The sequence below is a fragment of the Desulfobotulus sapovorans DSM 2055 genome (assembly GCF_059569355.1).
This window is the reverse complement of the sequence record NZ_JCANVJ010000018.1, coordinates 1-57,671: the sequence shown is the minus strand read 5'-3', so window position 1 is coordinate 57,671 and position 57,671 is coordinate 1. Positions and strand designations below refer to the sequence as shown.

The following is a 57,671-nucleotide window of genomic DNA, read 5'->3' as shown; positions in this document are numbered from 1 at the left end:
CCATTTTGCAGATCTGCACGAAAATATCCTGGCCCTCAAACTGGACGGGGCCACCAAGGAAAACTATGTCTGGGGCCTGCGCGTGGGCTTCATGACCTACAGTACCCGCGTTCAGGGGGATCCTGCGCCCTTTTATGAGGCCCTCGAAAGAAAAACCGCAGGCTGCATCCGGGGTACCATTTCCAACGCCTCCCACATCGGCCAGCGCATTGTCCTCAAATCCATGCAAGACCCTCGAAACACGGAAGAACATGCCCAGAAATACGCCATTTTGAAATCCCGGGCCGCCAGGGTCAAGGACGTGCTGAAAGATCCAAAATATGCCGATGCCTTCACCCCCTACCCCTTCAATGCAGGCTACTTCATGTGCGTGCGTTTAAAAAACGTGGAGGCGGAAAAACTGCGGCTGCACCTTCTTGAAAAATACGGGGTGGGTCTCATTGCCCTGGGCAAATACGATATCCGCGTGGCCTTCAGCTGTATTGAGGAAACGGAAGTTGCCCCCCTCTTTGACATTCTGCTTCAGGGGATTCAGGATCTTACGCCCTGAACCATTTTTTCGGCTCCATTTTTTCGGCTCCATTGCTGTCGAAAATCCCGGTATCCTCAGAAGATACCGGGATTTTCATCTTAAGCGTACCTGACGCCTTGCATTATGGGGGATACCCAGGCCCTCATAGAATCCAACGCATGACCATGCGCCCTTCCCGGACATCTACCGTCCTGCCCCCGAAAAAAAGGGGCATGATGCCTGCGGGCTTCCCGGAATCCCTTGCCATCTCCATCCTGAAAACAAAGAGACATCCATGCCCATCCAGCTCGAATTCATCGACTTTGTCAAAAACAACCTCCCGGATGACAGCGATGCCCAGGAAACCCTGGAGGCCTCAAAGCCTCCCTCGCCCTCGGGTTTCGGGTCGGATGTCAGCCGGGCTGTACATTCGTCCCTGATCCTGCGCCCCATCTTTGAGCTGGAAGCCCGGCGTTTCGGTCAGGGGGAAGAGCTCCGTGGCGAAATCTGGACACGGGTGGATCTGATGTGGACGGCATTCGGCATCCTGGATGTCATCTCAGAGCTGACCGAATACCAGACCGGTACCACCCGCAGCGAGGTGATACAGAAAATCCTCCCCCTTCTCCGCCAGCAGGTTGCCGCCGGAGGCAGCTCTTTTCCGGATGACGTCCTTGAAGAGGTCACGGGCAAAATTTTTGATCATCTGACCAATCGCAGCAACCGCTACCTCCCCTTTTCCTGTCCCTTTTTTGACGCCGAGGCCGGACGCTATCAGACCCGCCGTTTCTGGCTCATCAAAACTATCTATACCGGCGAGGGAAAGGAAGCCCTGTTCACCCTCACGGAAGAAGGCTACACCGCCTATTTCGGCCTGCATGAAACCAGTGCCCTGGATGCCGCCGCCATCGGCAACCTGCGGATCAAACTGCTCATAGACCGGGGCAATCTGGATGATGCCATTGCCGTGGCCGAAAGCAACCGGAAGCAGTGCGCCAGAAAAGCCGTGGAAGTGAGAACCGTACGTCGCCAGATCAGCCGGAATATCAAGGCTGTGGGGTTTAACCGGATCCAGGCTCTGGCGGAAGAGGGCGTCAACCAGGTCATGGAGATTCAGGAAGAGGGAAACCGGCTGCACAATCTTGTCATCGAAAACCTGCATGGTACCGAAAAAAGGGGGCACAGCAGCATGCTGTACAGACTGGCCGACAAGCTCGAAGCCCTCAACCACCAGCTGATGAAGCTTTCCGGCCAGCTCCAGGAGCTGCCCGAAGACTACCAGAAACACAGCCATAAGCTCTTCAGAAAAGAAGCCAGCGGCGTATTTCCCGGTATGGATGAAGTCATGGAAAGGATTTTCTCTCTGGATGAGGAAAATGCCGCCCGCATGGGGAGGGAGTTCATCGCCCGCATGGATCCTCCGGCAAGAAGGCCGCTTTTTGATCCCGCATCGGTGATTGAGGCCTGCGACCGCGCTCTGGAACGAAAAAACCCGTCGGGCGATCAGCCCCAGGTGCTCCTGGAGGTGAACGACACCCCCCTGTTGCGTTTTCAGCCGGAACTGAAGGAAAAACTGATGCTGGAGGCCTTTCATCTCATCCATGATCTGCTTCGCCGTAAAAAAGAGCTGAAACTGAGCCGGGTTCTGGAACAGAGTGTGAGGGAATCGGAAGACGGACTTTTTCCCGTGGCAACGGCCATGGCCGTTTTTCAGTGCCTTGTGGAAAAACGCATTGCGGACAGGTACGGCATCCATGTGGACATGCCCGATCCCGAGGCCCGCATCACCCTCGATCTCGGAAACGGAAGACGCTACCGGGGTCATGAACTGCGACTGAGGCACCGGACTCTTTCCGGTAGCCCGAACGGGTAAAGAACTCTCAAAAGGATGTACCTCTTTTATGGAAAACCATAGAGATCCCTTTCATGCGGCCAGCCGCCTGATCTATTTAAGCCTCATCCACAGCAGCGGCAGCCGCAGGGCCATGGCCCCCTTTGCTGCGGAAATGACCGAACTCATCCAGCGTTTTCAATCCCAGGAGAGCTTCCGCCAGATGGTGGAATCCGGGCTGAAGGCCATGGAACTGAGGCTCCTGGCCCTGGAAGACAAAGGGCTTCGCCTTTCCGCCCGACGCTCGGAAAGTTTTTTTGCGGCCACCCTCACGGATTACGGGAAACTCCTTGCCCGCAGCGACCTCAAGGCCGCGGAAATTCTTCCCGTTCACTGTGCCATTGCCACGGCCTTTTTTCCCACGGAAGCGGATCTGGATGCGCCGGTGGAGGATCTCGGTGCCATTGTCATTATGGACGTTATGGATATCCTCAGGCGTTTTGCCCTTGCAGAAGGCACCCTGCCCGATGAGGAAACGGAGCTGCTTCCTCAGGTCAAAACCATGGCCCAGCGTCTTCGTCTTCTGCCCGAAGACAATCCCGACCGGCAGCGGGCAGGCAGCGGCAACAGCTGGGTGGAGCTGATCACCATCGTGGTGGAGCACATGGTGGAAACGGGCTATCTGCTGGTCTTTGAAGAGACACCGGGAGAAGTGGAATACAGACCCACCCCCGCCTACCAGACCGCCCTGCGGGAAGGCATTGTGTACGCCTTCCACGCCTTCCGGGACATCGTAAAGGAAGCCCCGCTTCAGGAAAACGCCGTATCTGGAAATACCGCATGGGAAGGAGAGCAGGATGTTTAAGCTCAGGAGATTTTTTGTCAGTGATATCAAAGCAGGCGATAACATTCTGCGGAAATGCTTTGTCCCCGTGTTTCGGGAAAGCGGGGATGCGGATCACGGTGTGCTCTTTGCCGCCAACGGCACTTGCAAAACCACCCTGCTCTCCTTCATCCTGAGCGTATTCAGCCCTGCAAAACAGCGTTTTGTGCAGTACCTGCAATCGGGCGGAGACAAAAGTCTCGATCAGTACCTCATCCCCGGCCGCCCTGCCATTGTGATGCTGGATCTGACCATGACACTGCCCCCCACCCTCTTTGAAGCCAAACCCGTGGATCATCTGGTTCTGGGCCAGCTTTTCTATCGCCACGCCACCACCCAGGCCATCGACCGTCAGTACTTTCTTGCCCAGTCCGCTGATTTTTTTGACACCCTCCGGGGCAGCTGGGACGGACTTTTAGACCGGGAACAGCCCTATCGGGCGGTTCAGGATTTCATGGTGCCCGGCATTCAGCAGACCCGAAGCCAGAAGGAGTGGGAAGAAACGCTGGAACAGCTTGGCCTGGATCCCTGGCTGATTGACCGGCAGGTGGATTTTGCCCGTACGGAAGGGGGCATCAAAGATGCTTTCCGGTTCAAATCCGAAGGGGATTTTCTGGGATTTTTTCTTGGCTGCGTCACGGATATGGATGCTGCGCAAACCCTGCGCAAGCGCATGGATCAGGATCTCACCAAGATGAAAGACCGGCCAAGAAAACTGGGGCAGCTCCATAGCGTGCGCAGTCTGAGGGAACGTATCGCAGATTTTGACACCATTGCCGCCACCTGGCGCAGCGCAGAAAACGCCATTGAAAGCTGGAGACTCCGGCTTGGCGAAGCCAGTCACCTGCTCCATAAAGCGGAGGCTTCTGCCCGCGCAGAGGCGGAAGGTCTGGAGGAAGAACGCAGTCAGTCCGAAGGCCGTCTTCAGGCCCTTCAGTCAGACCTTGAAACCCTCCAGAGCACCCTCTTCTATGTGGAACACGCCAGAATCTCCTTTGAAATTAAACAAAAGGAACAGGATCTCCAGCAGAACAGAAGGGAAACCGAAACCCTGAAAGCGGAAGAAAGGGCGCTGCGTGCCGCAGATTTCATGGCGGACATCCGTAAAACCCAGGCCGAGGCAGACACAAAGGATCAGGCCCTTGTCCAGGCCGGCAGGGAACTCCTCCCCATCAAGGAAAAAATAGACGGACTTGCGACCCAGTACCACCTGCGCCTGAATGCAGACCGCCGTCATCTGGAGGCCGCCCTTGAAGCGCTTCGCAGGGAAGAGGCGGAAAGAAACCACCAGCAGCAGGCGATGGAAAAAACCATGGAAGCGACGGAGATCCGCCGGGAGACTCTGGAGCAGGAACGGGATATCCTGAAAAATCGCATTCATGGAGCCGAAGCCGCCCTGGCCCTGCTGCCCCTCCAGCCCGGAGAAGACCCTCCTGCCGCTCTGGATCGGCTTCTTGGGGAAAAAGCCGGGCTGGAAGACCGTATCACCATGGTTGAAAACGATATGACGGTCTCGGACGAGGCCCTGGAAACCCGGAACAGCAACTGGCGTCGGCTGCTGGAAAAGCGTACGGAAACCGGAGGAGAGCGGGCGGAGGCCGAAAAAGCCGTCACAGAGGAGGCCAACCTGCGTCAGTGCCTCCTGGCCGATCCCATACTGGTACGCATTGCCGGAACCCGTGAGCCGGAAGTCAGCTCGGCAGCACTTCTCTCCCGGCTGGATGACGCTCTGGCACGCAGCAGAGAAGGTCTCAGGGAAAGGGAGAAGGCAGCCCTTATCCTGGAACAGAAACTCGAAGCCCTGGAGCAGAGCGATACCCTTGCCGCAGACGAACTGACCCGTCGCCTCATTGCCCATTACCATGAAAAGGGCATTGCCCCCGGAGAACTCAGGGCCTACCCCGAATACCTTGCGGATCTCTACCCTTCGGCCGAAACCATGGCGAGATTCATCGAGAGCGATCCCGCACGGTTCACGGGCATCATGGCGGCCAGCGAGGAACTCATTGAAAAAATCCTTGCCATGCCCGTACCGGCCTGGCTGTACCGGCCTGTGGTGATTTCTCCCCCCTGTGCCCCGGAGGCCCTCCCCCCTGTGGAACAGACCCTGATCCGTCCTCTGACGCCCGAGGTCTATTCCAGGCAACATCTGGAAAAGGAAAAAAACCGCTACCGCACCGAACTGGCAGATACGGCGCAGGAAATGGAAAAAGCCCGGAATGCCCTGAAGGAAATGGAAAAATCCAGCCGGATCCTGCACGCCTATCAGGAACGGTTTCCCGATACTGCGGCCATAGCGGGGCTGGAGGAAAGGGTGAGGCTTCTGGAAAACAGGCTTTCTGCAACCCAGAAGGCCATCGCTGAAACGGAAGCAGGTATGGAAGCGCTTCGCCACTCCAGAACAGATCTGGAATCCCGATACCGCCTTCTGGGAAACAGGCTGGCCGACCTTTCCCAGAAACACAGCCAGGTGCAGACCTGGATCCGGTCCTTCGCGGATCTCGGCACCTGGCGCGCGGAAAAGGAAAAAAAAGATCTGGAAAACCTCGCGCTGCATCAGATCCGCAGGACGGATACGGCCGCCCTTGCCGCACTGAAAGAAAAGGCCTTCCGCATTTCCATGGATATCCACAGGCAGGAATCCGGTCTCAGGCGGCTGGACGAAAAAGCCGGGGAGGTGATGCGGCCTCCGGAGACAACACTGACGGAAGAGGCCGCTAAGGCAGCCCTCACCATGGATCCTGAAACCGTAAAGCATCTTTATGAGGCTGCAAAGGAAACCCTCCGGCAGATCAGCCATAAACTGGGCATCGACCTTCTCCGCAGGGAGCTGGAAGACCTTCAGACACGCATCAGCAGACGAAAATCCGAATTTGAAGGCTTTCAGCGGGACAACAGCTTTGATGCCAGAACCGCTGAAGACTGGGCCACCCGCAGCGTCACGGAACGAAGGGAGCATCTCGGGGTTCTTTCCGACACGCTGGAAAAACTGAAGGAAAATCGCATCCGGCTGGAAACGGATCTTGAGCACAGAAAAAAGGAAGAAAGAAAAAGTGAGGCCCTCCTTTCGGAGCGGAGCGCCAGAGGTCTGGTGCCGAGCCTGGGGGAGGACGATCTGAAGGATCAGGACACGGATGCCCTGCTGCACCGGCTGGAGAGCTCCAAAAGAAAGCATCAGGCCGACTGTGACATGCTGTTTTCCCACTGCGGTCACCTCAGGAAAAAACTCCGTTTCCTGGAAAAGTGGCACCATGAAATCCGCATTGTCATGGCGGAAAACCAGGCCTTCGAGCCGCTCTGGGACCAGGCCTCTCCCCGCCATACCTGGCCGGAACTGCCGGAATCCGGCAGCGATCAGGACAGAATGACCGCCCTCCGGAATTTTCTTGAAGAGGTAAGACAGATGGCCGCCGCGGAAAAGAAGGACAGGCAGGCCGAAGACAATGCCCGCAGGCGGATGCGAGGTGCCTTTGACCGCCTGCAGACCCACCTTCAGGAGGAAACCTGCCGCCAGACCCTGCCCGCTGTCGTGGATGCGCTGAGGCGCCACGATGCCGAATCCTTGGGCCATCAGGCCGGGGATCTGATCCGGCACTGTGAGGACATCGCCCTCAATATTGAAACGGATCTGGAGATCACCCGCCGTTTCATGGACAGCCTTGTGGATATGCTGCTTCAGCACAGCCGGGAATATCACCAGAAACTTCAGTCTGCCGCCAGCATCAGGCTGCCGGAGGATGTGTTTATTTTTGGAGGAAAACCCATTCTGCGTACGGGGATCCGTCTGGATTTTACACGGTATCAGGACGCCTTCCGCCAGTCTGTGGAAAACTGGCTCTATCAGCTCATGCAGCAGAACCGCCTGCCGGAAGTCAATGCAAAAGCAGGCAACTGCCTTGGGGCTGAGCTGCTCTATCAGCTTCTGGGAACCGCATCCGGCCGTGAAAACTTCGGCATCCGTCTGCTCAAGTGCGACGATTCCGGTACCACCTACGAGCCCGTTGGCAAGGATCTCGGTTCCGGCGGCGAGGCCCTCACCATCGCTGTCATGCTCTACACCCTGCTGATTTCCATGCGAAAAAAACGCAGCCGTGCTTCCGATGGCAGGATTCCCGCATTTCTTGTTCTGGACAATCCCCTTGGCGTCTGCAACCGCTCGGACTTTGTGGATGCCCAGCTCAAGGTGGCAGGCAACATGGGCCTTCAGTGCGTCTACTTCACCGGCATCCATGACCGGGAATCCTTAGAGCTTTTTGAACTGCGCACAGCCATCCGCAAGGGCGATAAAAAACTTGAGATTGACGGCATTTCTTACAACTGCCTTGAAATCACGGAGCTGAATGTGGAAAAAACGGGCAGACAGTCTTCCCCATGACAGGGCTGAAGAAAAACCTCACCCCTGTCAGAGGACAGAAAAAAAGGCCTCCCCATGTCTTTCTTCAAATGCCCGTTTTCCCATGCCATCCGGTAAAACAGGCCCTGAAGAAATCCCGCATATTCATATTTTCAACGCTGTCTGCAAAAGGCACATGGGCTAAGAGGGGGATCCCTGTGAAACGGGGCAGATCCTCAAGGTTCTCCGGATGGGAAGGCCCAACGGCCACGAGACCGAAAACGGAAATCCCCCGGCTTTTCAGGGCTTCCACGCTGAGGCCGGTATGGTTCAGGGTACCCAGCCCCGTGCGGCAGACCAGCAGCACGGGAAGATTCAGGTGCTGAATGAGATCCCGCATATCAAGACCCGGAGCCAGGGGCACCAGAACCCCGCCTGCCCCCTCCACCACCAGGAAGCGTCCGCCCGTATCCGGCAGCACAAACTCCTCAAGCCGGAGAATGCGCCCTTCCTTTTCCGCCGCTCTGTGGGGAGAAAGGGGGGCTTTGAAGCAGAAGGTTTCCGGAAAAAAATGTTCTCCGCCAAAGCCCGTGAGCCGGCGCACCGTATCCTGATCCCGATCCGGCGGAAAACCCGTCTGCACGGGCTTCCAGTACAGGGCCGAAAGCCCCGCCACGCAGAGGGCGGAAACGAAGGTTTTTCCCACGTCCGTATCCGTGCCGCTCACAAAAAAACGTCGGGGAAAGTCCGGCATGTCAGATATCCTTTCTCCTTTGGGGTTTCAGGTCTGAAGGCAAGAATGAAATGGGTGTGATAGGTCACGGAAACGGATCCACCCGCCGCCTTTTTTTTCCATGCGGCCATGAGCCGGGAAAGAAGCCGGGGATCCCTTTTTTCTTCGGAAAAGGATGTTCCTGCGCCAATGCCCGCCAAAGCCCTGAAAAAATATTTCGGTTCCGGATAGGACTCTACCATAAGCCCGCTGTAAAGCTGCACCCGGCATCCGAGCTTTTTCAGGGTTTCGGCCACAAAAATCCCTTTGGGCAGAGGGTTGGCGGAAAAGGGCAGATGTTCCTCTTCACACAGGGCCTTCCACTCGGCAAAAGAGCCTTCCCCCTGAAAGGAAAGGGCCAGAAGCCCACCGGGAAGCAGGGCCTTCACAAAACGCCCGAGGGTCTCCCCAAGCCCTGAAAACCATTGCAGGGTAAAGGCGGAAACCAGCAGGGCAAAACGGTCTTCTTCATCCAGGGCTTCTCCGTCCATCACCGAAAAATCCATGGACGCTTCCGGAAAAAGGGGGCTCAGGCTGGCCTCACAGGCCGCCACCATGGCAGGGGCAAGGTCGGTGAAAAAAAGCTTCCGCCCCCCTGAAAATCCCGCAAGGCCCCGGCTGACAAACCCCGTACCACAGCCGATTTCCAGAACAGGGCCTTCGGGAAGGCTCCGGACTTCAACGTCAAGATGCTCCAGCAGAGTCTCCGCCGCCCGCCGCTGCACCCGGGCATGGGCCTCGTAGCTCTCAGCCTTTGCGGAAAAGGACGCTGCCACCCGCTCTTTCACCGTACTCTCCCTTCCAGTATCCCCCGCACAAGCCTTGCCAGTTCCTGGCCATGGGTGAGGGGCAGACCATGATCCGCATCCGCCAGCAAATGGAGACGGGCATGGGGAAGTTTTTCTTTCAGATCTTCCGCCCGGCTGAGATCCACCACCCGATCCAGGGCCCCATGCACCAGATGAATCTCAGGAATCCTCCCCACCCTTTCCAGGAAAAGCGCTTCAGCAGCAAGCCTTGCAAGATCCCGTCGCAGCAGCTCCGCCTGGCACACCGGAGCCGACCAGGGCTCTTCCTGACCGCAGAGGCTCCGGAAAAGGGCCACCAGTTCCTGCGGGCTCTCCCGCAGTTTCTTGTCCATCAGATGGAGGATACGTTCCGAACGCCGCCTTTTTTTCGCATCCTCAGGCAAAAACGTATCAAAACCCGAAACAAAAACAGCAAAATCCGCCCTTTCCAGCCAGACCTCCGGAACCAGATGCAGGCCAAAAGAGTGGGTGACAATTCCCACCCTGCCTTTTTTTTTACAGGGAAAGGGGGGCGTTGCGGGAGATCCGAAATACCCCCGGTCGAGGTACAGCAGATTTGCGGCTGGGGCCAGGAGATGAAAAAGAGGACTCCAGAAAGCCGGACTCTGGGCCCAGCCGTGGATCATAAGAAGGGAGGATTCAGAAGGATGCAAAGGCATGGAGCAGCCCCTCCACATCTTCTTCTGTATGCAGGGAAGAAAGGGATAAACGAATGCGGCTTTCCCCTTCCGGCACCGTGGGTGGACGGATGGCCACACCGAGAAAGCCCTCCTCTTCAAGATATCTGGAAAGGGCCAGGGCTTTTTTGGCATCCCCCACCAGCACCGGCACAATCTGGGTGCAGGAAGCTCCGGTGTCAAAACCCAAAGCCCGCACTCCCTGACGGAGCTGATGACCAAGGGCCTGAAGGTGGGCCCTTTCCGTGTCCATCTCCGCCATGCGGTCAAGACTTGCATCCATCATGCCCAGAAGAAAGGGAGGCAGGGCCGTTGAAAAGACAAAACCGCCCATGTGGTTCAGAAGATAGTTTTTCAGAAGATCCGAGCCCGCCACATAGGCACCGAAGGCCCCTCCCCCCTTGCCAAAGGTGCCCACAACGGCGTGGGCCATGCCCTTCTTCACAAGTCCCATACCCTTTTCTCCGAAAACGCCCGTGGCATGGGCCTCGTCCACCACAAGAAGAGCACCATACTCTTCGGCAAGGCGGCTTAAGGCTTCAAGATCCGGAATGTCCCCGTCCATGGAAAAAACGGATTCCGTGAGAATGCACCTTCTCCCCTCCAGCGGCGCTTCCCTCAAAAGTCTTTCCAGATGGGAAAGATCGTTGTGGCGGAAACGCAGCACCTTTGCACCGGAAAGCTTCGCTCCCTGCACAAGGCTGTTGTGGTTGAGCCGGTCGGCAAAAATCAGGGTATGGCGGTCACAGAGGGCGGGTATCAGGCCAAGGTTCGCCTGATACCCGGAAGAGAGAATCAGGACCGCTTCAAAGCCCTTCATCCGGGCAATCTTTTCCTCCACCGCCTCCATGCAGGCAAGGTTGCCGCAGACAAGGCGGGAGGCCGTGGCCCCCGCTCCGAAACGGCGGGCAAAGTCAAGACCCCGCTCCACCAGGAGGGGATCTCTGGAAAGCCCCAGGTAATCGTTGCCGGAAAGGTTGACCAGCACCCTTCCCTCCACCGCCACCCGGCCCCCGTCCAGAAGGGTCATGGGCCGGAGATGACGGCGGGTTCCCGCTTCCTCCCGCCGGGACAAGGCCTTTTCCATGAAAGCCAGCCGCTCAGGCATGGGCGAAGCTCCCGTTGCCTTCCCTTTTCCGGTATCCGTTCTTCCCGTTTCTGCCCTTGTCTTCCAGACGGGCCGAGGCACAGGCGGTCTGCACGCCTTCCGGCCCCAGAATCTCGCAAAGCTCGGTCATGAGCGCGGCTTCCGGGTTCACCTTGAGAAGATCCGGCAATACGATATGGGTCTCGGTTTTCTCCGGAATCCGCACATGAAGAAGCACGGGACAGGGGCCGGGATGACGGCGCAGTACCTCCTGAAGCTTCAGGAGATCCTCACGCCTGTGGGTGTCCGTCCGAACCTTAAGATGCAGTTTTTCCGTCCAGACCTCGCCTGCCCGGTCGAGGTGCACCAGCTTTTCCGCCTTGATTTTGGCGCCCGACTCCTCCACCTGGGCTTCCCCCTCCACAATAACCGGCATGTCCGTCTCAAGGAGATCCGTCACCAGGGGGTAGAGGGAGGGAAAGATCACCACCTCCACAAGGCTTCCCGCCATGTCTTCCAGAGTGATGAAGGCCATCTTGTCCCCCTTTTTGGTGGTGATGACCTTCACGTCATGGACACTGCCCCCCAGGCGCACGGCAGCTCCGTTGTTCTGTTCCTTAAGCCCCACGGCATCCACAGTACCGTAACGGACAATGGCCGCCTCGTAGTTTTTCAGGGGATGACCGGAAAGGTAAAGCCCCAGGTATTCCTTTTCAAGGAGCAGAAGATCCCGCTCCTCCCATTCGGGAATATCGGGAAAGGAGGGCCGGGTGATCTGGGCTGCGACATCGTCCACCATGTCAAAAAGCCCCATCTGGGGATCCTTTTTGTCCCGCTGCACCCGTGCCCCATGCTCCACGGCCTCGTCCAGAACCGCCATCATGCGGCTGCGTTCAAGGCCTGTGCTGTCAAAGGCCCCGCACTTGATCAGGGCTTCCAGCACCCGCTTGTTCACCTTCCGGAGATCAATGCGCTCACAGAAATCAAAGAGATTCTCATAAGGCCCCCCCGCCTCCCGCTCCGCAAGAATGGCCTCCACCGGGCCTTCTCCCACGGTTTTCACGGCCACAAGACCAAAACGGATGGCCCCCTCCACCACGGTGAAGGCCAGCCCCGACGCATTGATGTCCGGCGGCAGCACGGCGATGTTGTGGCTGCGGCACTCCCCCATGAACTTCACCACCCCGTCCAGGGAATGCATTTCCGAGGTAAGCAGGGCCGCCATGAAAGCCAGGGGATAGTGGGTTTTCAGGTAGGCGGTCTGGTAGGCGATGAGGGCATAGGCGGCGGAATGGGACTTGTTGAAGCCATAGCCGCCAAACTTTTCCATGAGGTCAAAGATGAACCCCGCCTTTTCCAGATCCACCTGACTTTCCGCAGCCCCCTGCATGAAGCGCTCCCGCTGGGCCACCATCATCTCGGCGATCTTTTTCCCCATGGCCTTGCGCAGGCCGTCGGCCTCGGCCATGGAATAGTTCGCAAGCACGCCTGCGATCTTCATGACCTGTTCCTGATAGAGAATGACGCCGTAGGTGTCCTTCAGGATGGGTTCCAGCTGGGCCAAGGGGTAGGAAACCTCGGATCGGCCATGCTTGCGCTCCACAAAATCATCCACCATGCCGCTTTCCAGGGGACCGGGACGGTAGAGGGCCACAAGGGCCGTGATGTCACCAAAGGTGGAGGGCTGGAGCCGCACCAGAAGATCCTTCATGCCCGAGCTTTCCAGCTGGAAAACCCCCGTGGTATCCCCCCTGGACAGAAGCTCGTAGGTGGGCCTGTCCTCCAGACTGATGGCGTCGAGATCGGGAACGGGAAGTCCCTGACGCCGGATGAGGTTCAGGGCCTCCTGAATCACCGTGAGGTTGCGCAGCCCCAGAAAATCAAACTTTACAAGCCCGATTTTCTCCACATACTGCATGTCGAACTGGGTCACCACTTCGCCCTTTTTACCGGCATAAAGGGGAAGATAATCATCCAGTCTGCGATCCCCGATGACCACCCCCGCCGCATGGGTGGAGGCGTGGCGGGGAAGCCCCTCCAGCTTCTTGGCGACCTCCAGAAGTTCTGCAATGTCGGAGCGCTCCTCCGCCCGCTTCAGAATCTCCGGCTCCTGCTCCAGGGCCTTGGCAAGGCTGATGTTCAGTACCTCAGGCACAAGCTTTGCGATCTCATCCACATCCTTCAGGGGAATGCCCAATGCCCGGCCCACGTCCCGGATCACGGCCCGGGTCTTCATCTTTCCGTAGGTAATGATCTGGGCCACATAGTCGCCCCCCCCGTACTTTTTCACCACATAGTCATAGACCTTTTCCCTGCCGTTGATGCAGAAGTCCACGTCAATATCCGGCATGGAAATACGGCTGGGGTTGAGGAAACGCTCGAAGATGAGACCGTGCTCGATGGGATCGAGATCCGTGATGCCCATGGCATAGGCCACCATGGAACCTGCGGCCGATCCCCTGCCCGGGCCTACGGGAATGCCGTTTTCCTTGGAGTAACGGATGAAGTCCGCCACAATGAGAAAATAGCCGGGAAAACCCATGGTGTTGATGGTCTCGATCTCGTAATTGAGACGCTCCAGATAGGCCTTCTCATCCACATCGGGACTGCGTTTACGGATGAGTTCCATGCGTTTTGCAAAGCCCCTGCGGGCCGTCTGGTCAAAAAGCTCTTCCGCAGTCCCCGTCTCTTCCGTTGGAAACCGGGGAAAATGGTAGGTCTTGAAATCAAAGCTTACGTCACAGCGCCGGGCAATCTCCACCGTATTGGCCAGGGCTTCGGGATAGTGCCCCAGCTCTTTTGCCATGGTCTCCCGGCTTTTAAAGTACAGGGCGTCGGTGCCGAAGCGGAAGCGGTTGGGATCGTGGATGGTCTTTCCCGTCTGGATGCAGAGCAGGAGCTCATGGGCGCGGGTGTCTTCGGCATCGAGATAATGGCAGTCATTGGTAGCCACAAGGGGCAGGGAAAGGCGTTTTGCCATATCGACAAGGAGGGCGTTGGCCTCCCGCTGGGGCATAAGCCCGTTTTCCTGAATTTCCAGGAAAAAATTCCCTTCCCCGAAAATTTTCTCGTAATATCTGGCCTTTTCCTCTGCGGCGCCCATCTGCCCTTTTAAAAGAAGCTTGGGAATTTCCCCCTGAAGGCAGGCGGAAAGGGCAATGAGTCCCTCACTGTGTTCCGCCAGAACAGCATCATCCACCCTGGGCTTGTAGTAAAAACCCTTCATCTGGGCGATGGTGGCGAGCTTGCAGAGGTTGCGGTAGCCCGCGTTGTTACGGGCCAGCAGTACCAGATGAGAGAGGCCCTTGGCATCTTCTGCGGTTTTGTCGGTAAGGCTGCGGGGGGCCACATAGCACTCACATCCGATGATGGGCTTGATGCCCGCCTTGTTCGCCTTGTCAAAAAACTCCAGCACGCCGAACATGGTGCCGTGATCCGTGATAGCCACCGAATGCATGCCATACTCTTTGGCCCTGGTAAAAAGGGGCTCCAGCCGGATGGCACCATCCAGAAGGCTGTACTGGGTATGAAGATGCAGATGCACAAAATCCGGAACCGGTGTTTCCATGGTAACCCTTCCTTTTTAAAACCCATCCATCAGACAGGATACGGCGTACAAAGCCTTTCGAACAAAAACCCTGCCTGTCATAGCACAGGCAAGGGGAGGCTGTCACTTGCTCCGAATACGCAAAAAAACAGCCCCAGCCTTAAGGCCCTGTGAAGGCTTAAGGATGAGGCCGTCATCAGATTCCGAACCTTTACCTTCCCGGAATCCTCACTGTACCAATACAACCACCGTCATCAATCTACCCGGTAGTTCGGTGCTTCCTTGGTAATGATAACGTCATGCACATGGCTTTCCCGCAGACCAGCCGCTGAAATTCTTACAAAACGGGCCTTTTCCCTCAAATCTTCAATACTGTGGGCACCCACATAGCCCATACCCGCCTTAAGTCCCCCCGCCAGCTGATAAAGATTTTCCGCGACCGTCCCCCTGTAGGGCACCTTGCCCACGATTCCTTCGGGAACCAGCTTGTCGTCCTCTTCCTCATCTCCAAGGTAGTACCGGTCCTTGCTGCCCTTTTTCATCGCTTCCAGAGATCCCATCCCCCGGTACACCTTATAAGTTCGCCCCTGATAGAGGATGGTCTCACCGGGGCTTTCCTCCGTACCCGCAAGAAGGCCCCCCAGCATGACACAATGGGCTCCTGCACCAATGGCCTTGGTAATGTCACCGGAGTATTTGATACCGCCATCCGCAATAATGGGAACCCCATGCTTATTCGCCGCATCCCGGCAGTTCAGAATGGCGGAAAGCTGGGGCACCCCGACACCGGCCACAATGCGGGTGGTACAGATGGAGCCGGGACCAATGCCCACCTTCACGGCATCCACACCGGCTTCAATGAGGGCTTCCGCACCCGAACCGGTGGCCACGTTACCCGCAATCAGCTGGGATTTCGGAAATGCACTTTTGATAGCCCGCACGGAATCCAGCACGTTTTTGGAATGGCCATGGGAGGTATCAATGCAGAGTACATCCACACCAGCCTTGAGAAGGGCCTGCACCCGCTCCATCATATCCGGCCCCACACCCACGGCGGCACCGACACGGAGACGGCCCATGGCATCCTTACAGGCATAGGGATATTTTTTAATTTTTTCAATATCTTTAATGGTGATCATACCCGTGAGACGCCCATCCCTGTCCACCACCAGAAGTTTTTCAATACGATGCTGGTGCAGGCGCTGCTTGGATTCTTCAAGGGTGATCCCTTCCTGCACGGTCACGAGATTCTGGGTCGTCATGACGGTACTGACAGGACGGTTCATATCCGTTTCAAAGCGAAGATCCCGGTTGGTCACAATGCCCACCAGTTTTTCCCCTTCCACAACGGGGACTCCGGAAATACGGTACCGGCTCATGAGTTTCAGCACATCTTCAATCCGGGCTGTGGGAGCAATGGTTACGGGATCTACGATCATGCCGCTTTCCGATTTTTTCACCTGATCCACTTCCCGGATCTGCTCTTCGATGGTGATATTTCTGTGGATGATGCCAATCCCCCCGGCACGGGCCATGCTGATGGCCGTATGGGATTCCGTCACCGTGTCCATGGCTGCCGAAACCATGGGCACATTGAGGCGGATCTCACGGGTCAGTCGGGTAGAAATATCACAATCACTGGGTACCACGTCGGAATAATTGGGTAAAAGAAGAACATCATCAAAGGAAAAGGCTTCTTCGGGCGGCATGATCATCATGGGTACTCCTCCGGAATCGGTGGGTTGAAAACGCTTGTGGCGCAGGGGATACGTCCCCTGCGGGTGGCGGGGAACGCAAATCAGATATAGGGGCGGCCGGCAGGATATCCCCTGACCGGCCGTAAAGACAGAGAAACCGGCTCATTGAAACGAGCCGGTCTGAATTTTGGGCGTATACCTAACAGACAAAAGGAGGTTACGCAAGTTTTAAAAAGCCTGCTTGACAGGCATAAAAACACCTTGTAGGAGAGATTCATATGACTTTTTTCTTGCATCTGTCTCCTCCCTGTTCATGGTAGAGGAACCGAAGCAGCCCCCCCAACGACGGGAGAGCCTTCCTATGCTTGTCACCATCCACCCCCAGACCCCTCATTCCCGGCAGATCCGGCAGCTTGTTGAGTGTCTGAAAGACGGCGGGGTCATCATCTATCCCACAGACACACACTATGGTATTGGCTGCGACATCATGAGCAAAAAAGCCATTGAACGTATCTACCAGATCACGCAGAAGGATAAAAAAGATCCCTTCAGCTTCATCTGCCCGGATCTTACGGACATCAGCCGCTACGCCAAAGTACACAACGCAGCCTACCGTATCCTGAAACGCCTTCTGCCAGGTCCCTATACCTTTATCCTGGAAGGCACCCGTGAAGTACCCCGCATGATGCTCACCAAAAGGAAAACCGCAGGGATACGGGTTCCGGACAACGCCATTGCCCTCGCCATCGTACGGGAACTGGGCAATCCCGTCATTTCCACCACGGCTGCCAAATCCGGAGAAGAGGTGTGCAACGATGCCAGCCTCCTCCATGAAATTTTCGGTTCCCAGGTGGATATGGTCATCGATGGCGGCCCGGTTCCAGGAAAAGCCTCCAGCGTCATTGATCTTTCCGGTGAAGTCCCCGAAGTGCTGCGGGAAGGGCTTGGGGATGTACAGGAATTTTTATAATCGGCTGTCCGGTGTCCAGAGGTAGGCGGCCTGGGACGGTAAGTGCCGGTTCATGATCCTGACCAGCCCCTGAGCACTGCCTTCCACAAACTCCTGAAACCATGGGATTTCCCTTTCAGGATAAACCGCCTGCCATCCCTTTTCCGGTATCCCCGCCTTTTCCGCCGCCCAGATCAGGGCATCTTCAAAATTGCCCATGCGATCCACCATTCCCAGGGTCATGGCCTCTTCACCGGCATAGATTCTGCCATCGGCCAGGGCTGCCACCACATCTTCGGGCATCTTCCGCCCAGACGCCACATCCCGGACAAACTGCTGGTGCAGGCGATCCACAAATGCCTGAAGAATCCTGCGTTCCTCCGGGGAAAGATCCCGAACGGGAGAGGCCATATCCTTGTTCTCCCCGCTCTTGATCACCACAGGCTCCAGACCGATTTTTTCCACAAGGCTGCGGAAATTCGTATAGCCCATGATGACGCCGATACTGCCCGTCACCGTACCCGGATTGGCCATGATCCCATCAGCGGCAGCAGCGGCATAATACCCGCCGGAAGCTGCGACACTGCCGAGACTGGCAATCACAGGTTTTACTTCCCGTGCCCGGCCTATCGCCCTGAAAATTTCCTGGGAAGGCCCCACGCCCCCCCCTGGGGAGTCCACCCGCAGCACAATGGCCCGGATACTCTCATCTTCCCGGAACGTACGAATATCTTCAAGAATTTCCTCGCTGTCCGTAATGGGGCCGTACAGTGCGATCACACCAATTTTTTCTCCTTCAGGTTCAGACCTGCCCAAAGAGGAAAAAACACTGATGACCATACTGCTCAGGGTGATCATGGCGGTGAGGGAAAGAATAAAAAAAAGATAGGGATGTCTGCGGGAAAACATGGGGCGGGACTCCTTCAGGATAAAAAAGGAGCGTTTCTAAAGCGTACCGGAATTTTCCGTCAGCCCTCCACGCTCCTTCACCATCCGATAAAAAAACCCGGAACCCCTCTGAAGAAGGGTTCCGGGTCATGGGTTTCTACCTAGTTTTCCTTGTATTTCGCCTCAAAGGTTTCTTTGAGGGTCTCACCAAGGGAAGAGGTCGGCTTGGTATTTTCCATGGACTTCAGATAATCGCTCATGATGGCATCATCATCTTCCATGTCCAGCCTTTTGATGGAAAGCCCGATCCGGCGTTCTTCAGAGTTGATGTTCATCACCTTGGCGGTGATGGACTGAGCAACGGTGAAGGCTTCGGAAGGCGTTTTCACCTTTTCCGTACTGATTTCGGAAATGTGCACCAGACCTTCGATGCCCTCTTCCAGTTCCACAAAGATACCGAAGTCCGTAATATTGGTGATGCAGCCACTGATTTCCGTACCTACGGCATACCGTTCCTGGACACTTTTCCAGGGGTCTTCGTGGGTCTGTTTGATGCCCAGGGAAAAACGCTCATTCTCCTTGTCAATGTCCAGCACCACGGCCTGAACCGTATCTCCCTTTTTATACACTTCGGAAGGATGCTTAATACGTTTGGTCCAGGAAATATCGGAAATATGTACAAGACCGTCGATGTCGTCATCAATACCGATGAAGAGACCAAAGTCCGTAATATTCTTGATCTTACCTTCGATAATGGTACCCACGGGATACTTTTCGCTGATCACTTCCCAGGGGTTGGTCATGACCTGTTTCATGCCCAGAGAAATGCGACGGCTGTCCGGTTTGATATCCAGAACCATGGCATCCACAACTTCACCCACGGACAGAACCTTGGAAGGGTGGCGAATCTTACGGGTCCAGGACATTTCGGAAACGTGGATAAGACCTTCAATGCCTTCTTCCAGTTCCACAAAAGCACCGTAATCCGTCAGGCTGACCACTTTGCCCTGCACCCGCGCACCCACGGGATACTTGCCTGCGGCAATGGTCCAGGGATCGGGGGTCAGCTGCTTCATGCCCAGAGAAACGCGTTCCCGCTCCAGATCGAAGGACAGTACCTTGACCTTGATCTGATCGCCCACGGCAAACAGCTCCGAAGGATGCTTCACACGGCCCCAGGAAATGTCGGTAATATGGAGAAGTCCATCGACACCGCCAAGATCCACAAACACCCCGTATTCGGTGATGTTCTTGACCACACCGTCCATGACCTTGCCCTCTTCCAGAGCAGAAAGGGTCTTGGAACGGGCTTTCTCCCTGGCGTCTTCCAGAAGAACCCTGCGGGAAAGGACGATATTGCTCCGTTTCCGGTTGAACTTGAGTACCTTGAAATCAAAACTCTTGCCCACAAGTTCATCGAGGTTGCGCACGGGCCGGAGATCTGCCTGTGAACCAGGCAGGAAAGCCTGAAGACCGATATCGACGGAGAAGCCACCTTTAACGCGGTTGGTGATAACACCTTCCACAACACCGTCTTCGTCGTAGATCTTCTTGATCTCTTCCCAGACTTTAATTTTTTCGGCTTTTTCCTTGGAAAGCACAACCCGCTCTTCTTCTTCATCCCAGAGCTCGATCATGACTTCCACATCATCACCGACGGCAGCGGTCACCTCTCCTGCGTCGTTCTTAAATTCGTGGACGGGAATCATCCCTTCGGACTTATAGCCCACATCCACCAGAACATACTCGCGATCTACAGAGATGATTCTGCCCTTCACCACCTCGCCCTCGGCAAACTTGCCGAAACTTTCCTCGTATTCGTTGAGCAGATCTTCCATACTGGGAAGCTCTTCCCCATCGAATTCAAGATCGTCCATTGCTTCGTTGTCTTCGAAAGCGTCCATGTTGTTACGGTTTCCCATGAAAAGTTATCCCCCTAATCGTTAGTCATGCCTCTCCCCTTCCTTATTGTTTTGAGGATGGCATATCCCGAAACCTTTACCAGAGTTAAGAGGGGGATACAAGACAAAATATTATCCCGCACGCTGGATGGACGCCAGCATCCTTTCCAGAACCTCTTCCACGCCAAGATGGGAAGCGTCAATATGAATCGCATCCGCAGCCGCTGCCAAGGGGGCAAGATCCCTGCCCGCATCCTGGGCGTCCCGCTGCTGCATATCCTGGAACACAGCGTCCAGACTCTGTTCCGTATTTGCCGCCAGTTCCCCGTGACGACGCATGGCACGCACGGCAAGGTCTGCTGTCAAAAAAAACTTCACATCCGCCCCCGGAAACACCACCGTCCCCATATCCCGTCCTTCAAACACCACCCCCTTTTCCGCGCCCAGTCTGCGCTGCACCCCCAGAAGGAAGGCCCGAACCTCAGGAATTTTTGCCACGCTGGATGCGGCCATGGACATGGCCGGAGTGCGGATTTCCTCCGTAATATCCACGTCATTGGCGAGAAGTCGCAACAATCCGCCTGCTTCCCGCACAAGACACAGATGAAGATTTTCAAGATGGGCAACAAGGGCAACCGTATCCACAATGTCCACACCGGCTCTGTGGGCGCTGCATGCAACCCCCCGGTACAGAGCTCCCGTATCCACATAACGGTATCCCAGAAGCTCGGCAAGCCTTCGGCTGATGGTGGTTTTCCCGGCACCCGCAGGGCCATCAATGGTAATCACAAGGGGTTTCATACAGAACACTTTCGTCTTGATCATGGGAAGAATCTTCAGGTCTCAGGGATTTCCGCAAGCACGGCTTCCAGGGCGTCAAGAAAGACCCGGTTTTCCTCGGGCAGCCCTACGGTGATCCGGATACAGCGGGGAAAACCGTAACCGTGCATGGAGCGCACAATCACCCCCCTGCGCAGCAGGGCCTCAAAAACCGTCCTGCCCTCACGCCGCACATCCACCAGAAAAAAATTGGCTTCACTGGGATAGGATGTCAGCCCCATAACCGCCAGTTTTTCCCGCAGCCAGGCTTTCCCTTCGCTTACAAGTGTTCTTGTTTTTTCAAGAAAGCCCCTGTCATCCAGGGCCGCACAGGCTCCCGCCTGGGCAAGGATATTCACATTGAAAGGCTGACGTACCCGATGCAGCCACTGGGCGATCTCTTCTCCCATCACCCCGTACCCCACACGAATGCCCGCCAGACCATAGGCCTTGGAAAACGTACGCAGCACAATGAGGTTGGGATATTTTTCCAGAAGCGAAATACCGGAGTAAAAAAGAGACTCTTCCACAAACTCCACATAGGCCTCATCCAGAAGTACCAGCACGGAAGCCGGAATGGCATCCAGAAAGGCCAGCATTCTTTCCTTTGGGATAAAACGACCCGTAGGATTGTTCGGATTGGTGACAAAAACCATACGGGTATCCCCATCCACGGCAGCGGACATGGCCTCCAGGGCAATGTCCATCCCCTCCAGGGCAACGGGAACGGCAACGCCTCCCGCAGTTTTTACCAGAATATCGTACATGAGAAAGGCGGGATGGGGCATGACCGCTTTATCGCCCGTACGCATAAAGGCCCGCACGGCCATGGCGATGACATCATCGGAACCATTGCCCAGCACAAGACATCCGGGCTTTACCTGAAGACTGCGGGCCAGAGTTTCGGTAAGATAGTAGGCGGAACCATCGGGATAACGGTGCAGCTTCGCAAGGGCCGCCTCCATGGCCCTGAGAGCCAGGGGAGAAGGGCCGAGGGGATTTTCGTTGGAGGCCAGTTTCACGGCCTTTTTCAGACCATATTCCCGCTCCAGTTCTTCTATGGGTTTTCCGGGAACATAGGGATCTATGGCGCGAATAAAATCCGGTACGGGAATCTGCATGACACAATCCTTTACGATCGGGGCACAGCCCCATCCAATATGAACGTCCCACATCCTTAAATAGGTCAGGATGCAGGACGTTCCTTTCCTGCCGATGGGCTGTGATTAAAAGGAAGTCTTTTATTTGTCAATAAAAGCCTCGGCAAAAAGGAGAAAAGCCTTTCAGGATCGCCTCCCGCCTTTTTCGAAACGGGACACACACTGTCCATTGTTGTTGAAGGATTGCCACTCCACTTCAGCTATCGTTGCCATACTCCAGCGTGAGAACGACGGGCTTCTGTTATAAAGGTAAGCCCTGCGGGCTGTTCTCATCTGCCTGGGAAAGGGCATAGAAGAAAAGGCAACACCGGAGACGGCATGGGGCTGCGTCAGGAGAGTCCTCCGGATTATGTTTTCTGGGAAAAGACGGGTACACCACAATGGATGAGAATATCCTTCACCATACGGGGAAGGGGAACCTCACGCTGGGCAGCTCCCCGGCGCAGAGCCTCTCCCGGCATACCGTAGACCACAGCACTTTCCTTGTCCTGAGCCAGGGTGAGAGCCCCCGCCTCGCGCATCTCCAGAAGTCCTGCCACCCCGTCATCTCCCATGCCCGTCAGAATAACGCCAACGGCATTGGAACCCGCCTCAGCCGCCAGGGAACGGAACAGTACATCCGCAGAAGGTCTGTGGTGAGCTACAAAGGGGCCGTCCTTAAGGGCAATGATATAGGAACGATCCATCCTGCGCACCAGAGTGTGTCTGTTTCCAGGTGCAAGATAAATCTGTCCATCCCGGAGAACATCCCCCTCTTCGGCCTCCTTTACCCCGCAGGGCACACTCTTATCCAGATCAAAGGCAAAGTTCCGGGTAAACCGTGCGGGCATATGCTGCACAATCACCATGGGAGGGCCGTCCGCAGGCCAGCCTTCCAGAAGGGTTCTCAGGGTGGCAATCCCCCCCGTGGACGCGGCAACCCCCACCACAGGCTGGGTCTTGATGTTGACCCGCATTGAGGGCGGAGGCAGAATGGCATCCGCAGAAAGAAGGGCTCCCCGCCGCATCACAGGATCCTTTTCAGAAGCCGCCGCCCCATGCACGGCATCGAGTATTCTGGTTCCTACCGCTTCCAGAGACCCTTCATCCTGCATCCTGGGCTTGGGAATGATATCCACAGCCCCCAAGGCCATGGCCTCCTCTGCTATGGCGTCTCCCCGGCCCGCCGTAAGGGCTGAGCAGATAATCACCGGAAGGGGATGCTGGGCCATGATACGCTTTAAAAATTTCAGCCCGTCCATGCGGGGCATTTCCACATCGAGAAGAATAACATCCGGAACCTGACGCCGGATTTTCTCCACAGCTCCGTAAGGATCCATAGCTGTTTCCACGCTGGCCACAGCAGCATCCTTTTCCAATATGGAACAGAGCATGCGCCTGGAAAGGGCAGAATCATCCACCACCAGTATATGCAGCCCCTTGCCCTCCTTATTATGACGGATCATCGTCTTCTCCTTCGCCGGTATTCTGCTGTGCCCTGCGCACTTCTTTAAGTTCGGAACGGCTGAATACCCGTGCAATATTGAGAAACAAGAGTACCTGCTCCTCCCGGAGCACCATGGCTTCCAGAAAATCCAGGGGAACGCCCCCCCCCATTTCCGGTGGTGGACAAAGGGCCGAAGTGTCAAAGGAAAGAACACTTTCCACGGCATCCACACGGATGGCGGCCATAAGTTCCCGGCCTTCAAAGGGAATATTCACAACCACCACAGCAGACTCCGGATCCCGGTCAAGACGGGTCATGGAGAATTTTTTTTTCAAATCCATAACGGGGACAATCCTGCCCCGAAGGTTCATCACCCCTTCCAGAAAATCCGGTGTCCGGGGGATGGCCGTGACGAACACATCCTGCAAGACCTCCTGCACCACGCCAATGGGCAGAGCAAACACAACATCCTGAAGACGGAAAGTAAGACACTGTCTCTGCCCTTCATCCATGGGTGCCTCCCCCCTTTTTATCCCTTCCCTCCGATCCTCCCATCCCCCAGTCCTCATCCAGATCAATCACCACACCGGAAGACCGTTGAAAATCCTGAGATCGGATACTCTCCGCCTTTCTGTCAGAACGGGAACGGCTGCCCCGTTCACGTTTCCATGTCTCAGTGTCCCTGTCTTCCGGGTTTCCCGGAGGCAAGACCGCTTTCCGGGCTTCAGCATGCACAACAGAATCCTGATCCTTCTTCCCGCCGTCTCCGCTGCCGATGGAAAAAAAAGCCATGGCCTGCTGCAACTGCTCCGCCTGATCTTCCATCTGCCCTGCCGCAGCCGCCATTTCTTCCGCAACATGGGCATTCTGCTGGATGATTTCATCAAGCTGGATAATGGCCTGGTTCACCTGGGTAACGCCTTCGCTCTGTTCCTGACTGGCGGCGGTGATCTCCTGCACCAGAGATGCCGTTTTCTCAATGGCGGGAACCAGCATTTCCAGCATGGATCCCGCCTCATCGGCCTGGGTAACACTGGCTATCGCCAAAGCCCCGATTTCTCCCGCAGCTTTCTGACTGCGTTCGGCCAGCTTGCGCACCTCGGAAGCCACAACGGCAAAGCCCCTCCCGTGATCCCCGGCCCTTGCGGCCTCAATGGCCGCATTCAGGGCAAGGAGGTTGGTCTGACGCGCAATTTCCTCAATCACCCCGATCTTTTCAGCAATCTCCCGCATATCCTTCACCGTCCTGCCTACGGAAGCACCGGATTTTCTGGCCTCCTCAGCCGCCTTGTTGGCAATGGCCCGTGTCTCCTTGGCGTTTTGCGCATTCTGATGGATAATGGAACTCATTTCTTCCATGGATGCGGAACTCTGTTCCGCTGAAGCCGCCTGCTCCGAAGCCCCCTCCGCCACCAGCATGGCCGTTGTTTTCAGCTCCGCACTGGCCGTTCGTACCTGGGAAGCCGCCTCCCTCACCTTACCCACAACAGCTCCGAGGTTTTCCACCATCTCCTTCAAAGCCCTTGCAATGGTGTCCTGTTCAGATACGGCGTCAAAGGAAAGACGCAGATCCCCCCTCGATACCCGGGAAGCCAGCTCCGAAGTCCTGCGAAGCCCCACCAGCATCTGATCCATGGCCTGGGCCAGACGGCCCAGCTCGTCTTTCTGATTCAAGGAAATCAGGACATCATAATGCCCCGTCTCAATCTTTCTGGCCGCATCCGCCAGGTCTACCAGGGGCCTGCGGATAACCCGAATCATCAGGCCCGCCATGAAAATACCGGTCAGCAGGGCCAAGGCCCCAAGAAGACTGAAAAGCCAGCGGGCATGATCCGCCGCCTCGGCCAGAGCCTCCACCCGCTCCGTGTGTCTGCGTGCCTCTGTTCTGAGGGCAGCCAGCGTTCCCAGCATTTCCTCAAAGACAGGCAGCACAGACGCATCAAACATACTTCTGGCTTCCATGGCCGCCCGGTTGCGCTGGGCCACCTTCAAAATGACATCTCCCAGCAGAACATCCAATTCCGCAAGAGCGCCCATGGTCTCCAGTTCATAGAATCCCATGGCCTCATCCACCTGCCCCTTGTTGATAAGCCCCTCAATCCGTTCGGCAGAACCATAAAGACGCCGGAGGGGTTCTCGGCAGGCTTGCAGACCGTCTTCAATGCCAAGCCCTTTGGGCCAGAGAGATTCCCGTGTCAGAAACCGTCCCAGGGCAGAAGTTTCCGGATTTTTAACAACATTCAGGGAAAAGGGAATCCCGTCGGAAAACTCCCGTGCCCTGCGTAAAAGAGCCTGGTTCTGTTCAAAAAGATAGACCCCTGTCCCCAGATACCAGCCCCAGGGTTCAAAATACCGTACCTGTCCCAGCTTCGGCACTTCCTTTTTATTTTCATAATGGGGCCAGGCATACAGCATGAAGCCATCCCTTTCCGCAACCCGCCGGTTGGCTTCGCTAAGCAGATCCCGGAGCTTCTGATGCTCCGGCCCCAGCTCAAGCCCCTCCAGGGCTGGAAAATAGGGATGGGCCACCATACGGAGATCCCCGTCATGAATCCAGAGGTAATCCCTGTTTTCCTGACCATAACGAATTGCCTTGATCAGATTTTTTGCCTTCTCCTTACGCTGGGCCTCCGTAAGCCCCGGTTCTGCATAAACCGCTTTAAGGATGGACTCTCCATGGGAAAGCACATTGCGCAAAAGGTCCTGATACCGGAAAAGGGAACCCGCACCCAGGGCCAGCTGCTCGGCCACCCGCTGTCCCCACACCTGATTCTGCTGCTTGAAGGACTGAAGTTCCTGAAGAAAATCCGGATGATCAGATTCATAGCGCTCCAGAACCGTTAAAAGCCTTGCGTGCAAAAGGGCATACTGCCCATCCACTTTTTCAAAAAGCGGGCCCAGCTCTGGGATATGATCCACCATCCATATCCGCTCTTCTCCGGCAAGCCAGTTTCCAAAGGGCGTTTCCTCCTGTTTTTCCTGCAAGACCACCCTGTCCGCTCCCATGAGATGGGCGCTGATTCTTCGGGAAGCCCGCAGGAGTTCCACTTCCTTCATGGCCAGGATACCGTCCATGCGCGTCCCGTCAATCAGGGCATTCCCCCTCTGGGCCATCCGGTTCACACCGAGAAAGCCCGTGAGAATCATCGCGGCCAGAAACACAAGCAGCATGCCAAAGCCAAAGCCCAGCTTGACGCCAATCCCCAGATCCTTCCACCGCATGAAACACCCCTTCCTCCCCCCCTTTTCGGGACGGCCTACATCCGTGTGCTGTATTTTTTTGAAGACTCCCCTTCTGCGGCCTCTTCACAAGCTCTCCGCCACAGGCCCTGCACATCCAGAACAAAGGCAATACGACCGTCCCCCAGAACCGCCGCACCGGAAATGCCATCCTGTCTGTCATACCAGTCGCCCATGGATTTGATCACCATCTGCTGGGTACCGATCAGGGTATCCACCACAAGCCCCAGAAGCCCGGATTCTGAGCGTACCAGCACCACCTGGGCATCATGCTCCAGGGGATCCGCCATGCGGAAAAAAGTTCTCAGATGAATATAGGGCAAGGCCTTCTTGCGAAACAACAGCAGACGCCGCTCTGCCCCCCCGTCTCTGGGCAACGCGTAAAAATCCATACAGGCTTCCACCTGGGTGACAGGAAGACCATAAATACCTCCTCCCACCCGCACCAGAAGACACTCCACAATGGCCAGAGTGAGCGGCATGGACAGACGAATACGAATTCCCTTTCCCGCCTCACTGTAAAGGGTGATACGCCCCGCCAGCGCTTCAATCTGACGACGCACCACATCCATCCCCACGCCCCTCCCGGAAACGGATCCCACAACCGCAGCCGTGGAAAGACCCGGATGGAAAATCAGGGCATCCACTTCTCCGGGTAACGGCACCTCATCCTCCCGGATCAGTCCCCTTTCCCTGGCTTTTTTCAGCACAGCCTCACGGTTGATCCCCCTGCCATCATCTGAAATCAGAATTTCCACACGGCCCTCCACCGCAGCCGCTGAAAGTCTCAGGGTACCGGCAGAGGGTTTCCCTTTCTGCCTGCGCTCCTCGGGAGACTCGATCCCATGATCCAGAGCATTGCGGACAAGGTGCACCAAAGGTTCTCCAAGTCCGTCAATCAGGGATTTATCCAGCTCCGTCTCGCCCCCCTCAATCTCAAGATTCACCTCTTTTCCCAGTTCCTGGGCAAGATCCCGTACCAGACGGCGAAAACGGGTAAATATTCCGGAAATGGGTGTCATTCTCAGGTTCAGTACACAATCTTTCAAATTAAGGGCAATACGATCCAGCCCTTCCAGGCACTCATTCAGAAGTGGAGACTGCACCGTCCTGGCCACAGCATTCAGCCTTGCCTGCTGCATGACAAGGTCTCCAACAAGGTTCATGAGGGTGTCCAGACGAAAGGCGGCGATACGGACATCCTCATGTTCCGGATGCTGGGCCTCACCGCGCATCTTCCCCTTCTCCTTTACCGAAGAAGAGTGTTCTGCCCCATGCAGATTTTCCGTCGGCAAGGAAGAAGACACAGGGCCGGAGACCCTCTCCTCCTCCCCATCCAAGGGCAAAACGCTTATGCGGATTTCACTGTCTTCCTCCACAAAAAGAAAGACATCCTGAATTTCCTGATCCCCGACCTCTGTTTCCAATACCATGTCAAAGGCCAGAAAACACTTTTCCGCATCAAGGGTTTCAAGATCCGGTACATCCCCCGTCAAAACCCGGACACTCAGATTCCCCAGATCCCGCAATTCTCCCAATACCATGGCAGGATCCATACCCGTCATAAAAATACCCGGGAACGGCTTGAAAAAAATAGCTATTTTCCGTTTTCTCTCTCCCTCTTCCTCCCTGCCGTCCCCCTTCTCCAGCCCCTGGGTTGCTTCCGCCAGCATCTGAATGAGCCGGGCATCGGTCTCCGCCCCTCCTTCTTCGGGATGATCCACGAGAAAACGCAAACGATCCGTAACTTTCAGCACCAGAGAAATGAGAGAGGCCCCAGGAAAAATACGCTTCTCCCGGATACGCTCAATAAGAGATTCCAGCTCATGGGCCAAGGTTGCCAGTCCGGTCAGTCCAAACATACCCGAAGAGCCTTTGAGGGTATGGACTGCACGAAAAAGACGGTGTACCGCATCCGCATCAGGAGACTGGGTCTCCAGATCCAGTACAGCAGCTTCCATGGCCCGAAAAATATCGCTGGCCTCGCTGCGGAAAACCTCCCCCAGATCCTTATGCAGGCTTGATTCCATATCCGTCATATCAAACTCCCGATAATCCGATAAAGCGGCGGATCAGGCGCTGGAGGGCATCCGGCTTGAAGGGCTTTTCTATCCATGCGGAAGCTCCGGCTTCCCGGGCTTCCCGACGTTTTTCAGGCTCAAGGGGACTGGTAAAGATAATTACCGGCACAAAACGTACCGGACCTCCTGCCCGTATCTTCCGCAAGAGGGCAATGCCGTCCTGTTTTGGCATGTTCAGATCCGTCACCACAAGATCGGGATAGGGGGGGGAGGACAAATGATTAAGGGCATCTTCACCGTCAACGGCCTCATCAACGGCATAGCCCGCACGGCTCAGGGAAAGACGTACCAGCATCCGGACACTGGGGGCATCATCCACCACAAGAATCCGTTTACCCATGTCAGTCATCCTTCCTGACAGAAAAACACGCATCCTGAAGATCAAAACCCGCCAGCAGCGCCGCTTCCCGCAGTGCCGTACCCGCAACGAGGGAAAAGGGAAGTCTCCGTTTTGCACAGGTGGAAGACAGGGCAGAGAGCAGTTGCAGAAAAGCCGTATCGCAGGAGCTGACCTGGCTGCAATCCAGAACCAGCCCGCATGCGCCTTCAAGGAGTCCCAGAATCTCCCGCTGCAGGGCAACCACACCATAGATGGTCTGTGCCCCCGAAAGGGTATGGGTAAGGATGTCTGCCATGGGCTGCCTACACCCCGTGCCCGGATTCGTCACCACCGTCCATCAGATGGTGATGGTAACGCACCGCATTGCGCACCTCCATGCGCAATTCCGCCTCATCCCAGGGTTTCTTGAGAAAAACATTGACTGTCCAGGAGTTTAAACCGCCAACCACAACATCCACATCCGAATAGGCCGTCAGCATGATCCGGACAGTTTCAGGATAAAGATCCCTGATCTTTTCAAGAAACTCCATGCCGGTCATGTGGGGCATCCGCTGATCCGTCACCACCACAGCAGGCCGCAGCAGGGGAAAGGCCTCCAGAGCTTCCATGGCACTGCCAAAGGTGTGCAGAGTGTAGCCCTCATTACGGAAAAGACGACGGAGACTCTGAAGAATATGGGGTTCATCATCTACAAAAAAAACACATGAGTTCATGGGATACACCTTAGAGATAAGGTTGAAGACGACTATCCCGTTCAAAGGCAGGGGAACAGAAAGAACCAAAGCATGGGACAAAGCGGAATTGCAACTTAAGGAATTTTGTAGCACAATCCCGGCTGGAGGCAAAGGATATCCTCCATGGAAGCCTGCACATCCGCATGTCTGGATCCTTTCCCCTACCCCTTTCCCAAGGAGTCCCCGTGATCCGTACAGGGCTTGAAAACCTTCTCCAGAATCCGCCCGCCTTCCTTGAAGGAAAAAATCTGGGCCTTCTGGCCAACCCCGCATCCATCGGATCGGACTTTCGCCATGCAAAGGAACTTATCGCCCAACGCTTCCCCAACCGCCTGAAGGCCCTCTTTTCCCCCCAGCACGGTTTTTTTGCGGAAAAGCAGGACAACATGATCGAATCCGATCACATGCTGGATCCCGCTCTGGGAATTCCCATTTTCAGCCTTTACGGAGAAACCCGCATTCCCTCACCGGACATGCTGAACCAGATCGATATCCTGCTGGTGGACATCCAGGATGTGGGCACCCGGGTCTATACCTTCATCCACACCCTCACCCTCTGCATGGAAGCCGCACGGGATGCGGGCATCGCCCTTGTGGTACTGGATCGGCCCAACCCCATCTCCGGCATGTTTGTCGAAGGCAATGTACTGGAACCGGAATATTCCTCCTTTGTAGGCCGCCACCCCATTCCCATGCGCCATGGCCTGACCCTGGGGGAATACGCCCTCATGGCCAACAAGGTCTTTCACATCGGTGCCGATGTGGCGGTGATTCCCATGCAGGGATGGCGGCGGGACATGTTTTTTCAGGATACGGGGCTGCCCTGGGTACTGCCCTCCCCCAACATGCCTTCAGCAGAAACGGCTCTGGTCTATCCCGGTCAGGTGATCTGGGAAGGTACCACTCTTTCCGAAGGACGGGGTACCACAAAACCCTTTGAAATTTTCGGTGCCCCCTGGCTGGATACCGGCGCCCTCCTCAGGGTTCTTCCCCGGGATGCCCTTGCAGGCAGCATCCTGCGTCCTGTGGTGTTCGAACCCACATCCGGCAAACATGCGGGGATCCCCTGCCGGGGATTTCAAATCCATGTCACTCAGCGGGACATCTACAGGCCCTATTACCTGAGCCTCTGCCTGCTCCAGGCCATCATGACCCGCCATCCTGCCCATTTTGCCCTGAAACAGCCGCCCTATGAATATGAAATGGAAAAACTGCCCCTGGATCTGATTCTCGGCAGCAGAAGACTACGGGAAGCTTTAAGCCTCGGCCAGGATCCGGCAGAGCTGCGTCGTCAATGGGAGAAAGGCCGTATGGAATATTGCCACGGGGCCGCAGATTTTCTTCTTTATGGGCCAAAAGAAGGTTTCAAGGCCCCATGAGAACACCGTTCCAAAGGCATAAAACCAGAAAAAATTAAACCCGCTTCCCTTTCATGTCGATAAGAAGACAAAAGCCCCGAAAGACCCAGGGCTTTATCCCGACGGCGTTGTGAAAGGGGGATACCATGTTGCTTGAAGCCTTTAAAAAATACAAAGCCATTCATCAGATGGAAATAGGCGAAGAAGGATACGGGCAGATCGGCTCCATTTTCCGGGACGAACACAACCGCCTCTGGCTCTACCTGAAGGGCAAAGTCTCCGGACGCTACAATGGCAGCCTCAGCCCCCTGATCCGCAGAACCGGTGAAGAAGCCTCTGCCTTTGACGTGGATACCAGCACAGAGCTGTTCACACCGTTTGCAGCCAACTCCCGGAGCCTGGAACAGCACCGGGATTTTCTCTGCCTGGATCCTATACTGCTGCCCGCAGTAAAAACCGAGCAGCGTACCGGACTTGACCCCCATGTTCCCGCCCCCTATGGAGAGGTTCTGGCACCTCTCTTTGACATCTTCATGGCAGCGGAAGTACTCAACGAAGTCCTCATCCGTACCAGTGTTCCGGAAATCATCCGGGGTGAAGTCCCCCTGAGCAGTGGTGTGATTCTTTACGGCGAAGGCGGCACCGGAAAAACCGCCCTGCAGAAAGCCATCGGGGATGTCTATCAAAGGGCCGGATGCCATGCCACAGAACTCAATGTGGCAGCCCTCAGCGAAAAATACATTGGCTCCCTTGCCCACAACCTGGATGCCGCCATTGCCGAAATTCTGGAAAAAAGTCTGAAAAGCCACAAGCCTGCCTTTATTTTCCTGGATGAGGCCACCTCCCTCATCATGAATGGAGACAGCCACAACAGCTCCGGCGCAGACTATTACCAGGAGGCGGTGGATGTGCTGAAAAAATACATCGCCAATTATCCCAACCTTGTATTCAGTATCACCACCAATGCGGATCCCGATGTCTTTGATGATACCCTGATTCGGGACGGACGCCTGGCCCCCATCCGGATTCCGGCTCCAGGCCGCATGGAAAAGGCTGCCATGTGGCGCTTTTTCTTAAAAAAATACGATATTTTCCAAGCTCTTCCAGAAGAACACTATCTCATCCTGGCTGACGGTATTCCCCATGAAAAAGGGGCTTTTATCAGCCGTTTCTGCAAGGATTACCTTGCCAGAAAAAAACTTTCCATGGAAACGGCCCGGGCGGGTTCCGCTTCCCTTCTGGAATCCCTGGCAGCAGGCAGTTTCATTACCATGAATGCCGTCAAGAAGACCCTGTCCATGGAATCCCTGATCCGAGATATTGAAACAGCCCTTGCCCTCAGGCCTTCCAAACCGAAGAAACCGACCATGGGCTTTCTCAAAAAACGCAGTGCCTGACAGAAACCGGAGGGCCGTCCCCTTCTGACGGGGATGGCTCTCCGGTTTTCTGAAGGGAGACATGCTGCCCACCCTCCCAATCCCCTCAGTCTTCCGAAGACTCCCCGCCATAGCCCGGATCCGGATCCGGACATCCGCTTCTGGCAGCCGCCTGGGCCAGAACATCGCAGCGTTCATTTTCAGGATGCCCACTATGTCCCTTCACCCAGCAGAAACGCACCTCCATCCCCTCCAGAACATCAAGCAGCCGTCCCCAGAGATCAGGATTCAGGGCAGGTTGACCATCGGCTCTTTTCCATCCCCTGGCCCGCCATCCCCTGGCCCAGCCCTTTTCAATACCCTGAACCAGATAGCGTGAATCGGAAGTCAGCAGAACAGGAACAGTCACCCCGCGCACAGCCTCCAGGCCGATGATTGCTCCCAGAAGCTCCATGCGGTTGTTGGTGGTCAGGGCAAAGCCACCGCTGAACTCCTCCCGCGAACCATCCTCCCGAATGAGCAGGGTGCCATAACCTCCGGGGCCGGGATTACCGATGGCTCCTCCGTCGCTGTAAATACGGATGGAAAAGGAGGCCGGGTCACAGCCCTCTTCCCTGTCCCCTCCGCCATGACCTTTCGATTCCACACGTCCCTTTCCCGAAAAGGACGGTGTCCCCGTGCCTGCCATAAACGCTTCTGCATCCTTTTTATGTTCAAATCCTTTAAATCTGGCGCCGGTAAAGGCCCTCACCTGCTCCTCTGCCCCACCAGATCCGAACCATGTGGTATAAATTCCCGGCTTTCTGCCCCGCAGCACCGCATAATATTTTTTTTTCGCCGCCAAGATACCCTCTCCCCATCCATCCGTTTTTATAAAAGAAATCATTGCAAAATAAAATAAAGTATGGCAGTTTGTTCCATCCTTCCTGAAAAGTCCCACCCCATACGCATCCTGCCTTTCATTTTCCCACAGATGCTTCTTTTGCTTATGATGGCGGTCCACGGGACCGCCGCCCGCCTTGCTGCGGTGAAACACGAATCCCCCAGTCTCTGCTCCCAGCCTTCCCTTGACACCCCAAGGAATTTTACCCTATAGCATATGCACGTACGGGCACCTATGCACCTTCCTTATTTTTCCCTTTAAAGGCAAATCCAAATGAATGAGAATGCCCCCTCCTTCCCGACCCGTATCCTGAACAACATCGGCTCTCTGGTTCTGGATCGTATCCGTCTTGCAGGACATTTTGCCCTTTTTCTCTGTGCAGGTTTCCAGCATATTTTTTCATGGCCTCTGCAACTCTCCAAAATCCTGCAGCAAGTATATTTTATTGGTGCAAAATCCATCCTGGTCATCTGTCTGACCGGTCTTTTCACCGGCATGGTTCTGGGACTTCAGGGATATTACACCCTGATCAAATTCGGATCCGAGGGATATCTGGGATCCGCCGTAGCCCTTACGCTCATCCGCGAGCTGGGACCTGTACTCACGGCCATTATGGTAACGGCAAGGGCAGGTTCCGCCATGACAGCGGAGATCGGTATCCTCCGTATTTCAGAGCAGGTAGACGCTCTGAAAACCATGAACATCAATCCCATCCGTTTTCTCCTCAGTCCCAGGCTGGCAGCAGCCATCCTCAGCATTCCCCTTCTGGCCTCCATTTTTAATGTGGTGGGCATTTTAGGAGGCTATCTCACAGGTTCCAGACTCTTAGGGATCAACCCCGGCATCTATTTTTCCAGGGTGGAATCCAGCATCCTTCTCAGTGACGTCACCGGCGGTCTGATCAAGGCTCTGGTCTTTGCCATTGTTGTGGCTTCCGTATGCTGCTACCAGGGATACTATACCCACAGACGTAAAAACGTCTTTGGTTCCAAAAGTGTAGGACTTTCCACCACATCCGCCGTTGTCCAGAGTTCTGTCCTGATTCTGATCACCGACTATATTCTCACCTCCTTTCTTCTGTGAGGCCCCATGCAAACGCCTCTGATCCGCCTTGATGATGTCTGCAAAAACTTCGGTTCCCATACCGTCCTGCGGCACATTTCCCTGCAAATTGAAGCCGGCAAAACCACTGCCATTATCGGAAAAAGCGGGGAAGGTAAAAGCGTGCTTCTCAAGCACATCATCGGACTTATGCAGCCCAGCAGTGGAGAAATTCGCTACAGAGAAAAACCCATCCAGCAAATGAACAAGAGGGAAATCAGAGATTTTCGCAATCGCATGAGCTATATGTTCCAGGGATGCGCCCTCTTTGATTCCCTGAATATTTTTGACAATATTGCCCTCCCTCTGGTGGAGGGATCCCGCCTTTCCCGGAAAGAGATCCGAGACAAGGTCTATGCCCGCATGGCGCAACTGGATCTTGGCGATGTCGGGCTTCTTTATCCCTCCCAGATCTCCGGCGGCATGATGAAACGCGTGGCCATGGCACGGGCTCTGGTCACGGATCCTGAACTGGTTCTCTTTGACGAACCAACAACGGGTCTGGATCCCATACGTAAAAATGCTGTACATGCCATGATCTCTGAATACCAGAAGCAGCTTGGATTTACGGCCCTTGTGGTCAGCCATGAGATCCCGGATATTTTCCACGTCGCCCAGAACATTGTCATGCTGGATGAGGGCCGTATTGTTTTTTCAGGTACGGCTGCAGAAATTCAGGCCTGCGATCTCCCCGAGGTCTGCCGCTTCATCCGGGGGGACATCACAAGCCCCTTCCTTGACTGAAGTCCATCAACCCGCTTCTGCCCATGGAGTCTTTTATGAAAAAGATCACCCTTGAAACCACCGTTGGCATCTTTGTCATTGCCGGTATTCTCTGCACGGCCTATCTGACGATACAGCTTGGAAAAATGGAGCTGATCGGTAACAATTACTACACCATTGAAGCCCGCTTCGCCTCCGTCGCCGGTCTGACCAAGGCCGCCCGCGTGGAAATTGCCGGAGTGCAGGTGGGCAGTGTCAGCCGGATCAGCCTGGATCCGGAACGTCTTGTGGCTGTCCTTCACCTCAAAATCCAGAAAGACATCCCCATTTCCGAAGACACCATCGCCTCCATCAAAACCTCCGGACTGATCGGCGACAAGTATATCCGCCTTTCCCCCGGCGGCTCCGACATGCTTCTGGGTGAAGGTGATGTACTCCTGGAAACGGAAGCGCCTCTGGACATGGAGGATATGATTTCAAAATATGTATTCGGCGGCATCAAATAAAACAAACGAGGAAAGGAAGCCTGTCATGGCCGTAGCCCGAAGTCTGCTTCTCCTGGTTCTGCCTCTGCTGTTCCTTGTCCAGCTTTCCATGGCGGATATGGGGCCCCTTGCAACCATACAGAATCGCATTGATATCGCCATCGCTATTTTAAAGGATCCGGTTTACAAAAATCCAGATCCTGACCTTGCGGAAGAACAGCACCAGAAACTTTTTGAACACATACAAAGCATTTTTGACTTCAGAACCATCTCCATGCTGGCCACAGGCCGCAACTGGCGACGTTTCTCCGATACCCAGCAGCGGGATTTCGCCGACCTTTTTGCCAAACTCCTGGCCAACACCTATATCGAAAAGGTACAGGACAATTTTCAGAATGAAAGCGTGGTCTATGATGAGGAAACCCTGATCAGTCAGGACAGGTCTGAAGTCAGCACACGGGTTCTTCTGAGCCAGGGAGAAGTGCCGGTTCTCTACAAACTCCGTAATATCCGGAATGACTGGCGTATCTACGATATCCATATTGAAGGCATCAGCCTCATCCAGAACTATCGCAGCCAGTTTGAAGATTTTCTTTTCAAAAAAGACCCCGCAGACCTGATCCTGCATATGCGGGAAAAAATCAGCTCACTTGAAGCCCAGCGTATCCAGCGCAGAAAAGAAGGAAAAACTGCGGAAGAGCCCGACAAGGATAAAGCCCTGCGCATTCTCTGATGATTTTCCGTAGCGTTCGGCTCTTCCCTGAAAAAAAACTGTTTTCATTGGGAATGGCATCTCGTTTTACCAGAATCAAAAAAATCCAAATCCGTCTCCTTCTTTCAACGCTTCACGGTAAAACGGGCTTTGGGCTGTCCTGACTTAGCTCATGATCCATCACCGCAGAAGACGGAGGGAAGGGACAATTTCTTATTTTAAGGAACCGTTTCCATGCGTGCATCGCTGTGCTGCCTGTTCTTTCTTGTACTGCTTCTGAGCTTTCCTCCCACAGGTCTCCATGCCGAAGAGGAAAGGGAGGATGACCAGGATTTTTTCGCCGAAATTGAAGCCGAATACGCCACCGCACCGGGGCTTCAGATTGCCGACCCTCTGGAATCCCTGAACCGGGGAATGTTCATCGTAAACGACCGCCTTTATTTCTGGGTTCTCAAACCCGTGGCCACAGGCTGGCGCAACATCACTCCATCCCCCGTGCGTACCGGTATCCGCAATGTATTTTATAACCTTACCGCACCGGTTCGTGTGATCAACCAGCTTCTTCAGGGAAAGGGGAAGGCTGCCGCCGCAGAAACAGGAAAATTCTTTGTAAACTCCATCTGGGGAATTTTCGGGCTGATCGACGCTTCCCAACAGCTTCCTTCCCTTCAGGTACCCCCCGAAGATCTGGGCCAGACTCTGGGACACTGGGGCATCGGCAATGGCTTTTATCTGGTGCTGCCCCTCCTCGGCCCCTCCACCCTGCGGGACGGTATTGGTCAGGTGGGAGATTTCTTTTTGCAACCCACAAGCTATGCAGACTGGAATCTTGAAACCCGCATCGGAAAAAGTGCTTTAGAGACCGTAAACAGCACCTCCTTCCGTATCGGCGACTATGAGACCATCAAAGGCGCCTCCCTGGATCCCTACACCGCTGTGCGCAACGGCTATGTCCAGATGCGTATGCAGGCCGTTTCCCGTTAAAATGCTATCCTCCCAGCCTTTCCAGATGTAAACTAAGACGGTGGCGCTGCTGTCTGCCCATAAAAGGCAGACAGTTCCGCACTTCCCGCAACAGCACTGCAAGAGGCATCGCCCGCTGGACAGGATGGGAAAACCAGACGCCATCTCCCGGATTCTGCACTTCGATACCCGCCCAGAGAGCACTGGTAAGAGGAACAAAACTGACCCGCCACTGCCGGATATCCGCACCGCATTCTTCTGCAAAACGGGACAGTACACGCAGATGTTTAGGGGAAATACCGCTGATTCGCCGGTATTGCTCCCAGTTGAACATCCGAACCTCAGGTTTCAGCAGAATCCGGATCAGGCCCCCTTCCTGATACCGGATTTCCTCCCTTGTCCTGCGTAAAACACGGCCATCGGGAAGGGTCTGAATACAGGCCGCACTGGGTTCCCAGTCCTTCCGGACAGAACACCAGACCACAGACTTTTCCGTTGCCCTGGAAAAGGATGGAGAGGGCAGAATCTGCCCTGTCTGCAAAATGGCCCTCAGCGCCTTCCCCGTTGTGTAGTGATAGACCGTTTCCTGGCTTGTCATAAACCGTCCCTCTGCTGTCATTCCGGACTGTTCTGAAGAAACTTGCGGGCAAATTTCAAAAAAGCCTTGGGTTCCGGAAGATCCCGGATCTCGGCCATAAGTCCCATCTTCATCAGGTTATCCAGAGGCCTGTTAATGGCCGTACCCGAAGCCTTTCCCTCATCCACCAGGGTAAAAAGCAGCTTCTGACGCTGCCGCAGGGAGAGGGTTACAGCATGAAGAATATCCTCTTCTCCCTTCAGTGCCTCTGCGGCTTTACGCACCCGTCCCTCGTACTCGGAAAGAAAACGACGGCCTTCCTCACTGGCAGGTGGAAGGGAAAAAAGCCGGTTGGTCACAGCCGCAGCAAGCAGCCCTGCTTTTTCCTTCTCCATCTCATCGCTGTACCGGGTCACCAGTCTGCGGTACACACCATGCTTGACCTGATCAAAGGCCTTGTCCATCCCTTTGTAGAGCTGTTTTTTTGTAAAAATAAACACGTTCCCGTCCCATACTCAAAAAAAGTTTCCCATATCGGCATCAGGGCCATTTCCTGACCATGCGCCCCCATCCCGGCTTCGCAGCAACAAAAAATAAGGAGAAGCAGCTTCCCTTCTTTAACGGAAAAGTCTCCGGGTCTCAAGCAAAGGATGCGCATGGCAGGGTTTGCTTTTTATCTGCGGGAATGCTAGCAGATATTTTCGAGAAAGCCCATGGCTGCCCGGCTCTGTCCGGATCTCTTCCCCCAACACCATCCGCATTCAGGAGGCCTTCCATGAAAAGCATACGGGATACCGCAAGGGAAAGAATGACTGGCTACTGCCGTGTCTGCCCCATCTGCAACGGCAAGAACTGTGCATCCGGCGTGCCCGGTATGGGAGGTATCGGTACAGGAGAAGCCTTTCGTGCCAATGGGGAAGCCCTTGCGGATCTGAGGCTGAACATGCGCCTCATCCATGACATCACCGAACCGGATACCCGGACGGATCTCTTCGGGCTTTCCCTGGACATGCCCCTCCTCGCCGCTCCCATTGGGGGTATCTCCTACAATATGGGCGGTGCCGTTTCCGAGGCGGACTATATTCAGGCCATTGTGAAAGCCTGTCGCAAAGAAGGCATTCTCGGGTGTACGGGAGACGGTGTGCCACCGGAAATTTCCCAGTGCGGCTTTGAGGCGCTTCAGCGGGCAGAAGGGCAGGGTATCCCCTTCATCAAACCCTGGGAAGACACGGAACTTTTTGACAAACTGGACAGAGCCCTTGCCACCCGGCCCCTTGCCATCGGCATGGATATTGACGCCGCAGGACTCATTACCTTAAGGCTGATGGGCCGTCCCGTTTCCGCCAAATCCGTGGCCAAGCTGCGGCAGATCAAGGAATATATCCAGAAACCCCTTATTCTCAAAGGCATCATGACCCCGGATCAGGCCGAACTCGCCCTGGAAGCCGATGCCGATGCCATTGTGGTTTCCAACCATGGAGGCCGTGTTCTGGACATGACCCCCGGTACCGCCGATGTCCTTCCGGAAATCGTGGAGGCTGTGGGGGGCAGAATCAAGGTTCTGGTGGATGGCGGCATACGCAGTGGGGTGGATATTCTGAAAATGCTGGCTCTGGGAGCCGATGCCGTCCTCATCGGACGTCCCTTTGCCATTGCCGCCTGCGGTGCTCTTGAAGATGGGGTTTCTGCTTATATTCAACAGCTTCGCATGGAACTGAAGCAGGCCATGGTCATGACAGGCTGTGCCAGTCTTGCGGATGTGGATGAAGCCATCCTCTACTGAAACATCTTTAGGGTGCAGATGCATGCAAACCTGCACCCGCCTTTTTTCCCCTTTAGCAACCCTTCTGCAAGGAGAAACCGGATTTTGGGACGCCAACTCCGTATTGTTTCCTGGAATGTCAATGGTCTCCGAGCCATCTGGCAAAAAAATTTTGAGGCTTCGGTCAAAGCCCTTAACGCGGACATCCTCATGCTCCAGGAAACCAAACTCCAGGAAGCTCAGCGCAGCCCTGAAATGCTGGATCTGTCTGGCTATCCCCATCAGATCTGGAGCTACAGCCTCAAGAAAAAAGGCTACTCCGGAGTCATGGCCTACAGTCGCATCCAGCCCCTGTCCATGGGCAAAGACATCGGTCTCCCCGAATTTGACGATGAGGGCCGGGTCAACCAACTGGACTTTGACGACTTTACCCTGTTCAACGTCTACTTTCCAAATGGTCAGATGGGGGAAGAACGGCTGGACTATAAGCTGCGTTTCTATGAGGCCTTCTTTCGCCATGCGGATACCATCCGAAAAACGGGCAGGGCTGTTGTTGTCTGCGGCGACTACAACACAGCCCACAACGAAATTGACCTCAAACACCCCAAAGCCAATGCCAAGACCTCCGGTTTCCTGCGCATCGAACGCGACTGGCTGGATCGGCTCATGGCCGAAGGCTGGGTGGACACCTTCCGCCACCTGTACCCCGAAACGGTACGGTATTCCTGGTGGTCCTACAGGGCCAATGCCCGTCAAAACAATGCAGGCTGGCGCATTGACCTCTGCCTGGTTTCCCGGGATATTCTTGAAAAAGGCTGGCTGAAAAGCGCCTTTATAGAAAACGGACTGATGGGATCCGATCATTGTCCTGTGGGGATTGAACTGACCCTCCCTGACCTGAAAACCCCCCGTTCGGAGTCATGAATCCTCCCCTCCATATCTTCCATACCCTGCATTCATCAGCAGAAAACAGCCCTGCCCGGAGCCGCACCATGATTTTACGCCCGAATATTCTTTTTCTTCTCTGGGGTACCCTGCCTCTTCTTTCAGGATGCGCCCAGAATCTTCTGCTCGTCCGTGGGGCAGATCTGACAGGAATGGAACAACAGCTCTCGGAGCAGGCCGTTCTTACAGCCCGTATGCTTGAAACACAAAACCTGAATCATGAGGTTCTCTCCCGTCTTACCCTCAGCCTTGAAAACGATACCGCCTGTGAGTCCCTGAGACCCCTTATGGAAAAAATTCTCGAAAATGATGTTTTCAAGCATAGTATGCTGGAAAACATCACGGCTGAAATCGTCCGAAAAAAAGAAGCGTCCCTGGTGCCGGCTCCGTCTCCGCCACCGCCCCCCCAGGCTGTACTGTCCCCGCACGTACGGGAAAAAATTCCTGCACAAAAAATTGTGGTCGGCGCAGAAGAAAGCGTCCTCATCACCCCGCCAGGCTTTCTCTTCCCCGCCCGCATGGACACAGGTGCAGAAACCGCATCCCTGGATGCCCGAAATATCCAGCGTTTTGAACGGGACGGGGAACGCTGGGTACGTTTTGATCTGCTCCACCCGGAAACGGGTGAAGTGATTCCCATGGAACAAAAGCTTCTGCGTAAAGCCCGTATCCTCCAGTCCATCAGTGAGGAAAGTGAACGAAGACCCGTTATCCAGCTTTCCCTTTCCATCGGGGATACCACCCAGCTTGCGGAATTCACCCTTTCCGACCGCAGCCACCTGAGCTTTCCCGTACTTATCGGACGCAACATCCTCAAAGATGTAATGGTGGTGGATGTCAGCCTTTCCCACACCCTTCCCGTAAAACGGAAAAAAAACCCTGAACGCGTTGAAAAAGAAACGGAAGGCCTCTGATGTCCCGTATCAGTCTGTACTGGATTGTACTGGCCCTGACAGTGGCTGGATGCGGCCTTGCCTGGCTTCGCCACAGCACCATGCAGATTCCCCTGGAACCCGGAAAGAATACCGGTGTCTGGCTGGTGGAGGCCCGTGTGGATTTTACCGCCGAAAACCAGCCTGTACTCGCCAGCCTGAGCATCCCCCACAACCCGCCGGGATTCCGGATTTTCAACGAACAGGCGGCTTCTCCGGGATACGGTTTCTCCATCATTGAGAACAGGGAAGGACGCAGGGCGGAATGGTCCCGCCGAAACGCCCTGAATGAACAGACACTTTATTACAAAATCCAGATTTCGCCTCAGGCAGACAGAACTTCCGCTCCTGGAGATCCTCCGCCTCCCATGGAACCCGTCTACTGGGATGACTCCGAAGCTACAGCAGCAGAAGCGCTCATGGAAGCCGCCACCAGCAGATCCAGTACACCGGAAAGTCTCACGCGGGAACTCATCAAGGCACTGCACACCGGCGAACAGAACGCAACCCTGCTGCTGAGCCGCCACAAACCGGAAAGTCTTCTCACCCGTCTTCTCGCCCAGGCGGGTATTCCGGCACGGGTCATTCTGGGACTTTTTCTGGAAGACAACCGGAGAAACCAGAGCCTGGTACCCATGATAGAAGTCTTTACCGGCAAAAGCTGGGTTCTTTTTCACCCTGAAACCGGTCTTCAGGGTATACCTGAGAACTTTCTGTTATGGCACAGAAACGGGCCATCCCTTCTTGATCTCAGCGGCGGTACCATGGGAAGGATCAGTTTTTCCATGCTCTCTCAGAGCATCCCCGCCCTGGAAATGGCCAAACTCCAGTCAAGCAACCTGCGTTTTTCCTTTCTGAGCATGCATCACCTGCCCCTGGATCAGCAGGGGGTCTTCCGGCTGCTGCTTCTCATTCCGACAGGGGCTCTGGTGGTGACCCTGATGCGTATCCTTATCGGCGTCCGCACCTCCGGAACCTTCATGCCTGTACTCATCGGCATGGCCTTTCTCCAGACCTCCCTTATTCCCGGGCTGGTCTACTTTCTTGCCCTCATAGGAGCGGGGCTTCTGCTGCGCAGTTATCTGTCCTACCTCAATCTACTCCTGGTGGCCCGTATTGCCACCATTGTCATCATCGTCATCACCCTCATTACCCTGGCAAGTCTCACAGCTATCCGTCTGGGATTCCATACGGGCATACCCGTCACGGCCTTTCCCATTATCATCATTGCCTGGACCATAGAACGCATGTCCATTCTCTGGGAAGAAGAAGGGATGCGGGAAGTTCTGGTACAGGGTTCGGGAAGTCTTGGTGTCGCACTTCTCGCCTATCTTTTCATGCGTCACCCCCTTATCGCCCATCTGAGCTTCAACTTCCCTGAGCTGAACCTTGTTATCGCTGCCCTTATTCTTCTTATCGGTCAGTACACAGGATACCGGCTTTTTGAACTGCGACGCTTTGCTGCCATAAAGGGCATTTCAAAATGAGATGGATCTCCCCTTCTGCCCTGAAGTCCATGGGGATTCTGGGTATGAACCGCCGCAACATCCAGTTCATTGCCCGGCACAACCCACGCCATCTGTATCCTCTTGTGGACAACAAACTTAAAACCAAACGCCTTGCTGAAGAGCACGGAATCCCCACACCGACCCTGCGCTTTGTCCTTACCGCCCAACATGAAATCCGGCATGTCAGACAACAGCTTCAGGGTCTTGAAGGGTTTGCCATCAAACCCGCCAAGGGTTCCGGAGGCAAAGGTATTCTTGTGATCTCCCGCTGCATGGAAAACAGCTTCGTCAAAGCCTCGGGCAAACGCATGGGAGAAGCGGACGTCCAGCGTCACCTGTCCAACATCCTGGCCGGACTCTACTCTCTGGGCGGTACACCGGATACAGTACTGGTGGAAGATCTGATCCGAATGGATCCCCTGTTTGACGGGTATTCCTATCAGGGCATTCCCGATATACGGGTCATTGTGTTTCAGGGATACCCTGTCATGGCCATGCTGCGTCTGGCCACAGAGGCCTCAGACGGAAAAGCCAACCTGCATCAGGGAGCCGTGGGGGTGGGGCTGGATCTGGCCACAGGAACCGGGCTTCGGGCTTTGCAGTTCGGCCTGCCCGTCACCCTGCATCCGGACACCCGAAAGCCCCTGGACAACATTCAAATTCCGGACTGGAAAAACCTCCTCACCCTGGCCAGCCGCTGCCATGAGATGACAGGTTTGGGCTATATCGGTGCAGATATCGTTCTTGATAAAGACCGTGGCCCCCTGCTTCTCGAACTCAACGCACGCCCCGGGCTTGCCATACAGCTGACCAACGGGGAAGGCCTGCTGCTCCGTCTCCGGAAGATTGAATCCCTGGCTGGAGTCATGCGCAGTACCGAAGAACGGGTAAACTGCGCCATGGAACTCTTCGGTAACAGCCACAAACAAAACCGACATGAACAGGATCTCTAAAATCAGCAAGTCTATGAGCAGGCTTCCGGGACTTCACGGCTCCATCGTTCCCCACCGAAGCATGGAAACGATAGCTGAAGAAGGAGGGGATTCAAAAAAATAAAATCTCCATTCTGAAAAACCTATTACGGCCTGTTCAGAACAGAGATTTTTTTTGACCTCAACACAAAAAAAGACAACTCATGGATACGGCTTACCAACACCTTACATTTTACATAAAACGGTATTCAAGACTGAACGCCAGTACATTGGCCTTCTTGCTGTAGGTGGTTGCATAGCTCTTTCCATTCGGATCTTTGGTCTGATTTGCGTTTTCCTCATCCAGATAGATATTGCGCATATAGCCAACCCCCAGAGTAAAACGGTCATTGACCCTGGTTCTGACCCCTGTTCCCACATTGAAAAGATCGTTTTTCATCACCAGTTCGGAATGGTAGGTATCTCTGTAGTTGATACAGTTATAAACCACACCGGCACTCCATGTCGTATTCCCGGAAAGTTTCACGTCCATCCCAACACCGGCCTCAAAACCCGGATCCAGATCGTACTCCGTTTCATTGAGGGCGTAGGAGGTTCCCGTTTGCGGATTGTTGGGTGTTGAAGACGCAGGCTTCTGATATTCCCCCCACATGGGCATGTAAAGCATGAACATGGCATTCAGATTCAGGGTATCCGTCAACGCATAGTCTGCTCCGAGGAACAGCTTGGCAGGCTCATCAAAACGGAAGGTTCTGCCATCCAGATACCCCGACATGGAAGACAGGGCATGTTCGTTATTAAAGGCAGGAGTCCGGAGAGAAAGATCCTCCTTCACATTCACTTCCCACTTCATGGGAGCCCAGGATTCAACCATCAGGGCAAGATTCAGCCTTTCAACGGGTCTGTAATTCACACTGGCAAACAGAAGGCCTCCCAGAGTTGTCCATTCTGCATCGTAAAGCGTGGCCTTGTCACCATGCAGACCTGCGGATCGTGCCGCGATCTTAATCGTCTGAAGCCCATAAATAATCCTTGCCCCCGCAGCCACGGAAAACCGGCTGCTTACCGCATAGGCCGCCCCGAAGGAAAAAGCCGGCATCATGGAAAGCATTTCCGAGCTGACCCCGGCTCCCAGGGCCTGATTCGGATCCGGACTCAGATTGAAATATTTTTTCCCATTGCTCCAGGGCTGAACAGGGGTTCCCAGCAGTTTGCTGGAGCGGGCAGCCAGTGCTTCAATGCCCCACACCGCCATGTTCAGATTGGGGGTTCCATCTTCAAAATACAGGCTGCCGCCCCCCCCATAAATATTCAGACCTCCAAAAAAAGACCAGTTATCCCGTTTACGGTTCACATAAAGGGAAGGAACAAATTTGCTGGGCTTATTCTGCTCCGTAATCCCCTGGCCTGGATAGGAATCCCCAACCCTGATCTTATAATGATTGTCAATGGACTGGCTGGAAAAATGAATATGGAGGCCTTCCTCCATTCGGACAAGCCCTGCCGGATTCGTGGCTACACCATCGGCACTGTCCGTTGCGGCCAGTCGTCCCGCAGGATTGGAAATCCAGTTTGCACTGAGGTTTGTCAGGGAGTTGATGTAGCTGGCATGACCTGATGCGACAAGCAGAATCATTGGTGCCATGAGGGTAAAGATAAAAAATTTCCTGTTCATAAAACTTCTCCGTTTTTCAGCTGATATTTCATCCCATTACGCCCTGGTACACACACCAGGCCCCAAGGGGATCAGCAACCTTCATACCCCGATGTCCCCCCCAAAAAAATCAGCCTCCTTATCCCCCTGTTTTTTTCGGTATTAATGTCATAAATATTTGTTTTTAAATATTTTTTTAAAAAAATAAATTTTCTTTCCATTTGTTACGGACTTTCCAGAATCAAAAAACGCATGAGACAAAAATGTCCCATGCGCACAGAGTATTCCAATAAACCTTTTAAATAACTGCGCGTTGCGATAAAGGGACTTTTATGCCACATCAAGGCCCGATATTGCCCCACTCCATGCGGACATCACTCTTCCAGCCCCAGATCCCGCATTTTTCTAAAAAGGGTCTTTCTATGAATCCCAAGGATTTTTGCTGTTTCTTCCCGCTTCCAGCGGTTTCTTTTCAGCATTCTTTCTATATAGCTGCGTTCAAAATTCTCCACAGCCCGTTTCAGATCCAGCCCTTCATCCTGAACTTCCCGCCGGGATAGGGCCGCAGGCTCATAAAACGCCCCTTCCCCCTTTCCTGCCAGATCAATACTGTCCATGGTCAGGTAACGCTGAATCACATTCTGTAACTCCCTGACATTCCCCGGCCAGGAATAGGCCCGAAGCATGGCCAGAATGCTGGACGGGATGACGGGCGCAGGCTCTTTTTCGGAAAGAGCCTCCAGAAAATGGTAGATGAGAAGATTCAGATCCTCCCCACGTTCCCGCAAGGGGGGCAGATGTATGGGAATAATATTGATGCGATAAAAAAAATCCTCCCGCATCATACGTTTACGGACAAGATCCATAAGGTTGCGGTTTGTGGCACCAATAATGCGCAGATCCGGTTTATGCAAACGGTCTCCACCCACCGGCATGAATCCGCCCCCTTCAATGGCCCGGAGCAGCTTCACCTGCATATTGGTATCAATCTCTCCCAGCTCATCCATAAAGAGGGTTCCCTTGCAGGCCATATCCAGATAGCCCCTTCGATCTGACACCGCTCCGGAAAAGGCCCCTTTCTTATACCCAAAAAACTCACTTTCCATGAGTCCCGGAGGGATAGCGCCACAGTTCACGGGGATAAAGGGTTCCATTGCCCTGTCGCTGAGGTCATGAATCGCCCTGGCCACAAGCTCCTTTCCGGTTCCGGACTCCCCATAAAGAATGACATGGGCGTTGGACGCCGATGCCCTGAGAATATGATCGTACACGGCCTGCATGGCCGGACTTTTTCCAATCAGATTCCGAAAGCCATAACGTTCCCGCATACTGGAACGCAGACGGACATTCTCTTTACGCAGGTTTTCCTCCCGCTGTCTCAGGGTCTCTTCCATCCGTTTTCTGTCGGAAATATCCCGGACAATCAGAAGAATTTCATCACGCACCAGGGCAATAACACGAACTTCATAACAGGTTCGTGTTTCCTGACAATCACAGGGAAACTCAAAAATCTGCATTTCTCGTGTGGAAACAGCACGTTTCATGGCTTCCATGCAGATACCTGCGATGGGTTCCGGGCAAAATTCCTGAAGACGTTTTCCTTCAACGGGCGTCAGAATCGTAAAATGCCGGGCCTCCTCAAAGGGTTTATGATTCAGACAAAACCCATCCAGATTCAGCCGCAGCATCATGTCCGGGATGGCATTCAGAAGAGCGCGGGTTCTTTCCGCATTGCGGGACAGAGCCTCTTCCGCCAGTACACGACGCTGAATGTTGTGAAAAAAGGTCAGACTTGCCCTCTGCCCCTTCCAGGTCATCTCGATGGCATGGATTTCAAACCAGAGGGCCTCTCCCCTCCTGGTAATCAGACGGAAAGGATACACTTCAGGAACAGGTTCGTACTGCATACGCTGCTGGTAACGCAGTTCCACCATGGGCAGATCGTCAGGATGCACAAAATCCCGGAAATGACGATCCAGCAGTTCCTCATGGCAATACCCCATCAGACGGATACCGTTGGCATTCACATAGCGTAAAATCCCATCCTGCAGCACGATAATGGCATCCGTGGTATTTTCAAAGATCAGCCGCTCATCGGGGTGGTTGCGGGCAGACACACATACAGAATCTTTCGGAGACACCATTTTTTCACACCACTCCTGCAAACACGACTTTCAAAATAAAAGCCGCACACCATAAAAAAACAAGGGTACAAAAATAGCCGGTAACATATTCCCGATGCGTATCTGGGCAACACCCATAAGGTTGACGCCAATGGCCAGAATCAAAAGCCCCCCCGTACCCGACATCTGAGCAATCACCTCAGGCACCAGAAAGGGTTTGATCAGAACGGCCAGCAGGGTAATGCTTCCCTGATACAGCAAAACGGCCAAAGCAGAAAACAGGACACCCACCCCCATGGAAGCGGCAAAAATCACAGCAGCCACACCGTCCAGAGCGGATTTTGCAAACAGGGTTTCGTGGTTACCGGAAAGACCGCTCTCCAGAGACCCCACAATGGCCATGGAACCTACGCAGAAAATCAGGCTTGCCGTGACAAAACCCTTTGCAACGCGCCCATCTCCGCCACCCTTTGAAAAACGCTGCTCCAGCCATCCGCCCATACGGTTCAGCCCTGCCTCAATCCCCAGCCACTCCCCCGCAAGACTTCCCAGCACAAGACTGCCAATGATCACCAGTATGGCATCACAGGCCAAAGCACTTTTCAGACCGATAAGCATAACTGCCAGAGAAAGAGCCTGCATTACCGTCCGGTTATAACGATCCGGAACCCCCTCCCCTAAAAAAAGCCCCAACAGACCACCCGCAAAAATGGCCAGAACATTCACCCCTGTTCCCAGCATAGGCTCCCCAATTTTCATTCTGCAATTACAGAATATTACGAAAAGGGGGCGAAAGCCGTCTCTATCCGGCATCCGCCCCCTTTTCTTCTTTCTTGTCGGACAGACAACAGCATGCCTGCCGGTGGCCCTTACAGCCCGTTTACAACAATGGCTCCTGGCTCGCAAACCTCAATACAGGACTCACATCCCAGGCATTCTTCGGCATTCACGGGCTTGGATTTATCGTCCTGCATTTCAAATACATCTACAGGGCACACATCCACACATTCTCCACAACCAACACATCTGTCCTCATCCACTACCGGTTCGTAAGACATCTTCTTCTCCTTCAATACGATTACATGAATCCGGGGACTATCCCCACCCTTACACAAAAGGTCGTATCCACCCCATGGAAAACGATCTTTTATCCATGCCCGGACGCTTCATCCGATCACCTTACATCGGGTACAGCGAAAGTGTCGCTCTGTCAACACATCAGACCCTTAAAAAAAAATCCGGCAATAAAAGAATGGAAAAACCTGGGCCTGTCATGGCCATGGATGCAAATCTCCAGCCATGATGCGCAAAATCCCGTTGACATCGTGCCCGCTCAGCCAGGGACTGACCCAAAGCATTCCCAGACAGAACAGGGCAAAAAGAAGACAGACCCTGTCCCCGAAAGTCCAGGAAAGCTGCCAGGGACTTTCCCGGCCGGAAGCATGGCAACAATCCCTGCTTTCAGAAGCCGTAAAAAAAGAACTCTTCTGGGTGACGGAAGAAGGGAGAGCCCCAGGGCCTCGTTTTCGAAAAAAAGCCCGAAATACCTGGGCCAGATCATCCAGAGACAGTAAAATCGCCTTCAGGGCCTTTTCCCAGACCAGAAACCGTGCTCCACCCTTCATCCCCTGAACCCCGGTACGGGTGATAGAACCCAGCCCCGCGATGCCCATCATCACGTCCATATAAATACCGAGCAAAAGGGAGAAAAGGATGAGGGTAAGATCCAGCTTTATCGCCCAGATTACCCGCCCCAGGGTACGGGAAAAAGCCTCTCCTTCATACTGTTCCCGCTGACAGAGCCACTCCACAACCGCATGCAGCCCCACTACCACGAGCAGCCAAAAAAGACTGATAGAGACACTCAATGTAACGGCGAGTACCAGATACAGAAGGATAAAAGACCAGCGATCATCGTGCTGACGTACCCATTCCCTGAAAGCCTGTTTAGGGTTTTTCCAGTACATTACCCCCCCTTGCCTCCCATACCGATACCCGGCGGTAACCGGACCTCCATGGCAGGTTGCGTAAAGTCGTTCCGGAGATCATAGTGTACACTTTTCAAAAACAGCCCCTGAGGAGGGGCCGTCATTCCCGCAAGCTGACGGCTTTTACCCTGGAGAATCTCAGGAATTTCCGCCACAGCAATCTTTCCCATTCCCACCTGCACCAATGTTCCCACAATATTTCTGACCATATAGCGCAAAAAACCATTGGCCGTGACCTCAAAGGCAAAAACATCGGGAGACTCCGGTTCATCAAAGAACCCGGCACGGAACAGGGTGCGTACCGTATGGCTTCTGGGGCTGCCCGCACCTTCGAAACTTTTAAAATCATGGGTTCCCACCAAAAGGGAAGCCGCCGTATCCATGGCATTCCGATCCAGCTTCCGCCACACATGCCAGACGTGGTTTCTCCCCAGAGCCGGACGCAGGGGACGGTTCAGAATCCGGTACCGGTAGGTCTTGGCCCTGGCCGCAAAACGCGCATGGAATGCCGGACCCACCTCCATGCAGTGATGAATCACAAGACCTTCTGCCAGAAGACAATTCATAGCCTTTTTCAGGGCAGGCCCGGTCATGCGGGTGGGCATATCAAAATGGGCCACCTGGGCCAGAGCATGCACACCGGCATCCGTTCTGCCGGATCCGTGCACATCCACCCGCGCCACAGCAATGAGGGAAAGGGCCTGCTCCAGCTCTCCCTGAACCGTTTTCAATCCCGGCTGGCACTGCCACCCGTGAAACATGGAACCATCATATTCCATAACAATCTTGAATCTGCGCACCCGTATGTCCTTACAAAAATCAGAGCCTGTCCACAGGAATCCAGGCCAGTTTTTCTTCCAGTGCTTCATCCATCAGTTTCTGAATACACTCCTCCGGGCAGGCCTGGCCGCACACCGTGCAGCGGAAGGAAACCTTCCTTCAGGAACGTTTTACCCGGATACGTCCCTTTTTACATACAGGACAGACCAAAGCTGTTTCCACCATAAAATACACTCCCTTGCATGGGGTTTATCAAAACGGCGCGCATTATGCCTTGATCCCCACAAAAGATAAAGTACAATAGCATTTGTTTCAGGGGTTTTGCTCCCCTTTCTCCCAACCTACTCTTTAGGGATACCTCTCCATGACGTCCATGCAATGCAAAGGATTTGCCGCAGGGGCTGTTTCCGCCCGGATCAAGTACAAGGACAGGCAGGATCTGGCCATGCTGGTCTGCACCCATCCTGCCTCCGCTGCTGCGGTTTTCACACAAAACAAAGTCACCGCTGCTCCCGTGCGCATCAGCCGGGAACATATCCAGTGCGGACACTGTCAGGCACTGATCGTCAACTCCGGCAATGCCAACTGCGCCACAGGCGAACAGGGCATGGAGAATGCGAGAGCCATGACCCAAGCCGCAGCTGACGCCCTGGGGATTGCACCTGAACTCGTGCAGGTGGCTTCCACCGGTGTTATCGGCCAGCAGCTTCCCATGGATCGCATCCTCCCCTGCATCCCGGATCTTGTGCTCCGCCTGAAACCCGAAGGCCTGAACGATCTTGCCCAGGCCATCATGACCACGGATCTTGTGAAAAAAACAGCCCTGCGCACCCTTGAAGTGCAGGGAAAACCCATCACCCTCTGCGGCATGGCCAAAGGATCGGGGATGATCCGTCCGGACATGGCCACCATGCTGAGCTTTCTTGTTACGGATGCGGATATGGCTCCTGAAACCCTGTCCCGGCTTCTCAAGGCCGCTGTGAACAAAAGCTTCAACCGCATCTCCGTGGACGGGGATACCAGCACCAACGACATGGTGCTGCTCATGGCTTCCGGTGCTTCCGGACTGCGCCCGGAAGGCAGAGACGAAGCGCTCTTTGCCCAGGTTCTGGATGATCTCTGCATGGATCTTGCCGTTCAGGTGGTACGGGATGGTGAAGGTGCCACCAAGCTTGTAAAAATTGTGGTTCAGGGCGCAAAAAGCAATGAGGATGCCCTGAAGGCCGCCGACACCGTTGCCAACTCCCCCCTTGTAAAAACCGCCCTCTTTGGTGAAGATGCCAACTGGGGGCGTCTTGCCATGGCCGTTGGGCGATCCGGCGCGGATCTCGACCCGGATCGCATCACCCTGCGTTTTGACGATGCCCTCCTCGTCCAGGACGGGGTATGGCTGGGTTCCGAGGCAGAGGCAAAGGCTGCTGCCATCATGAAGCAGAAGGAATTCACTATCCTTATTGATCTTGGAATTGGAGAAGGAAGTGACTTCATGCTGACCTGTGATTTTTCCTACGATTATGTGCGCATCAATGCCGACTACCGATCCTGAAAACAGCCCCCGGAAGGATCCGGGCCTTCGTCTGCAAAAATTCCTGGCCGATGCAGGTATCTGCTCCAGAAGGGAAGCAGAACGTCGCATCGCCCAGGGCCGGGTCGGGGTAAACGGGCAGGTCATCCGGGAAATGGGGTTCAGGGTACAGCCAGAGGATAAGATTTTTATGGACGGCAAGCCTGTTCAGCTTAAAGAATCCCTGGTGTACGTGCTGCTGCACAAACCCGAGGGCGTGGTGACCTCCTGCCATCACAGGGGAGAGCGGGTGGTCACCGACCTTGTGCCTCTGCCCCAGCGTATTTTTCCCGTAGGCCGTCTGGACAAGGAGTCCACAGGCCTTGTTCTCCTCACCAATGACGGCCCCCTGCATCACCGGCTTTCCCATCCCTCCTTTGATCATGAAAAGGAGTATGTGGTGACAACCCGTCCATCCCTCAGCGATGCGGCACTGACCCAGATGGCGGAAGGCATGATCCTGGAAGGCCGGAAAACACGGCCTGCGCAGGTTTTCCGTATGGATTTCAAAACTTTTAGAATTATACTTCAGGAAGGCAGAAACCGACAGATCCGCAAAATGGTGGCCTCCCTCGGTGCCCGGGTACTCAGCCTCCACCGTATCCGCATGGCTTTTTTAGAATTACGGGATCTGAACCCTGGTCAATGGCGCCACCTCAGCCCCAAAGAAATCATGCAGCTAAAAAAACTTTAAACTATGTGGACTGTTCCCGGCAGGCAGGCCACCCCACGCTCATCCAGAGGAGGAAAGCATGCGCTCATATTCTGGCTGGTTTCTTTTCATCGTACTCATGACGGCGACGGGTGTCATGGCGGCAAGCCTTCAGGTTCACGTCCGCAGCACCCCGCTCCGTGAAATGCCCTCATTTCTTTCCGGCACCATCATGGAAATTCATTACGGACAACCCGTAGAAGTCCTGTCCGAACAGAATGACTGGCGCAGGGTACAGGTACAGGGCACAGAAACCACAGGCTGGGTGCATGCCAAAGCTCTGACGGATCAGAAGATTGAACTGGCTTCCGGCAACGCCCTTTCCGGCAAGGTCAGTGCCGATGAACTGGCCCTTGCAGGCAAAGGCTTCAGTCCGGAAGTAGAAGCCGCTTTCAGAACCGAAAACCAGGGGCTGAACTATGCGGACATCAACCGCATGGAAAGCTTTACCGTAAGCCCCGAAGAATCACGGGTCTTTCTTCAGACCGGCGACCTGCATCCCAAAGGAGGTCTGAAATGAAAAAACTGTCCCTCCTCTTCCTTTCCCTCTGCCTTGGCTTTTTCGCCTCCGGTTGCAAAACCTTAGGCGTGGTCTCTGAGGTGGGCACCACCGTGGGTGTGGCCTCTGGTACCATCAGTGAATCCCAGGCAGGTGCCATCAAACGCAGCACCGCAGCACTGGTCAAAAGTTTTGAAGACATCACACCGGAACAGGAATATTACATTGGCCGCAGTGTGGGGGCTGTAATCCTCTCCTCCTATGCCGTCTGGCATGACGAACAGGCCACAGCCTATGTGAATCTTCTCGGTCAGACCCTGGCCCGTTACGCCACCCATCCAGAATCTTTCAGGGGGTATGCCTTTCTGCTCCTGGATTCTGATGAAATCAATGCCTTTGCCGCTCCCAGCGGTTTCATCTTCATCACCCGGGGAATGCTGACGCTTTGCAGCAATGAAACCGAACTGGCCGCCGTTCTGGCCCATGAAATTGCTCATGTTTCTGAAAAACACGGACTCAAGGCCATCAAAAAATCCCGTCTTACCTCAGCCCTCACCACCATCGCCGTGGAAGGTGCAGGAGCCTTTGCCGGCGGTCATCTCGCCGATCTCACCAAAGCATTCGGGGGTTCCATTGCCGATATCTCAGGCACTCTTATGAATAACGGCTATTCCAGAGCCTTTGAGCGGGAAGCAGACGCCGAGGCGGTAACGATTCTTCAGTCCTGCGGTTATGATCCCGCAGGACTTGTCAACATGCTCGCAGCCATGGACAAAACCCTAAAACCCGGAGCACCGGATTTTGCCAGTACCCACCCAGCTCCCCGGAGTCGCATTGATGAACTCATCCAGATGGACGTTAAGGAATGGAAGCTGCCGGAACATCCCGTACGTCAGGCCCGTTTTCTGACAGCAATGGCGGCACGCTAACCCTTCTCTTCCTTTCTCAGGAGCTTGCCTGTGGAACAGGTCTCAGCCAGAAAAAAAATATTGTTCCGAACTGCTCTGGCCCTGGCCACAGGCATGGGCGTCATGCTGCTACTGATTCTCTCGGGCCTTGTCCATCGACTGGAGTGGAAGACCTTTGACATCCGGGCACAGCTTCTGGCGAAACCCGCACCCAGCACCTCAGAAGTCGTACTGATTCTTGTGGATCAGGACAGTCTGGACTGGGCTCGTGAAAATAACGGCCTCTCCTGGCCATGGCCCAGGGAGATATGGGCTCATATCCTGAACTTCTGCAAGGCAAAGGGTGTCCGGGCTGTGGGCTTTGATATTCTGTTCACCGAACCCTCCTTTTACGGAAAATACGATGATGCAGCCTTTGCTACAGCCTCCCGGGAAATGGGAACTGTCACAGGTGCCCTCTTTCTCGGCAATACAACGGGAGCCACAACCCGCTACCCCGCAGGATATCCGGAACCTTCTTCCTTTGAGGGTAAAAAACCGGAAGGCCGCCTCCGGGCAGCCCTGCCCATCCCAGAGATTGCTAAAAGCTGGAAACTTCTCGGCAATGTGGGGCTGAATCCCGATACCGATGGTACCTACAGAAACATCCGCCCCTTCACCACCTTTGATGACAGGGTGTTTCCCAGCCTTGGTCTCGCCACCTGGCTGGCAGCCCATCCGGAGACCCCCATCCACCAGAATCCCCAAGGGATCTCCATCGGAGAGCGCATCATCTCCCTGCACAGAGGAGAGGCCCGACTCCGTTTTCGCGGGCCTTCCCGAACCCATCCTTCCATTCCAGCAGCTGCCATTCTCAGAGCCGCCATACTGGAAATGCAGGGAAAAGAGGCTGAATTTCCCGAAGCTGATTTTTTAAAAGACGCCTATGTTCTCGTAGGTTATTCCGCTCCGGGACTTCATGACCTCACCCCCGTTCCCGTTGGTGGAGGCTACCCAGGTGTAGAGGTTCATGCCACTCTGCTGGATAATTTTCTTGCCGGAGATTTTCTGCAAGACATCCCTTTCCTACCCTTTTTCACACTGGTCATGGCACTTTCCGCCCTCTGTGCTCTGAGCGTTATCACCTTTCCCGCCACAGGGATGGCTCTAACGGCAATGGCCGCCTCGCTACTCTTCCCCATCGGCCTGAGCCTTGCCTTCTATACAGCAGGCCTGGTATTGGCCCTCATCCCCTTTATGGTGGCAACGGTGATAACCACAGCCACTGCTATCTTCATCAATTACAGTACTGAAGGTCGCCAAAAACGTTTCATAAAAAATGCCTTCTCCCAGTACCTCAGTCCTGCGGTCATTGACGAGCTGCTGCTTAACCCAGACAAGCTTAAGCTGGGAGGTGAAAAACGGGAAATCACCATTTTTTTTTCCGATCTTGAAGGCTTTACGCGAATTTCGGAAGGATTGGATCCTGAAAAACTTACGGCCTTTCTTAACCACTACCTTTCCGCCATGACGGATATTATTCTGGAAAGTGGTGGTACGGTGGATAAATACGAAGGAGATGCCATCATCGCCTTCTGGAATGCCCCCTTACGCCTGGACGACCATGCAGACAGGGCCGTTCAGGCTGCCCTCCAATGTCAGGACGCCCTTGCGGCCATGTCCCAAGAACTCCGTCGCTGGACAGAAAAACCCGTCCGAATGCGCATCGGTATCAACACGGGGCCTGCCGTTGTGGGAAACCTGGGTTCCAAAAAAAGGTTTGATTATACCATGCTGGGAGATGCGGTAAATCTTGCAGCGCGTCTGGAAGGCGTCAACAAAGTTTTTGGTACGTATACACTCATTTCTGAAGTCACGGCAGCGGCCCTGAAGTCCGACATCCAACTCCGGGAGCTGGCCAGGGTACAGGTTGTAGGCAAGGAGTTTCCCATCTGCATTTTTGAACCCCGCTGGCCCCACAAAAAACAGGGCTGGGAACTGCACTTTTCTGAAGGACTCCAGTATTTCTATAATGGTAATTTTGAGGAAGCCATACAGGTCTTTACATCAATCCAGCAGGAAGACCCTGCTTCCCGGTTCTATGCAGAAAAATGCAAAATTCTTATAAAAAACCCACCTGAAGATTGGCACGGTATCTGGATAATGGATCAGAAATAACAAAGGAAGCTGCATGTATCAGCTTCCCTTCCATAAGCATCCAGCATGTCATCCTAGCTTTAGCAGCCAGCCACTTTCCTATGATACGGACACATCCAAAACATCCCTCTCCGCTATACCAGAGGCTAAAAACAACCGGAAAAACATCATTTTTGCATATTTTTTTTACAAGCTCAGATACAACAAACACAGTTTTTAATCCATTCCATTAACACTATTGAAGGGATGACAGCTCAATACGCAATGGAATTTCATGGGATGTACGGCTTATTTCCCGAGTTGCACCCAATTCCCATTTTTGACAGCGGATACCGTCCCCCAAAAAAGCTTCCAGTTCACTGACAAGATGTTTGATATTGATGACGGGGTGTCGTGCAAAAACATCTGGCAGACCATACGTCAGACTGCAAACCAGGCATTTTCCAGGTCTTTGATCCAGAACAAAAGCAAAATCGAGTAAATTTTCTCGACGCGATCCACGAAAAACGATTCGGATGTCATAGGCCCCCTCGGATGCATCACCAAAGAGTGCATCAAAAAAGGCATCGGAACGGTCTTCTGGAAACATTTCCTTGAGTTTTTCGGGTGTGAAAATCGCATTCCAATTTTTCGTTACCATCGACTCTCCCATAAAAAATCCATCCCCTCTGGCAAACAGCAAGCTCATGCCCGGTCTGGACTTCCTGTTATCTTAGCTGTAAAAAAAATTCTGCCTTACAAAGACAGATCCCAAGCCAAGGCACATTAGCCTAAGATAGCAGTATGGTCAAACCGAATTCCAACAAAAAAAACGCCCCGTCTTCGAGGTGAGTTCACCTTGAAGACAGGGCGTTAAAAGAATCCGGCGGCGTCCTACTCTCCCACACAGTTGCCCATGCAGTACCATCGGCGCAGTCAAGCTTAACTTCCGTGTTCGGGATGGGAACGGGTGTGACCTTGACGCTATCGCCACCGAAAATTGTATTTCGATGTTATATTTTTCTAAAGAACTAAAGGCTTCTACACCTTTTTGCTCCACGCGTCGAGTTCTTTTATTCCTTGGTACGAAGCTTTTTTACGCATTCTCCTGCAGAAAAGATCACCAATATTGTGGCTAAGCCTCACGACCGATTAGTACCGGTAAGCTCCATGCATTGCTGCACTTCCACATCCGGCCTATCCACCTTGTAGTCTACAAGGGGTCTTCAGCTGACTTATAGTCAGGGGATATCTCATCTTGAAGCTGGCTTCCCGCTTAGATGCTTTCAGCGGTTATCCGTACCGAACTTAGCTACCCTGCTATGCCGCTGGCGCGACAACAGGATCACCATTGGTTCGTCCATTCCGGTCCTCTCGTACTAGGAA

General features: G+C 54.5%; 49 protein-coding genes and 2 rRNA genes (1 of these 51 running past the window's edge). 22 read left to right on the top strand and 29 right to left on the bottom strand.

Annotated elements, in window-relative coordinates; genetic code table 11:
• The 4 genes from BR04_RS12185 to BR04_RS12170 form a co-directional block, all read left to right on the top strand.
• Positions 1-550 carry the 3' portion of an aminotransferase class I/II-fold pyridoxal phosphate-dependent enzyme gene (locus tag BR04_RS12185; protein ID WP_496356291.1) on the top strand. It extends 758 nt beyond the left edge of the window, so only the last 550 of its 1,308 coding nucleotides appear in the window; the start codon falls outside the window, past its left edge; the stop codon is at positions 548-550.
• A 256-nt stretch (positions 551-806) separates the two neighbouring features.
• On the top strand, positions 807-2,384 hold the full coding sequence (locus BR04_RS12180; RefSeq protein ID WP_496356290.1) for a hypothetical protein: 1,578 nt from the start codon (positions 807-809) through the stop codon (positions 2,382-2,384).
• 28 nt (positions 2,385-2,412) lie between these two features.
• On the top strand, positions 2,413-3,207 hold the full coding sequence (locus BR04_RS12175) for a hypothetical protein (protein WP_496356289.1): 795 nt from the start codon (positions 2,413-2,415) through the stop codon (positions 3,205-3,207).
• The gene (locus tag BR04_RS12170; RefSeq protein ID WP_496356288.1) at positions 3,200-7,600 is read left to right on the top strand and encodes a coiled-coil domain-containing protein; all 4,401 of its coding nucleotides are present in this window, start codon (positions 3,200-3,202) and stop codon (positions 7,598-7,600) included. Before BR04_RS12175 ends, BR04_RS12170 begins: the two co-directional genes overlap by 8 nt.
• Positions 7,601-7,664: 64 nt before the next feature.
• Here BR04_RS12170 and bioD read toward each other — a convergent pair whose 3' ends face one another.
• The 6 genes from bioD to guaB all read right to left on the bottom strand — a co-directional run bounded on the left by bioD (position 7,665) and on the right by guaB (position 16,168).
• Entirely contained in the window at positions 7,665-8,312 is a 648-nt protein-coding gene (bioD, locus tag BR04_RS12165; protein WP_496356287.1) for a dethiobiotin synthase, read from the bottom strand.
• Positions 8,282-9,118: a methyltransferase domain-containing protein gene (locus BR04_RS12160; RefSeq protein WP_496356286.1), complete on the bottom strand. Its 837-nt coding sequence runs from the start codon at positions 9,116-9,118 to the stop codon at positions 8,282-8,284. The genes bioD and BR04_RS12160 overlap by 31 nt, the downstream gene beginning before the upstream one ends.
• Entirely contained in the window at positions 9,115-9,798 is a 684-nt protein-coding gene (locus BR04_RS12155) for an alpha/beta fold hydrolase (protein WP_496356285.1), read from the bottom strand. Before BR04_RS12155 ends, BR04_RS12160 begins: the two co-directional genes overlap by 4 nt.
• Positions 9,779-10,924 (bottom strand): aminotransferase class I/II-fold pyridoxal phosphate-dependent enzyme, encoded by a 1,146-nt coding sequence (locus BR04_RS12150; protein ID WP_496356284.1) that lies wholly within the window; start codon positions 10,922-10,924, stop codon positions 9,779-9,781. The genes BR04_RS12155 and BR04_RS12150 overlap by 20 nt, the downstream gene beginning before the upstream one ends.
• Positions 10,917-14,471, bottom strand: a complete 3,555-nt coding sequence (gene dnaE, locus BR04_RS12145) for a DNA polymerase III subunit alpha (RefSeq protein WP_496356283.1) — start codon at positions 14,469-14,471, stop codon at positions 10,917-10,919. Before dnaE ends, BR04_RS12150 begins: the two co-directional genes overlap by 8 nt.
• A 233-nt stretch (positions 14,472-14,704) precedes the next feature.
• Positions 14,705-16,168, bottom strand: coding sequence for an IMP dehydrogenase (gene guaB / locus BR04_RS12140; protein ID WP_496356282.1), 1,464 nt, complete (start codon positions 16,166-16,168; stop codon positions 14,705-14,707).
• 340 nt (positions 16,169-16,508) lie between these two features.
• On the opposite strand from guaB, the gene BR04_RS12135 reads away from it, so the two are divergent.
• Positions 16,509-17,117: an L-threonylcarbamoyladenylate synthase gene (locus tag BR04_RS12135; protein WP_496356281.1), complete on the top strand. Its 609-nt coding sequence runs from the start codon at positions 16,509-16,511 to the stop codon at positions 17,115-17,117.
• Here the strand turns inward: BR04_RS12135 and sppA are convergent.
• The 11 genes from sppA to BR04_RS12080 all read right to left on the bottom strand — a co-directional run bounded on the left by sppA (position 17,112) and on the right by BR04_RS12080 (position 29,664).
• Positions 17,112-18,005 (bottom strand): signal peptide peptidase SppA, encoded by an 894-nt coding sequence (sppA, locus tag BR04_RS12130; protein ID WP_496356280.1) that lies wholly within the window; start codon positions 18,003-18,005, stop codon positions 17,112-17,114. The genes BR04_RS12135 and sppA overlap by 6 nt on opposite strands.
• Before the next feature lie 140 nt (positions 18,006-18,145).
• Positions 18,146-19,906, bottom strand: a complete 1,761-nt coding sequence (locus BR04_RS12125) for a 30S ribosomal protein S1 (RefSeq protein WP_496356279.1) — start codon at positions 19,904-19,906, stop codon at positions 18,146-18,148.
• Between the two features lie 111 nt (positions 19,907-20,017).
• Positions 20,018-20,686, bottom strand: coding sequence for a (d)CMP kinase (gene cmk / locus BR04_RS12120; RefSeq protein ID WP_496356278.1), 669 nt, complete (start codon positions 20,684-20,686; stop codon positions 20,018-20,020).
• Between the two features lie 35 nt (positions 20,687-20,721).
• Positions 20,722-21,825, bottom strand: coding sequence for a histidinol-phosphate transaminase (gene hisC, locus BR04_RS12115; RefSeq protein WP_496356277.1), 1,104 nt, complete (start codon positions 21,823-21,825; stop codon positions 20,722-20,724).
• A gap of 386 nt (positions 21,826-22,211) precedes the next feature.
• Positions 22,212-23,309 (bottom strand): chemotaxis-specific protein-glutamate methyltransferase CheB, encoded by a 1,098-nt coding sequence (cheB, locus tag BR04_RS12110; RefSeq protein WP_496356276.1) that lies wholly within the window; start codon positions 23,307-23,309, stop codon positions 22,212-22,214.
• Entirely contained in the window at positions 23,296-23,802 is a 507-nt protein-coding gene (locus tag BR04_RS12105) for a chemotaxis protein CheW (protein ID WP_496356275.1), read from the bottom strand. Before BR04_RS12105 ends, cheB begins: the two co-directional genes overlap by 14 nt.
• A complete protein-coding gene (locus BR04_RS12100; protein ID WP_496356274.1) occupies positions 23,795-26,512 on the bottom strand; it encodes a methyl-accepting chemotaxis protein in 2,718 nt (905 codons plus the stop codon). Before BR04_RS12100 ends, BR04_RS12105 begins: the two co-directional genes overlap by 8 nt.
• Before the next feature lie 35 nt (positions 26,513-26,547).
• The gene (locus BR04_RS12095; protein ID WP_496356273.1) at positions 26,548-28,569 is read right to left on the bottom strand and encodes a chemotaxis protein CheA; all 2,022 of its coding nucleotides are present in this window, start codon (positions 28,567-28,569) and stop codon (positions 26,548-26,550) included.
• Position 28,570: 1 nt separating this feature from the next.
• Positions 28,571-28,951 (bottom strand): response regulator, encoded by a 381-nt coding sequence (locus BR04_RS12090; RefSeq protein ID WP_496356272.1) that lies wholly within the window; start codon positions 28,949-28,951, stop codon positions 28,571-28,573.
• Between the two features lies 1 nt (position 28,952).
• Entirely contained in the window at positions 28,953-29,246 is a 294-nt protein-coding gene (locus tag BR04_RS12085) for an STAS domain-containing protein (protein ID WP_496356271.1), read from the bottom strand.
• 7 nt (positions 29,247-29,253) lie between these two features.
• Positions 29,254-29,664, bottom strand: a complete 411-nt coding sequence (locus BR04_RS12080) for a response regulator (protein WP_496356270.1) — start codon at positions 29,662-29,664, stop codon at positions 29,254-29,256.
• Between the two features lie 206 nt (positions 29,665-29,870).
• On the opposite strand from BR04_RS12080, the gene BR04_RS12075 reads away from it, so the two are divergent.
• Positions 29,871-31,064 (top strand): exo-beta-N-acetylmuramidase NamZ family protein, encoded by a 1,194-nt coding sequence (locus BR04_RS12075; RefSeq protein WP_496356269.1) that lies wholly within the window; start codon positions 29,871-29,873, stop codon positions 31,062-31,064.
• Between the two features lie 125 nt (positions 31,065-31,189).
• A complete protein-coding gene (locus tag BR04_RS12070; protein ID WP_496356268.1) occupies positions 31,190-32,440 on the top strand; it encodes an AAA family ATPase in 1,251 nt (416 codons plus the stop codon).
• A gap of 85 nt (positions 32,441-32,525) precedes the next feature.
• Here BR04_RS12070 and rnhA read toward each other — a convergent pair whose 3' ends face one another.
• A complete protein-coding gene (gene rnhA / locus BR04_RS12065) occupies positions 32,526-33,263 on the bottom strand; it encodes a ribonuclease HI (RefSeq protein WP_496356267.1) in 738 nt (245 codons plus the stop codon).
• 312 nt (positions 33,264-33,575) lie between these two features.
• Between rnhA and BR04_RS12060 the strand changes: the two genes are divergently transcribed.
• From BR04_RS12060 to BR04_RS12040, 5 genes are all read left to right on the top strand, one after another.
• Positions 33,576-34,385, top strand: coding sequence for an MlaE family ABC transporter permease (locus tag BR04_RS12060; protein WP_496356266.1), 810 nt, complete (start codon positions 33,576-33,578; stop codon positions 34,383-34,385).
• 6 nt (positions 34,386-34,391) lie between these two features.
• On the top strand, positions 34,392-35,147 hold the full coding sequence (locus tag BR04_RS12055; RefSeq protein ID WP_496356265.1) for an ABC transporter ATP-binding protein: 756 nt from the start codon (positions 34,392-34,394) through the stop codon (positions 35,145-35,147).
• Between the two features lie 35 nt (positions 35,148-35,182).
• Complete coding sequence (gene mlaD, locus BR04_RS12050; RefSeq protein WP_496356264.1) at positions 35,183-35,632, top strand: outer membrane lipid asymmetry maintenance protein MlaD; 450 nt, start codon at positions 35,183-35,185, stop codon at positions 35,630-35,632.
• Positions 35,633-35,657: 25 nt separating this feature from the next.
• Positions 35,658-36,344 (top strand): MlaC/ttg2D family ABC transporter substrate-binding protein, encoded by a 687-nt coding sequence (locus BR04_RS12045; protein ID WP_496356263.1) that lies wholly within the window; start codon positions 35,658-35,660, stop codon positions 36,342-36,344.
• A 213-nt stretch (positions 36,345-36,557) separates the two neighbouring features.
• Positions 36,558-37,307, top strand: a complete 750-nt coding sequence (locus BR04_RS12040; RefSeq protein ID WP_496356262.1) for an MlaA family lipoprotein — start codon at positions 36,558-36,560, stop codon at positions 37,305-37,307.
• Between the two features lie 4 nt (positions 37,308-37,311).
• On the opposite strand, the gene BR04_RS12035 is transcribed toward BR04_RS12040, so the two are convergent.
• Together BR04_RS12035 and BR04_RS12030 are read right to left on the bottom strand one after the other, a co-directional pair.
• Positions 37,312-37,884 (bottom strand): hypothetical protein, encoded by a 573-nt coding sequence (locus BR04_RS12035; RefSeq protein WP_496356261.1) that lies wholly within the window; start codon positions 37,882-37,884, stop codon positions 37,312-37,314.
• 17 nt (positions 37,885-37,901) lie between these two features.
• Positions 37,902-38,363, bottom strand: a complete 462-nt coding sequence (locus BR04_RS12030) for a hypothetical protein (protein WP_496356260.1) — start codon at positions 38,361-38,363, stop codon at positions 37,902-37,904.
• A 275-nt stretch (positions 38,364-38,638) separates the two neighbouring features.
• Here BR04_RS12030 and BR04_RS12025 point away from each other — a divergent pair, with 275 nt between their 5' ends.
• From BR04_RS12025 to BR04_RS12005, 5 genes are all read left to right on the top strand, one after another.
• Positions 38,639-39,646 (top strand): alpha-hydroxy-acid oxidizing protein, encoded by a 1,008-nt coding sequence (locus tag BR04_RS12025; protein WP_496356259.1) that lies wholly within the window; start codon positions 38,639-38,641, stop codon positions 39,644-39,646.
• 84 nt (positions 39,647-39,730) lie between these two features.
• The gene (locus BR04_RS12020) at positions 39,731-40,549 is read left to right on the top strand and encodes an exodeoxyribonuclease III (RefSeq protein ID WP_496356258.1); all 819 of its coding nucleotides are present in this window, start codon (positions 39,731-39,733) and stop codon (positions 40,547-40,549) included.
• 68 nt (positions 40,550-40,617) lie between these two features.
• The gene (locus BR04_RS12015; protein WP_496356257.1) at positions 40,618-41,484 is read left to right on the top strand and encodes an ATP-dependent zinc protease family protein; all 867 of its coding nucleotides are present in this window, start codon (positions 40,618-40,620) and stop codon (positions 41,482-41,484) included.
• The gene (locus BR04_RS12010) at positions 41,484-42,989 is read left to right on the top strand and encodes a UUP1 family membrane protein (RefSeq protein WP_496356256.1); all 1,506 of its coding nucleotides are present in this window, start codon (positions 41,484-41,486) and stop codon (positions 42,987-42,989) included. The genes BR04_RS12015 and BR04_RS12010 overlap by 1 nt, the downstream gene beginning before the upstream one ends.
• Positions 42,986-43,963 carry an alpha-L-glutamate ligase-like protein gene (locus tag BR04_RS12005; protein ID WP_496356255.1) on the top strand — a complete coding sequence of 326 codons (978 nt, stop codon included), beginning with the start codon at positions 42,986-42,988 and terminating at the stop codon, positions 43,961-43,963. The genes BR04_RS12010 and BR04_RS12005 overlap by 4 nt, the downstream gene beginning before the upstream one ends.
• Before the next feature lie 211 nt (positions 43,964-44,174).
• Here BR04_RS12005 and BR04_RS12000 read toward each other — a convergent pair whose 3' ends face one another.
• From BR04_RS12000 to truA, 6 genes are all read right to left on the bottom strand, one after another.
• Entirely contained in the window at positions 44,175-45,617 is a 1,443-nt protein-coding gene (locus tag BR04_RS12000) for an OmpP1/FadL family transporter (RefSeq protein ID WP_496356254.1), read from the bottom strand.
• A gap of 353 nt (positions 45,618-45,970) precedes the next feature.
• The gene (locus BR04_RS11995; protein WP_496356253.1) at positions 45,971-47,740 is read right to left on the bottom strand and encodes a sigma 54-interacting transcriptional regulator; all 1,770 of its coding nucleotides are present in this window, start codon (positions 47,738-47,740) and stop codon (positions 45,971-45,973) included.
• A 30-nt stretch (positions 47,741-47,770) separates the two neighbouring features.
• The gene (locus BR04_RS11990) at positions 47,771-48,460 is read right to left on the bottom strand and encodes a DUF554 domain-containing protein (RefSeq protein WP_496356252.1); all 690 of its coding nucleotides are present in this window, start codon (positions 48,458-48,460) and stop codon (positions 47,771-47,773) included.
• Between the two features lie 128 nt (positions 48,461-48,588).
• Positions 48,589-48,792 (bottom strand): DUF362 domain-containing protein, encoded by a 204-nt coding sequence (locus BR04_RS11985; RefSeq protein ID WP_496356251.1) that lies wholly within the window; start codon positions 48,790-48,792, stop codon positions 48,589-48,591.
• A 198-nt stretch (positions 48,793-48,990) separates the two neighbouring features.
• Entirely contained in the window at positions 48,991-49,686 is a 696-nt protein-coding gene (locus tag BR04_RS11980) for a hypothetical protein (RefSeq protein ID WP_496356250.1), read from the bottom strand.
• Positions 49,686-50,507 carry a tRNA pseudouridine(38-40) synthase TruA gene (gene truA / locus BR04_RS11975; protein ID WP_496356249.1) on the bottom strand — a complete coding sequence of 274 codons (822 nt, stop codon included), beginning with the start codon at positions 50,505-50,507 and terminating at the stop codon, positions 49,686-49,688. Before truA ends, BR04_RS11980 begins: the two co-directional genes overlap by 1 nt.
• Positions 50,508-50,851: 344 nt before the next feature.
• Here truA and argJ point away from each other — a divergent pair, with 344 nt between their 5' ends.
• From argJ to BR04_RS11950, 5 genes are read left to right on the top strand one after another with little or no spacing between them, the layout of a single operon-like run.
• Complete coding sequence (gene argJ / locus BR04_RS11970; protein ID WP_496356248.1) at positions 50,852-52,033, top strand: bifunctional glutamate N-acetyltransferase/amino-acid acetyltransferase ArgJ; 1,182 nt, start codon at positions 50,852-50,854, stop codon at positions 52,031-52,033.
• Positions 52,014-52,745, top strand: a complete 732-nt coding sequence (locus BR04_RS11965) for a pseudouridine synthase (protein ID WP_496356247.1) — start codon at positions 52,014-52,016, stop codon at positions 52,743-52,745. The genes argJ and BR04_RS11965 overlap by 20 nt, the downstream gene beginning before the upstream one ends.
• A gap of 58 nt (positions 52,746-52,803) precedes the next feature.
• The gene (locus BR04_RS11960; protein WP_496356246.1) at positions 52,804-53,283 is read left to right on the top strand and encodes an SH3 domain-containing protein; all 480 of its coding nucleotides are present in this window, start codon (positions 52,804-52,806) and stop codon (positions 53,281-53,283) included.
• Entirely contained in the window at positions 53,280-54,191 is a 912-nt protein-coding gene (locus BR04_RS11955; RefSeq protein ID WP_496356245.1) for a M48 family metalloprotease, read from the top strand. The genes BR04_RS11960 and BR04_RS11955 overlap by 4 nt, the downstream gene beginning before the upstream one ends.
• A gap of 30 nt (positions 54,192-54,221) precedes the next feature.
• Complete coding sequence (locus tag BR04_RS11950; RefSeq protein ID WP_496356244.1) at positions 54,222-56,327, top strand: CHASE2 domain-containing protein; 2,106 nt, start codon at positions 54,222-54,224, stop codon at positions 56,325-56,327.
• Between the two features lie 214 nt (positions 56,328-56,541).
• On the opposite strand, the gene BR04_RS11945 is transcribed toward BR04_RS11950, so the two are convergent.
• The 3 genes from BR04_RS11945 to BR04_RS11935 form a co-directional block, all read right to left on the bottom strand.
• Positions 56,542-56,994 (bottom strand): pancreas/duodenum homeobox protein 1, encoded by a 453-nt coding sequence (locus tag BR04_RS11945; protein ID WP_496356243.1) that lies wholly within the window; start codon positions 56,992-56,994, stop codon positions 56,542-56,544.
• A 172-nt stretch (positions 56,995-57,166) separates the two neighbouring features.
• Positions 57,167-57,283 (bottom strand): 5S ribosomal RNA (rrf, locus tag BR04_RS11940).
• Between the two features lie 133 nt (positions 57,284-57,416).
• Positions 57,417-57,671, bottom strand: a 23S ribosomal RNA gene (locus BR04_RS11935); the annotation flags it as partial.

Excerpts from the sequence above, each read along its gene's own strand:
- BR04_RS12180 (WP_496356290.1), top strand. The coding sequence starts at position 807 with ATGCCCATCCAGCTCGAATTCATCGACTTTGTCAAAAACAACCTCCCG.
- BR04_RS12175 (WP_496356289.1), top strand. The coding sequence starts at position 2,413 with ATGGAAAACCATAGAGATCCCTTTCATGCGGCCAGCCGCCTGATCTAT.
- BR04_RS12170 (WP_496356288.1), top strand. The coding sequence starts at position 3,200 with ATGTTTAAGCTCAGGAGATTTTTTGTCAGTGATATCAAAGCAGGCGAT.
- bioD (WP_496356287.1), bottom strand. The coding sequence starts at position 8,312 with ATGCCGGACTTTCCCCGACGTTTTTTTGTGAGCGGCACGGATACGGAC.
- BR04_RS12155 (WP_496356285.1), bottom strand. The coding sequence starts at position 9,798 with ATGCCTTTGCATCCTTCTGAATCCTCCCTTCTTATGATCCACGGCTGG.
- BR04_RS12150 (WP_496356284.1), bottom strand. The coding sequence starts at position 10,924 with ATGCCTGAGCGGCTGGCTTTCATGGAAAAGGCCTTGTCCCGGCGGGAG.
- dnaE (WP_496356283.1), bottom strand. The coding sequence starts at position 14,471 with ATGGAAACACCGGTTCCGGATTTTGTGCATCTGCATCTTCATACCCAG.
- guaB (WP_496356282.1), bottom strand. The coding sequence starts at position 16,168 with ATGATGATCATGCCGCCCGAAGAAGCCTTTTCCTTTGATGATGTTCTT.
- BR04_RS12135 (WP_496356281.1), top strand. The coding sequence starts at position 16,509 with ATGCTTGTCACCATCCACCCCCAGACCCCTCATTCCCGGCAGATCCGG.
- sppA (WP_496356280.1), bottom strand. The coding sequence starts at position 18,005 with ATGTTTTCCCGCAGACATCCCTATCTTTTTTTTATTCTTTCCCTCACC.
- BR04_RS12125 (WP_496356279.1), bottom strand. The coding sequence starts at position 19,906 with ATGGGAAACCGTAACAACATGGACGCTTTCGAAGACAACGAAGCAATG.
- cmk (WP_496356278.1), bottom strand. The coding sequence starts at position 20,686 with ATGAAACCCCTTGTGATTACCATTGATGGCCCTGCGGGTGCCGGGAAA.
- hisC (WP_496356277.1), bottom strand. The coding sequence starts at position 21,825 with ATGCAGATTCCCGTACCGGATTTTATTCGCGCCATAGATCCCTATGTT.
- cheB (WP_496356276.1), bottom strand. The coding sequence starts at position 23,309 with ATGATCCGTCATAATAAGGAGGGCAAGGGGCTGCATATACTGGTGGTG.
- BR04_RS12105 (WP_496356275.1), bottom strand. The coding sequence starts at position 23,802 with ATGGATGAAGGGCAGAGACAGTGTCTTACTTTCCGTCTTCAGGATGTT.
- BR04_RS12100 (WP_496356274.1), bottom strand. The coding sequence starts at position 26,512 with ATGCGGTGGAAGGATCTGGGGATTGGCGTCAAGCTGGGCTTTGGCTTT.
- BR04_RS12095 (WP_496356273.1), bottom strand. The coding sequence starts at position 28,569 with ATGACGGATATGGAATCAAGCCTGCATAAGGATCTGGGGGAGGTTTTC.
- BR04_RS12090 (WP_496356272.1), bottom strand. The coding sequence starts at position 28,951 with ATGGGTAAACGGATTCTTGTGGTGGATGATGCCCCCAGTGTCCGGATG.
- BR04_RS12085 (WP_496356271.1), bottom strand. The coding sequence starts at position 29,246 with ATGGCAGACATCCTTACCCATACCCTTTCGGGGGCACAGACCATCTAT.
- BR04_RS12080 (WP_496356270.1), bottom strand. The coding sequence starts at position 29,664 with ATGAACTCATGTGTTTTTTTTGTAGATGATGAACCCCATATTCTTCAG.
- BR04_RS12070 (WP_496356268.1), top strand. The coding sequence starts at position 31,190 with ATGTTGCTTGAAGCCTTTAAAAAATACAAAGCCATTCATCAGATGGAA.
- BR04_RS12060 (WP_496356266.1), top strand. The coding sequence starts at position 33,576 with ATGAATGAGAATGCCCCCTCCTTCCCGACCCGTATCCTGAACAACATC.
- BR04_RS12055 (WP_496356265.1), top strand. The coding sequence starts at position 34,392 with ATGCAAACGCCTCTGATCCGCCTTGATGATGTCTGCAAAAACTTCGGT.
- mlaD (WP_496356264.1), top strand. The coding sequence starts at position 35,183 with ATGAAAAAGATCACCCTTGAAACCACCGTTGGCATCTTTGTCATTGCC.
- BR04_RS12045 (WP_496356263.1), top strand. The coding sequence starts at position 35,658 with ATGGCCGTAGCCCGAAGTCTGCTTCTCCTGGTTCTGCCTCTGCTGTTC.
- BR04_RS12040 (WP_496356262.1), top strand. The coding sequence starts at position 36,558 with ATGCGTGCATCGCTGTGCTGCCTGTTCTTTCTTGTACTGCTTCTGAGC.
- BR04_RS12035 (WP_496356261.1), bottom strand. The coding sequence starts at position 37,884 with ATGACAAGCCAGGAAACGGTCTATCACTACACAACGGGGAAGGCGCTG.
- BR04_RS12025 (WP_496356259.1), top strand. The coding sequence starts at position 38,639 with ATGAAAAGCATACGGGATACCGCAAGGGAAAGAATGACTGGCTACTGC.
- BR04_RS12015 (WP_496356257.1), top strand. The coding sequence starts at position 40,618 with ATGATTTTACGCCCGAATATTCTTTTTCTTCTCTGGGGTACCCTGCCT.
- BR04_RS12010 (WP_496356256.1), top strand. The coding sequence starts at position 41,484 with ATGTCCCGTATCAGTCTGTACTGGATTGTACTGGCCCTGACAGTGGCT.
- BR04_RS12005 (WP_496356255.1), top strand. The coding sequence starts at position 42,986 with ATGAGATGGATCTCCCCTTCTGCCCTGAAGTCCATGGGGATTCTGGGT.
- BR04_RS12000 (WP_496356254.1), bottom strand. The coding sequence starts at position 45,617 with ATGAACAGGAAATTTTTTATCTTTACCCTCATGGCACCAATGATTCTG.
- BR04_RS11995 (WP_496356253.1), bottom strand. The coding sequence starts at position 47,740 with ATGGTGTCTCCGAAAGATTCTGTATGTGTGTCTGCCCGCAACCACCCC.
- BR04_RS11990 (WP_496356252.1), bottom strand. The coding sequence starts at position 48,460 with ATGCTGGGAACAGGGGTGAATGTTCTGGCCATTTTTGCGGGTGGTCTG.
- BR04_RS11980 (WP_496356250.1), bottom strand. The coding sequence starts at position 49,686 with ATGTACTGGAAAAACCCTAAACAGGCTTTCAGGGAATGGGTACGTCAG.
- argJ (WP_496356248.1), top strand. The coding sequence starts at position 50,852 with ATGACGTCCATGCAATGCAAAGGATTTGCCGCAGGGGCTGTTTCCGCC.
- BR04_RS11965 (WP_496356247.1), top strand. The coding sequence starts at position 52,014 with ATGCCGACTACCGATCCTGAAAACAGCCCCCGGAAGGATCCGGGCCTT.
- BR04_RS11960 (WP_496356246.1), top strand. The coding sequence starts at position 52,804 with ATGCGCTCATATTCTGGCTGGTTTCTTTTCATCGTACTCATGACGGCG.
- BR04_RS11955 (WP_496356245.1), top strand. The coding sequence starts at position 53,280 with ATGAAAAAACTGTCCCTCCTCTTCCTTTCCCTCTGCCTTGGCTTTTTC.
- BR04_RS11945 (WP_496356243.1), bottom strand. The coding sequence starts at position 56,994 with ATGAGCTTGCTGTTTGCCAGAGGGGATGGATTTTTTATGGGAGAGTCG.